We start from the raw sequence: 57671 nt of genomic DNA, 5'->3' as shown, positions 1-57671 counted from the left end.
TGGATAGCCAGGGGGATCGCTGAAGTGTTTCTTGCAGGAGCTTTTCTGCTCTGGCTTGGTTCGCTCATCCTGCTTTTCTTCATGCCAGTGTTGTTCGTTCTGCGAACACATCACGTAACTCCGCAGCGACGAATCCACCATTGGAGGATTGTGCTCCTCTCGCTCATGGGTATTGTCGCATCAAGCGTCTGTCTGTGGACCACCTTCTCGATCTCCTGGACCCCTCTTCTTTCACATCAACAGTGGGTAATTCTGGTTACCCTTCTCATAGTGACGACCCTGAGTATCGGATGGATCGGCGGTGAATATCCGCGCATACGTGTATTATTACATAGTCAGCAGCGGGCAATGCAACAAGAAATTGCCTTACGGCACCGATTACAGGAGTCCTACCAGGCACAACGTCTCTTACTTGCTGCACTCGCACGGGCTGCAGTGACTGATCCAGTCACCGAACTGCCCAATCGTCGAGCGATCATCGATGAGATTGAGCATGCGCTCTCCTGGGCACACAGTATTCAGGCGTCATGTGCCCTCTTATTTGTTGACCTGGATCATTTTAAACAGGTCAACGATCTCTGGGGGCATCGTGTCGGCGATGCGCTTCTTCACGAGGTTGGGCGTCGTTTTCGTACCCTTATGACACCACAATGCATTGTTGGTCGTTATGGCGGTGAGGAATTTGTGTTTGTACTTCTCGATGCTTCTCTTCCTGGTGCGAAAGCCATCGCAGAGCAGGTCAGGACGATTCTTGCTACTCAGCCGTACACGTGGCAGGCCGATAGTGGGATTCATACTATCACGGTAACAGCAAGCATTGGGATTGCGCTTTCACGACAATATGAAGCAACCAGTGACGATCTGATTGAACAAGCAGATCACGCCATGTACGTAGCCAAGCAGATGGGGCGCAACTGTATCAGCATCGCAGGCACCACTGATCTTCCGACTTAACTGCTTGCCTCTAAACAGTAGACTTTGTCGCGCGTCCTCTAGAGCGCAAACGTTATTGCAGTCGTGGTGAGTAACAGTAACACAATAGCAGTAGAACATGTTACTCCTGAAGAGTGCCTCTGGAATGAAGATACATCCTTAGTGAGGTAAGTGCTGCAGTTGTACCATAACTGCCTCTTCCTTCGAATGAGGAAGAAAGTATGGAGGAAGTACATTTCACCCTCGAAAAGGGGGTCTCCGTTTCTGGTCTTCCGACCTTTTGCGCTCGCTCTGGTAAGGAATGAGATGCGCCCTGGCAGCTGCAAGCTGCCAGGGCGCATCTCATTCCTTACCCTTTTTTCTCAATGTCCGAGGGCAAGTTGGATGACTTTGACGACCATCAGGATGACTGCGACGATCAGGTAGATACGCAGCGTGAGCATACCGACCTTGCGCGTCGCTGACCAGATAGGCGTGGTGAGTTCTTGTAGTGGCGGCATCTGCCAGGTTTCCTTCTCCGCGCGCTCCAGCGCCACCAGTTCTGGATCTGGCCCTTTGCGAATGCGTTGTACCAGCGTAACCACGCCCATGGCAATCAATACGATCACCAGGGTAATACCCAGGCCAGTCGCCAGGCGCACAGTATCCGCGTCGCTTAGGGTGAAGAAGGTCGTGGTCGCCAGAATGAGCGAGAGCACAACGAGCGTACCGACGATAACCGCGGCGATGGCGTTGAGCCAGGGCTTATTGACCCAGGGACCCAGGACGGCGCGGTCATTGCAGAGGAGCACCAGGAAGACGGTCGCGCTCGGCAGCAGGATACCCGCCAGTGCCTGGACGGCCAGCGTCAGCAGACCAAGTGGGGCATGGGGAATGAGCACAATGGCTCCGGCAAGCGCGACGAGTCCCGCGTAGCTGCCATAGAAGAGTTTGGCCTCACGCACCTTGCGGTGCAGCGAATGGTTGACCTTAAAGACATCTCCGAAGGCGTACGAGGTCGAGAGGGTGACCGCGCACGCCCCCACGATGCTTGCATTCAGCAGGATGATGGCGACGATGGCTCCCATGTTAGCATAGCCAAGGTGCGCCATGCCCTGGGCGCTGGTCAGCACGTCCACAAAGTTGTTATCAAATGGAGTATTGGTGAAGGCGAAGGCCGCCGCGACAATCAGGCCGCCCGCGGTGATATTGGTGATGAAGGAACCAATAATTGTGTCTGCCCGCTCGTGTTTGATCCAGCGGGAGGTCAGGCGCTTATCAATGATGTTCGATTGCTGGAAGAAGAGCTGCCAGGGAGCCACCGTTGTGCCGACAATGGCGATAATGGTCAGTAGCGCCGTCGAGTTCACACCCCCACGAATGCCCGGGAGAAAGGTGTCACGCACCACGGGTCCTATGGCTGGATGCGGGATGAATGCAAGCGGGATCATCAGGAAACTCACGAGAGCGCACAGCCACATGGCGCTCTCCCAGCGGCGGAAGCTGCCCGTGGCCGTGATCGCGATCAACCCCACGACACCAACGGGCACCGAGATGAATGGGCTTACACCAAAGTATTGTAAGGCCATGCTAAAGCCAATAAATTCGGTCACGATGGTCAGAAAGTTCAGGAGAAAGAGATCGCCCACGGAAAAGGCGCCCCAGAACGTGCCGAAACGCTCAAAGATCAATCGGGCATGTCCCACACCAGTCACCGCGCCCAGGCGCACAACCATCTCCTGGTTGACAATCAGCACCGGGATGAGGATGAGGAGCGTCCAGAGCAGGCTGGTGCCGTAGTTCTGGCCCGCTTGCAGGTAGGTCTGCACTCCACCGGCATCGTTGTCGCCGACCGTGGTGATCAGACCTGGCCCCATAATGACCAGCAGGGTGATCAGGCGCCCCCCCCATGTGCGGCGTGGTGTGCGCTCACCCCTGCGAATGGTTCCCCAGGCGCCTTGAATATCACCGATGTGCGCCTCATCTAAATGGGCAGTATGCATCTCGTTCCGCTCGTCCAGCGGCATCATATCTTTCATCAGAGACATTGGAATATTCTCTCGTTCTTGCAATAGAGACAGAAGAAACTACCATCAGCTCCTGTTGCAATAGCACCAGGCAGAGAGATGGCAGGCAGGGGGAGAAGTGAGAGGAAATGACAGGCACACACACTCTCCAACGAGAGGAGTAACAGCGCCTTGTTCCCTCACGCGACTCGCTTCCTAGGTCGTGGAATTCCGTCGTTGGCAGCGAGGCATGAGTGAGCGTAGGCAGATTGAGGGGCTTACCAGACTGCTTACGGTATCAATCGGCTCGCGTGCGACGGAAGAACCATACCAGGATATGCTGTGGACAATGACTACCAGGGTCAGGGTCCATTCGGTTCCTCCTTTGTGCGTATGTTGCCCGCGGGGCGGGATGTGAGTCCATGCCAGCATGGACTCTACAGATTGCCAGATCATCCGACTTTTTTTGCCAGTGGGTAGGTATATCCCCTTGGGAGGGATATTTCCTTCAAACGGAGTATACTCGGCACAAAAACCAAAAGTCAAGGGTTGATTGTGGCATTTTTGTGAAAAAGAGCATCTCAACAACGGCTCAAAATTTCGTTGAGGATGCCAAATAGATTGTATAGTGGCGATTTTCGCATCTATTTTCCCTTGACTTTTGGGAAAGAGAGGAGCTATACTCCAACAGAACTCAAAAATCCCCTATGGGGGGTACCCGGATAGAGAGAGAAATCAGCGGCACAGGCTTCTCGGTAGAGAATTTCGAGATCCCCTGCCTATCAAGAAGGAGGAATTGTTATGGGCACAGACCCTGGTAGTAGTCCCGGCAATGGTTGGCCGGGCCGACCGCGTACCGCCGCGATAGCGAGCGTGCCCTGGTAGTTCTTCTCCGCTGAAGTTCTCCGCTCACCCCTCGCCGTTTCGACGCATACGCTTTGAAACATGAGTGGTGAGAGTACCGTACTGTGGGTACGAGCCCCCCCAATGTTGGGGGATTATGTATGCTGCTCCTCCCGCGCTCCCGCACATTGTGCTCATGTTCGTCGACCCTCCACCTCTGCCTCACTGTTCGCTTGAACACCCTGTTGTGGATCTCTCGTGGCGCTCTCTCCCCGTAGCTCTCCACGAGGAAGAAAGAGAAGGAGGAAGGAAACATGACGCAGATCACTTCACCCACCCTGATTCTTGGACTCCTCATGACCGGAGTCGTATTGTTGCTGTATGGCGTGCGCCTGGTCACTGACGCCATTCAGCGCGCGACTGATGCACGTGTGCAGCGGGCGCTGATGCGGCTCGCGCGCTCTCCCCTGGCGGCCTTTGGGCTGGGCACTCTGGCCACTGCGCTCATGCAGAGTTCTAGTGCGATGTCTTCTCTCCTGGTCGGCCTGGTCAGCGCGAACCTGCTGCCCCTGACCGCAGCGATTATTATGCTGCTCGGGGCCAATGTTGGCTCGACGCTCGTGGTGCAGCTTCTTGCTTTACATATCACCGATTATGCATTCGAAATTATTGGCCTGGGAGCCTTTGTCGCGTTGCTCACCCGTGAGACGGCCTTTCGTCGCCTGGGGCAGGCCTGTTTTGCCTTTGGCCTGATCGTACTGGGCCTGGCAGCGCTCTCCCTGGGCAGCCAGCCGATCGCCGCCAATCCACTGACCGCGACCATCCTGCGCACGCTAGTCAATGCGCCTATCGTGCTGCTCCTGATCGGGGCGGTACTGGTAGTGACGCTGAGCTCCAGCGCGGCTTCGATTGGTCTGATTCTCTCGCTCGCCGCAACAGGGGCGCTGCCGACCCTTGCCGCGCTCGCTTTGATGCTGGGGGCCAATGTTGGCACCACCCTGACGGCCCTGCTCTCATCCTTGCATGAGGGGGCCCTGGCCGGACGGCGTCTCGCGCTGGTTCATACTGGCACCAAGCTGCTTGCCGCGCTGGTTCTCCTCGCCTTCCTGGGGCCCCTGGCACACTTGCTGGCTGTTGTCTGGTCCAACGCGGGTACACAGGTGGCTATGGTCCACCTTGGCTTTAACCTGGGACTGGCACTCATCTTTGCGCCCCTGGCCCCTCTGCTGGCGCGCTGGGTCGAGACCCTGCTTCCAGAGCGGGGCAACGACCAGGGTAAGCACGCTGGTCCGCGCTACCTCGACTCACGCCTCCTCTCACAGCCCGCGGTGGCACTGGGGCTTGCGGCACGTGAGGTCCTGCGCATGGCCGAGGTCGTCACTGAGATGTTGGAGCGAAGTATGGATGCCTTTGAGGATGGCGCTGGCGACCTGCGTGCCAACATGGAGACACTGGACAACCAGCTCGATGAGCTTAATGCCGCGATCACAGGCTACCTCACCCAGTTGGACGAGGACCAGTTGACCGAGGCCCAGGCGCGTCAGGAGCTCTCCCTGCTCTATATCATTGCGGACCTGCAAGCCATTGGAAGCGCTATTGCCCGGCGCGTTATGACGCTGGCACGGCGTAAGCAGATCAATAACCTGCTCTTCTCCGAGGAGGGGCATGAGGATCTGCTGCTTTTCCACCAGGTGTTGCTGGACGCGTTTCAGGAGGTGCTGGCGGCTCTGGCCACGCATGATCCAGAACTGGCAAACACCTTCTTGCAGGGAAAACATGCACGCTCAGCGATGAAGCGTGACCTGCACCTGCGGCACATCCGCCGCCTGCGTGCTGGGAACTCCTTGAGCCTGGCCTCTAGCCCGATTCACCTGGATCTGCTGGATGCCATGAGCGAGGTGCTCTCGCATATCACCTCTATCGCGCACGCGCTGCGCGAGGGTGTTGGCAGCCATGAGCGCTGGAGCGCGCCCGAGGTGCTCTCGCCAACGGCCCTGGTTTCCTCAGCTCCTGCGGTACGTCGCATGGAGTAAAGGGTGGTAGTGGCGCGTTGGCGTAGCTAGCACGTCACCACACGCCCTTACCAGAGGGGAGGAGCTTTTCTTTGAAAGGACGGTTAAGAATGTGATACACGAGCAACAAGTGGCACCCGACTTTACCTTGCCCGTCGTGGTAGATTCCAGCGCGCTTCTGCTGGAATCGGTGCGCCTGGAAGCGTTACGCGGCTGTGTGGTGGTGCTGACCTTTCTCCCGCGGGAGGACCTCATCGGCACCAACCCGCTCATCCAGGACTTTTGTGCACACTACTCTGAGCTGGAGCAGCGGGGAATCGTGCTGTATGTCGTTTGTAGGGAGGCACGCTCGCAGTTACATGCGTTCGCGCTACGCCATCATGTCCCTTTCCCTTTGCTCGCTGATAAAGAGGGGGACGTGGCGCGTCTGTATGGAGTTTGGCAACGCAAGCGCTTCCTCGGCCATACGTATAGAGGTACTGTGCGCACCAGTATTCTCATCGATAAAGAAGGGATCATCCGTCATGTCTGGTCTCCGGTTAATCTGACGGGTCATACGCAGCAAGTTATCGCGACTATCGAGCGTCTCTCACTCCTGGAGGAGCGCCCATGAGTCCTCTCAGGCGCGTATTATCTTCCTGTAAAGGAAGCATCGTTTTCAGCGCAAAATAGAGTATCGCATTGCTTTAACACGTACTTTGCTGTTTCGTAGGAGGAGATATGATGTCTCAGTTACCTCAGATCCAGTATCAGCGGCCAACAAAGCAGGATATCCTGGTCGTCTCGACAACAGTCCTTGTGTCGATAAGCCTTCTGTCCCTGGCCCTCCACACTATCTGTGTTCACCTGCATACCCAGCCGCTGGTCTGGCTGGTGTTGCTCATAGTACTCTGGTTCCCGACTATCGCCATGCTCAGCATATTCCCCCTGAGTCGCTGGCCAGTAAAGACGCCTCACTCAGAGGAAGAGCCCGCCGATCATATGGTACCCCATCCTCCCAGACAACGTCTGTACGGGTGGAACCTGTGGAATAGGCGCGACATTGGCGGCGCGCCCTGGCGCTCAGAGCCAGTGCTGAAACCGTTTGAGGTACCAGACTTTGAAGAGCTGAGCCACGCAACCGTAGGTGAGCAGGGTTGCCAGGAGCCAGGGGAAATAGCTCAGTGGCATGGGGTGCAGTCCGAGGTACGCACCAAAGGCTGTCAGCGGAATTAGCAGACCGATGCTCATAATGAATCCTGTGAGTAAGAGCACTGGCCAGGAGGCGGTGCGTTGCAGAAAGGGGATGCGCTGCGTGCGCAGCACATGGACCACCAGCAACTGCGAGAGCACCCCTTCAAGGAACCACCCCGATTGGAAGAGGGCCTGCACCTGGGGGGAGTTAGCGCGAAAGACAAACCACAACAGCAGAAAGGTCGTGATATCAAAGCAGGAGCTGAGTGGCCCGAAGAAGAACATGAAGCGAGTCAGGCCACGCGTATCCCAGGTACGCGGTCGCGCGACAAACTCCGCATCGACATGATCCCAGGGAAGAGCCAGCTGTGAGCAGTCGTAGAGCAGGTTTTGCACGAGCAGTTGCAGCGCCAGCATTGGCAGGAAGGGGAGAAAGGCGCTTGCAATTAAGATGCTCAAGGCGTTACTCAGGTTTGAGCTCAGCGTAATGTTGAGATATTTGCGAATGTTGCCAAAGACTCCACGTCCCTCATGCACGCCCTGGGCGAGCACCAGCAGGTTTTTCTGGAGCAAGATCAGGTCTGCCGCGTCCTTTGCTACATCCACCGCGGTATCAACGGAGATACTGACGTCGGCTTCCTGGAGCGCGGAGAGGTCATTGAGGCCATCACCGAGGTAGCCAACGGTATGTCCCTGGCCTTTGAGAACGCGAATGATACGTGCCTTCTGTGGGGGCGTGAGTTTGGCAAACAGCGTTGTGTCTTCCGCCAGCGTGGCCAGGTCCTCATCGCTCATCCCCTCCAGTTCATACCCCAGCGCCAGGCGACTTGCATCGAGTCCTACTGCCTGGCAGATCTGTGCCGAGACCTCTTCGTTATCTCCGGTGAGGATCTTCACCTTGATACCCTGGGCCTGAAGCGCCTGAAGTGCGGCTTGAGCCGATGCTTTGGGTGGATCCAGCAGGCCAATAATCCCTGCCAGGACCAGGTCCTGCTCATCATTGAGCGAGAACTCGCTCCGCAAGGCTGGGAAACGCCGGTAGGCCACCGCGATCACCCGGTACCCCTCCTGACTCAGTTGGGTGGCGAGGCGCTCGACGCGCGCCTGCCAGATCTCATCCAGGCGCTGAACATTCCCCTGAACCTCGATCCAGGAAGAGACGTCGAGCACTTCTTCGAGGGCTCCCTTACAGATCAGAAGCGGTGATGCACTTCCTTGCTGGACAATGATCGACATACGCCGGCGGAAGACATCAAAGGGAAGCTCATCCAGTCTGGTCACGCCTGGTGTCTGGGCATAGGCCTGTGTCTCGCGCCAGTGCTCCACAATGGCGTGATCGATCAGGTTGTGCGCGCCATGCTGGTAGGCGCTATTGAAGTACGCGAGCCTGAGTACTTCAAGGCTCTCCTCCCCACGCGCATCCATATGCTTGACCAGGGTGATATGATCCCGGGTCAGCGTGCCTGTTTTATCGGTACAGAGGAGATCCATCGCGCCCAGGTTTTGCATGGCCGGAAGGCGTTTGACGATGACCTGCTGGCGCGCCATGGCCAGCGCCCCCTTGGCAAGGCTAGAGGTTACGATCAGGGGCAGCATTTCCGGGGTGAGGCCAACCGCGACGGCCAGGGCGAAGATCAGCGCCTCTCCCCAATCCCCTTTGGCCAGCCCATTGATGACAAACACGATAGGGGCCATGACCAGCATAAAGCAGAGCAGCAGCCAACTCACCTGATTTACCCCGCGGTCAAAGCTCGTCGGGGCGCGGCGCTGGCTCAATCTGGTCGCCACCTGACTAAAAAGCGTCTCCTTACCGGTCGCAACAACAATGGCGCTGGCGCTCCCGCTGATCACGGTCGTTCCCATGAAACCGAGGGTGCCTTCGGCAAAGGGAGGATGGCGTTTCTCGTCGCCGGGATACCATGTCTTTTCGGCCCGACCATAGAGCATGCCATATTTTTCGGCGGGTTCGGACTCACCTGTAACGCTGGCCTGGCTCACAAAGAGGCTTTTGCATTGGAGAAAACGCACGTCAGCTGGTATCATATTTCCGGGAGCCAGGTGCACTACATCGCCGGGAACTACGTCCGAAAGCGGGATCAAGTACCTCGTTTCCTCAGATGAGGCTGGAGGGATTTGTCGCTCTGAAGCGAGACGCGAGACCGATACGTTCAGCGGCACGAGGGCCTTCAGGTGCTCCACGGCCCGTTGCGAGCGATATTCTTGCCAGAAGCGGAGCAGGCTACTGATGCCAATCATTAGCGCCAGGAGCATGATTTTCGTCCACTGGCGGTGCGCAGGCATTACTAGCAGAACATCCGTGAAGAGCGAGACCAGTCCCAGGATAAGGAGAATGGCGATAAAAGGCGTCGCAAAGGAGCGCACAAGCTGTAACCACCAGGCGGGGGCACGTTCAAAGAGGATAGTATTCTCGCCAAATTGGGCCACGCGCCTGGCTGCCTCCTGTCGGGTCAGGCCCTGGGGTCTGGAGCGCAAAAGGCGGAAGATCTCGGCCGTATCGCAGTGCGCGGCTGTATGCAGGCGGGGATTGAGTGTAATGCGCTCATCTCGCGTTTGAGGAGCCGGGCGATGCTTCAGAAACAACATACTCTTTTCACCTTACTCTGCTCTTCTTCACCTCCCTATGCTTTCTCTCTTAGACGAAGCGGTCCAGCGCCTCTTTTAGTTCACGGATAGCCTGCTCAGGCTGCTGCTGCTCTACTGCTTCATGAATACTTTGTTGCAGATGTTGTTCCAGGATAACGCGAGCGACCTGGTCGAGCGCCGCGCGTACCGCGGTGATCTGTACGAGCATATCGTTGTAGTCTCGCTCTTCCTCCCACAGGCGCTTGAGGCTATTGGCATGCCCGGCGATGCGCGCCAGGCGATGGGCAATATCTTCGCGCGTCAGCACGCGCTGTTTCGTCATGAGGAGTTGCTCCTGTTCTGCACATAGACATATACATCCCCCTCAGGGGATGCCTCATATATGCAAAGAGTATAGCCATTTCCATCGACAAAAGTCAAGGCACTCCAGGAATGGGGGTGCGGTTCATTTTTTTGCATAGCGTCCATCTTGGATAGCTCGCTGGGAAAAGGTCTGCCGTCCCCAACGCCTCTGTCCCTCGGTCCGTCCTTTGGGAGCCATTGAGGTTGGGGGAGGGGAGGGGAAACACGCCAGGATAAGAGGCAAAGGCAAGCGCCAGAAAGTTTGCTGCAAGCGAAGAGAGGCTTTGGCCAAAGCCGCTTGACTGCGTGCGCGAAAACGTTGGAGGCGGCTGGTGTGCCAACTCGCCCTGACCACATGCCAGTCCTGGGTCCATCGGTTACTGCACAAGGTGGTTCGCAGGGCCAACATCGCATTCACCTGAGGACGTGCCCAATGCATCCCTGCTCCTTTGAGGCGAGCTTGCACCACCAGTTTGTTGCCGCTTTCCGCGATCCCTGATCCAATAGGCCAGCCACCTGCCCGATACTGCTGATACTGCATCTGCCCTTCCCGTTTGTGCAGATAGGCCACCTTCTCGAGCATCTCGTCACCTGGAGTTGATGCGCTCAGCCGCCGCACTTCCTTGAGTACGCTTGTCGGTCCATCCTCCTTGAGCTTATGCCACTGCTCGCTTACCCATGTCGGCGGCAATGGCACTCCGGCGTTTTGGGCCAGGGTTGCGATCTCACTGATGTATTGAGCGGCATGCGCAAAATCCAGAATACGCACTGCATCGGCACGATGGCCTTGCACAAATCCCTGAATCCATTCTGCTCCATCGTTGATGGCGGCTACCTCTCTGGCTTGATCGACTCGTCGCCGCTGGATCTCGAAGGACGCCAGATCTCCAAAGGTTTCGGCATCAGCCAGACGGGCAAAATAACTCAGCTTCTCGCAATGCGGCTCACCTGACTTCGTTTGGCATACCTCGCCAATTGTGACCATTTTGACCTCCGCCCACTCGTTTGGCAAAACGGGGATCAACACCCCATCTGTTGCCATCGCCTGCCGCGGCGCTGCCTGTTTGGGCTGCTCACTCCCTTGCCCTGGGCAAGCGTATTGATCCTGCCACTGTTGCAAGCATGCTCCTGCCTGTTCAGTGAGTCGGCGCACCGTGCTCTTACTGACCTGGACTTTCAAAAGGGTTTCCAGGTGTGTGGCTGCGCAGGCATATGGCACCATGCTTCCCAACAAGACCAATCCCTGGTGGGCATGAGGCGTCAGTCCACTCGAGGGCAGATTCAGTTCTTCATCCAGGGGGAAAAAGCCCGCTTCCACACTGCGGGCACGTTCCATACCGTCGGCTGAGTTTGACCTCTTGGCCCCCTTGCGTTGCCAATCTTCGCTCGTGCTTACCTCGCGCCTGTAAGTCCGCTCCACACTGCGGGCAACGGGGACGCTTCTCTGCTTCTTGTCCACTCCAATCCCGTTTGGGACTCTGTTGAGCTAGGTCAGCTAACATCTGGGCCCGCATGCCTGAGAGCCGAGCATCCAGCTCGTCTTCGATCTCTTGGAATGTCGCTGTTGGGTGCTCTTTGCGCCACGCTTCCATTTCTTCAAAGACGCTCTCGCTGAGCAGTCTCCAGACTTCGGCGAGTGAGGATTTTTCCATCGGCAACCTCCTTGCTGGCTTCTTCCTGTTTTTTTATCTTATCATTTCCCCTTCCTCTTCGTCCCAATCGCTGAGTTTGCAAAAAAATGAACCGCACCCCAGGAATGGGGGTGCGGTTCATTTTTTTGCATAGCGTCCATCTTGGATAGCTCGCTGGGAAAAGGTCTGCCGTCCCCAACGCCTCTGTCCCTCGGTCCGTCCTTTGGGAGCCATTGAGGTTGGGGGAGGGGAGGGGAAACACGCCAGGATAAGAGGCAAAGGCAAGCGCCAGAAAGTTTGCTGCAAGCGAAGAGAGGCTTTGGCCAAAGCCGCTTGACTGCGTGCGCGAAAACGTTGGAGGCGGCTGGTGTGCCAACTCGCCCTGACCACATGCCAGTCCTGGGTCCATCGGTTACTGCACAAGGTGGTTCGCAGGGCCAACATCGCATTCACCTGAGGACGTGCCCAATGCATCCCTGCTCCTTTGAGGCGAGCTTGCACCACCAGTTTGTTGCCGCTTTCCGCGATCCCTGATCCAATAGGCCAGCCACCTGCCCGATACTGCTGATACTGCATCTGCCCTTCCCGTTTGTGCAGATAGGCCACCTTCTCGAGCATCTCGTCACCTGGAGTTGATGCGCTCAGCCGCCGCACTTCCTTGAGTACGCTTGTCGGTCCATCCTCCTTGAGCTTATGCCACTGCTCGCTTACCCATGTCGGCGGCAATGGCACTCCGGCGTTTTGGGCCAGGGTTGCGATCTCACTGATGTATTGAGCGGCATGCGCAAAATCCAGAATACGCACTGCATCGGCACGATGGCCTTGCACAAATCCCTGAATCCATTCTGCTCCATCGTTGATGGCGGCTACCTCTCTGGCTTGATCGACTCGTCGCCGCTGGATCTCGAAGGACGCCAGATCTCCAAAGGTTTCGGCATCAGCCAGACGGGCAAAATAACTCAGCTTCTCGCAATGCGGCTCACCTGACTTCGTTTGGCATACCTCGCCAATTGTGACCATTTTGACCTCCGCCCACTCGTTTGGCAAAACGGGGATCAACACCCCATCTGTTGCCATCGCCTGCCGCGGCGCTGCCTGTTTGGGCTGCTCACTCCCTTGCCCTGGGCAAGCGTATTGATCCTGCCACTGTTGCAAGCATGCTCCTGCCTGTTCAGTGAGTCGGCGCACCGTGCTCTTACTGACCTGGACTTTCAAAAGGGTTTCCAGGTGTGTGGCTGCGCAGGCATATGGCACCATGCTTCCCAACAAGACCAATCCCTGGTGGGCATGAGGCGTCAGTCCACTCGAGGGCAGATTCAGTTCTTCATCCAGGGGGAAAAAGCCCGCTTCCACACTGCGGGCACGTTCCATACCGTCGGCTGAGTTTGACCTCTTGGCCCCCTTGCGTTGCCAATCTTCGCTCGTGCTTACCTCGCGCCTGTAAGTCCGCTCCACACTGCGGGCAACGGGGACGCTTCTCTGCTTCTTGTCCACTCCAATCCCGTTTGGGACTCTGTTGAGCTAGGTCAGCTAACATCTGGGCCCGCATGCCTGAGAGCCGAGCATCCAGCTCGTCTTCGATCTCTTGGAATGTCGCTGTTGGGTGCTCTTTGCGCCACGCTTCCATTTCTTCAAAGACGCTCTCGCTGAGCAGTCTCCAGACTTCGGCGAGTGAGGATTTTTCCATCGGCAACCTCCTTGCTGGCTTCTTCCTGTTTTTTTATCTTATCATTTCCCCTTCCTCTTCGTCCCAATCGCTGAGTTTGCAAAAAAATGAACCGCACCCCAGGAATGGGGTCAGGACTTTTTGAGCTGAGATGCTTGACTTTACAACGACCTTCTTACTATACTAAGAGCGGTAGGTCGGTTACGTGTCTCTAGACGCGATGGAGAACAGGCTTGCCGCCTTTTAGGAAAGATACAAATCTGTCATCTTAAGGAGGAACCGAATGGACGAGGGTAGTAGTCGCCCTCCCAGTTTGTGGAAGTTGCACGACCCTTTTTCAGCCGGAAAAGTGCTGCTGAACTGATCTGAGTGCTGTTTTTCTGATCTCTGCTTCCCCTGGCCTCATTTCACGGCTCGCTTTTCCGTTCACATGACCGGAGGCGAGAAGCGTGATTTATCCTCTTGTGATCCTCACCTTCTCCACAACAAAAGTAGCACATGCTGCTTCTTTCTGCTCCTGATAAGCTTATGCACGCGGCATGCCCATGAAGGATGTTTCATGGCGTTGCGTTTTTGCGTGTCCGAAATGATGCTGGCTGTTTGAGAGAGAATAGTCAGGGGCATGGATGTGCTTTTTTCGGTTCTGTCAGAATTGAGAACGTGGAGACTTACAGAAAGCGGTTAAAGCTCCTCAACCATAATCTGCTGGCTATGAGGCCGTTCTCATGAGCAGCTGCAGGACCGCAAGTCTTTCACAAAATACCTGTCTTTGTTCTATGAGTGACATTGCCTTCTCGGCGGTGTAACGAGGGCGCAGATAGTTGCGTAATTCATCGAAGGCAGAGCAGAAGCGAGCTGCGGAGGCGAAGTTTCCAAAGCCATGCATCGGATAATAGCGTTGGTTGACCCCTCGATGATCTTGCTCCAAGCGATTATTGAGATATTTGTTGGTCCGATGGAGCACCTGGTTACCCAGCGTTTCACGCACTGCTCGTGGGTAGGAGGCGTGGCCGTCCGTCGTCACCTGTTCCGGCGTATGGCCAACAACGGCGAGAGCCTGCTTGAAAAACTGTTGGGCCGCCTCCATATCCCGTTTCTCGCTCAGGCGCGAATCAACCAGATTGCCATCGGTATCAATGGCCCGATAGAGGTAGCACCATTTTCCTTTGACTTTCACGTACGTTTCATCCACGTACCACGACCGCCCTGCTTGCCCACGTCGTTTGGTTCGCAACTGCTCTGCAAGAAGTGGAGCAAACCGCCTTTCCCACTCCCGAACCGCCTCGTGAGTGAACTCCCAGCCGCGCTCCAGAAACATTTCGGCCAGATCTCGCAGGCTCAACTTATACCGAAGCCGCCACAGGACAACCAGGAGAACAACATCGGTGGGATATTCCAGAAAGTTGAACGGCGTTCCTGTGCGTTCGTTGAAGAGGCGCTTGCAAGCAGGGCAACGGAACATTTGATAGCCGAGCGTAGTCTTCTGGGTTTGTTCTTTGGTGCTGGCTGAGGCACAATGTGGGCAGTTCATGGATCACTCCTTCTCAGATGAGTTGTTGTTCTCAGCATACCTTGTAAACGATCGCCAGGACAAGCCTTTCTCTGAATTCTGACAGAACCCTTCCAGTCAACTCGTCGCAGAATGCTCGGCGGAGAATAGCTATTCTCGGTCAAGTCCCTCCCTTTCCTACGCTCAGCTTCGTTGTACACAGCAGGGAAAAGGTCGAAGTTCGCGTTAAAATCTTGTCGGAGAATCTTTTTGAGCGAAAGTTGGGTAAAAAACGATGGTTTCTGGAAGCGATGATCCCCCCATTTTCCAGGAGTTCCGCAATGCTCTGGGGACGCATGACCCCAAAACGGTCACAGCGTATCTGGTCACGATGCGTGACTTTGTGACCTGGCTCGCGGCACAACCAGGTGGAACGCCGTTCCACCCAACGTTGCTGACCGAAACGGCGGTGAGTGGGTATATGGACTCACTTCAGAGATCTGGCCGTGCGCCTCGGACTCGGAGCAAGGCGCTTTCCGGGCTGCGCCGTTTTTGTCAGTGGGCGGTGGATGAGGGCTACCTTCGTCGCAATCCAGCACGCGCGATGGAACGCCCAACAGTGGTGGCGGTGGCTCCGACTGAACTCTCTGATCAGCAACGCTTTGTGCTCAAGCAACTCGTTGAACGATATGGCAGCCGCCGTTTTGCCGCCATCTTCGCGCTCGGCTATTGGGCGGGGACTACGGATCAGTGAAATTGCCACCTTGCGGCTCGATCAGTGCCAGGTCAATCAGCGGGCCGGAAGCATCACACTCATTGACGCCAAAGGCGGCAAAACCAGGACGCTGGATTTGCACAATATGGCTCGTCGAGCATTGTATGATTATCTCTTCCCAGAGCATCCGCGTGATCGGGAACGAGATCAGGAGAGCATCTATGTTTTCTCCAGCCGGCTGTGTTGCAAAAATCAGAGAGAAATGAAAATGAGCACAAGGAGGTCTTCAGGTTTGGCTTAAGCTGCCAGTCCAAATGCCTTGGTGACACAGACAATCTGGCCTAAAATATCTCTTTTTGCCGCACCTTCTATCTGCCCTTTTCTGATCATGTTCATGATCTCATATCCCTGTAATGTCCGCCAGGCCGTCTCAAAAGAGGCAAATCCCAATCCTGGTTTGACGCGCCGCTTGATAAACCGATGATCTTGCTCGATCAGATTATTGAGGTACTTCACCTGCCGTAATTCACAGTGTTCCGGGATCAATCCTTCCGCTTTCAATTCAGCGAACGCTTTGGGTACGCAGCGTTTTTGTCGACATTGATGACCCGTGGCTTTGTCGTATGAGTGGCGGTGAGGGTTTTGAGCAAGAACTGCTTTGCCGCTTTTGCGTCTCTCATCGGGTTGAAGAAGAAATCGAGTGTCTTGCCGTGTGAATCAACGGCTCGATATAGATACACCCACTGTTTTTTTACCTTGTGTCGTTTGAATCAATTCCCTTCGCCTTTCTGAGGAATAAATTTTCCTCGAATCGCTGTAAAATCAGCTTGCAGAGCCATCTTTGGTAGTGCCAGAGAAAAAGGCTCCTGCACTATAAATTTTCCAGGCAGCATTGAACCGCTTTTCACGAACTCTAGCAGGCTGTGTAAAAAGAAAACACATCGTTTTCTGAACCATAACCATTCGCAGCGCCCAACGAACAGGCTTCTGAAGCGGCTTCATTTCTGCCACATAAAAATTCGTCTTGACTACGAAAAAGGCCATTTGGAGTGGTCCGAACATCCAGAAAACAATCAGTTTGTTGTTTGGAAAAGAATTGGGCTCTTGTCCACTTTCGGGGCTTACTGCCTTCTTGCTCTTCGCGAATAATATCAACTGCGAACTTGTATATGTGAAAATTATCAGATAAGATGTTCACCTCAGACTGAAATATATTTTGAAAGGAGTAAGGAAAAGATGATGAGTGAGCCACATGTGCGTCATGCCCAACCTGAAGATTGGCAACACATCTTGCCGCTGTTAAAGAGGAAAATTGATTCCGAACAAGAGGTAAAGAGACGATTTGAAGATTTCATCCGTCGTTCTGATCATTATCTTCCTGTCGCTTTCATCGATGCACGCCTTGTTGGATATGGATGGGTACAAAACTATGGAGCTCATTTGAGGGCTGGCTTTCAAACCGCTCGTCTCCACGACCTTTTTGTCCATCCTGAATATCAAAAGCAAGGGGTAGGCGCAGCGCTTTTCAATTCCTGCAAGGAGTGGGCACAACAGACAGGAGTACGTTATCTCGAATGGCAAGCTAACCAATCATCTCTTGGTTTTTATCAACGGCTTGGCTACATTGGTGATCCCTGCCCTCAGCCCGATTACCCCTTCTTTGAAATTGATTTCCACTCCTGATTTCCTCTTTTCCTACAGAGCATGAAGGACTCGTTGGCGTAATAAGGGAAATCCTGCTCGGCCATACATACTCCGCTTGATGAGCTTGAGTTTCGTCACGTGTCCTTCGACCACTCCATTGTTGATAGACCAGGTGAGACCGGCCTTCACCGCGTTTTTGTCTTTTTCTATCCCACAAGCAAACGATTGAAGTTCTGGCAATTCACTCTTTGCTACCTGAGAGAGCCAGGTTTCGAGACGGCCTCCTTCTCGTCGGTGAACGATAGAAAGAAAATCTTGAATAAGATCATAGGCTTTTTTGAGGTTGGGGCTGACCTGAAGGAAGGCCGCAAGGTCTTCCTGTTCGATTTCATCCAGCGATCTTGGATTGCGCATGAACAGCCAGACCGCCGTGTTGGCAGAGAATTTCTTGAGACGGTGAAGAGGTACCTCTGCCTTGACTTTTGCCAGCTTGAGCGTTTTGAGGTAACGATAGACACTTCGCTCTGATCCAGAATATCCTTGTTCCTTGATTTCACGCCAAAGGACCAGTCCATTTTTCTCTCCTGATTGCCAGCGAGAAAGGACATAGGGGGCAAACGCGTCAAAGAGACTCTGTCTCTTGCGCCGTTTCCTGGCTTCTGGAAAGGTTCCTCGTTTGAGCCAGTCTCGAACGGTTCGGTCAGAAAGACCAACGAGTTTGGCAATCTCCTGCGGCTTCACTCCCTGCTCGTGTAGCTCCGCCACTTGTTGATAGCGTGCAAGACGTCCAGATCTTCGAGCCAGTCGTGCTTTCTCGACATGTGCAGGCTCAGGGGGCCGCCATTCTTCAATGGGGAAGTGTCAGAACTGAGACCACCGCAGGATCAGAGGTATTTCAATGTCCCTCAAATATGATCTGTGAGGCTAGGAAACTGCTCCCATGAGTACTTGCAAGGCCAAGAAGCGGTCGAGAAAGAGCAATCGTTGTTGCGCAAGCGAGATGGTTTCACCCTTTGTACTCCGAGGGCGGAAGTAATGGCGTAATTCATCAAACGCCCTGCAAAAGCGAGCTGCTGCCTGGAAATTGCCAAAGCCGCGCATGGGATAATACCGCTGCTTGATGCCACGGTGATCTTGCTCCAGCCGATTATTGAGATACGTATTAGTCCGATGTTGCACGTCATTGCTCATCGTCTCGCGTATAGCACGTGGATAAGAACGATGCCCATCCGTCGTGACCTGCTCGGGAGCATGGCCAACCACAGCAAGAGCTTGCTTGAAGAACTGCTGTGCGGCATCCATATCTCGCTTCTCGCTCAATCGCGAATCAACCAGATTGCCATCGTGATCAATCGCTCGATAGAGATAACACCACTTTCCACAGACTTTGATGTAGGTTTCATCAACATACCAAGAGATTCCTGCTTGACCACGTCGCTTTCTTCTCAACTGATCTACAAGCAGCGGGGCAAATCGAGCTTCCCAATCTCTGACCGCCTCATGGGTGAAGGTCCACCCACGCGCCAAAAACATTTCGGCCACATCACGAAGGCTCAGTTTATAACGGAGCCGCCAAAGGACCACGAGGAGGACGATATCCGTCGGATATTCAAGGTAATTGAAGGGAGTGCCAGTGCGTTCATTAAAAAGGTGTTTGCAAGCCGAACAGCGGAATATTCGATACCCGAGAATGGTTTTTTGGCGCTGTTCTTTCGTGGAAGGGGAAAGACAATGGGGGCAATTCATGGGTCACTCCTCATCAGATGTTTGCTTCTCACAAGCATACTCCATGAGTGGCCTCCATACCAAATCGTCTTCTGAGTTCTGACAGAACCCTTATACAGGATAGCTCTTCGTTTCTGTCGAAGGCTCTATCCTACCAGGCCTCGATGCTGGTTTCTTCTTGCTAGACAGTTGCATCACGAAGAACACACATAATACATAGAAAGGAATAAACCCTATACTCCAACCGAGCCAGACGGGGATGGGTGGAAGAGCCGTTGCCGTAATGGGTATGTTTGCCACTCCCTGCCCCGCAGACCCATTCACTGTGACTTGTAATGTCCAGGGACCCTTAACCGTAATCTCTGCCGCGCCCTGTATCCCATTTTGCACATTTGGATCGGCATGAAAGGTTGCTCGTATGGGGGTTGCATCTACTCCCTGGCCTGGAAGAGAGTATGTCTGATAGGTCAGTGATCCATCTACCGCTTGCGTTGGCGCAACTGCAAACGCTAAGGCATAGCCTGCGTTTGCGGGGTTGGTATACAAACTGATGGTGAGGTGATAAGGACCAGCCGTTACATGGTCTACACGTGCCGGAGTTGTGCTGGGAAAGGTTGCGGCTATCGAGATCACCAGATCAATGAGGACAACTCCTAATCCGACCACTCCGAGAATGAGGAGCATCCTTTGGAATGCCAGCTTTAACATGTATGCTTCACTATCTTTCTAATGCGCGTGTTGTGCTACCAATATTTCGACCAAGTGTTGTTCCTATGACACATCCCAGGCATCCAATGGCAATTGACAGCAGCGTTCCAAGAACACCGAGCCCATGCACTAGGCTCAAGGCTGCCCGAGGAGATGCAAGGTCGAGTGGAACACCTCCAACAAATGCTGCTAGAGCAATACCAATGAAGAGGCGTCTCTCTGACCAGCCCCGCTGCCTTGCGCGTTGCATACACAGGTCAATTAAGAAGGCACTCACAAGAGAGAGCAAAGGCCACTTAACGGCGACCAGTACAATTGGTAGTGAATGAGAGTGTCCAGCACGGTAAGTCAATTGTTCAATTTGCATAAGCCAGTTGAGTGCGGGTGGAATCGCTACCTGATCAATGAAGACGAAAAAGAGCGAGACCCCAACGATACTGGTCGCAACCCATTTGCCAGGAAGCGCATAGACTGCGCCACCCAGCATGCAGCCTAGCAGCAATGTCGAGAGGACAGGAAAAAGATTGAAGGAGACAAACCCTAATGAAACAGAATTCTCCAGACCAATTCCCTCAGCCACCAGAAGTGTGAACAGGGACAGCGAGGCTGCAAACGCGCCAATCATGCCCGCATAAGCACTTCGCTTTGCCCTTCTTTTGCGCAGATGCATCGCGAGGTGTGCGGCTGAAGCTAGCATATACACGGCTCCAAAGGCCATCAGCGCCATTCCACTGATAATCATAATGTGAAATGGTGCCCAGATCGACACATCGATCCCATACAGCGTATGCCAGTAGGTATCCAGAGGAAAGGCAATAGCTGCGTTGAGGGCGGCATAGCCAACAATATAGGCTCCGAGCGGGCCTGCGAGCAAACCTGCAAAGAGAGGAGCTTGCTGTGCTATGCCCTGATATCGTCGTGACCAGATTGTCTCCGTAACGATGACAGCTAGAGCTACGATGCCGTCTATTGCAATACCAGCTAGCATCATCTCATGTGGGAGAATGAGAGTCCGATCACGCCCAAGGAGCACGTGCCATTGGATATCCCAACTTGTCCCAAAGAAGGAGATGAGCGCTCCGAGCAAAGCAACAAGTCCACATGTCAAACGTAATATGAGGACGCTATGTAACGAAGGCGAAACAAAGGGACGAAACGTGTCCGTCCTTCCAACGGTGTGTTGTGCCATGAGTCTTTCCTTTTTGCCAATTGCGGCAATCTCTTTATACGCGAAGTCGTGAAAGAAGAACAATGCCAAAACGTTGTGATATGGCCCGGCGCTGTAGGGTAGACGGCTGGCGAGGTATCCTTGCGGACCCTGTTCCATCCGTCTCCCTCCGAACCGTGCGTAATAGTTTCCCATTACACGGCTCTCCAGTCATTACTGTCCAGGTGGTCTACGTGTGAGCCTTCCCGCGTGAATAGCCTGATGGCATTCTCGACAGACAATCAACGTCTTCCGTCGGCGGGCAGCCATGACCCGTACCCATAGTGGCTTGTCAACTCGCCCTGGCCTTTGAAGATCAGCTAACTTACGAATATGATGCACTTCCGCCTGGTGTGTGGACTTGCATAGTTCACAGGTATCCGCCAGGAGTAGCTTGAGCAGCTCATTGCGTGCTGGTTTCTTCTTCAGTGTGGTGAGTTGATCATTGAAATGAGTCAGGGGTTGACGGCGTAGAGGAATCCCTCCGAACCGTGCTACAAGCGGTTTCTTCCCTTCTCGTATCACAATCTTCTCCAGACATTTCATCTGTCCATGTGGTGTTTCAATGAAGGTCCGATACTTTTGGACCGTCTTTGTTACACTGCATTTGTGTTTGTGGGCCAGGGTCATGAGAAGCGAATGTCTCATGATCCGGTGAAGTTCCCACAGTGTAAATTTTGGAATTAAGCTGTTGGAATTTATGCAATTATCCTGGTGAGAGTGTTTTTACTTCTTTGGCTTCTCAAGCCAGTTTCTGGGGAACTGTCCAAGGAAGAGCACCCTCTGATCAACAGAATAATTGCCAAGAAATCGACAGCTTATTTCCAAAATTTACACACTAGGTCGCTGGATACGATAACTATGCATTGATTTTTAGTACGAACATTAAGCCAGGGTGACCTGCTACGGCGGTTATAGCCCAACCTTGGCTCTCGGCTACTTCTCTTACAATTGCTAAGCCGAGTCCAAGGCCGCCTGTTGCTCTGCTGCGAGATGTATCTACTCTATAAAAGCGCTCGAACAGGTAGGGCAGGCTTTCTGAGGGGACACCCTTCCCGTTGTCTGAAAACAGAAGTTTGTGTGCAGTGGCTTCAGTGGTGACTTCTGTCGCCTGTGAATAACGCAAGGTATTTTGCATGAGATTCGTAAGAATCTGTTGAAGTGCGCCACGGTTTGCATGGATTATAGAGTCCTCTGCGATATGCAGCTTCGCAGTTATTCCTTTCTGCTTGAGTTCGAGACTAAAGTGATTCATGAGCTCCTCGCAGAACTGCCTCAAGTGTATATCTTCGGGCTCGCCTGTATCGGGCATGCGGGCTTTCGTATAAGCATCCAGCTGTTGTACCAGTTCAGCAAGCCGCTCAGCTTGTTCCTTTAGGATGGCTACTCGTTCCTCTGTCAGAGGATATTTGCCTTCTTGCATAGCAGTGAGTTGCCCGATCATCGTCGTCAGTGGCGTATTCAGCTCGTGCGAGGTATCCGAAACCAAGTCTTTGCGGAGCTTTTCCTCGTGCCGTAATCGATGTATGAGATGGTTGAACTTCGTAAAGACTTCGTCAAACTCGCGGACGCCCATTGACCGTAGCTGGACTTTATAATTGCTTTGTTCCAAGGAGGCTATGGCCTCCTTAAACTGGTGCAACGGCCACCGTACGAAACGCGCCGCAAGCAGACCAAGCACTACGGGGCTGCCGAGTACAATCAGCACATATGTAGCAAGCGTAGCCAAGGGACTTCGTGTCCCAGGGAGGATAAGCTCGTTTGAAACACGGATTAAAATGAGTGCAATTGGTCCTGATGCAAGTATAAGTGCAGCAATACGGGTACTTAACCGGTTAAATAGACTAATTTTAAAGATTCTGAGGATCGCCATTACGATTACAGCTACGATTACAGCGATAGTAAAGATATTTAAGTAGAAACTTAGACTTATCATTTCCCTGGTTCTCCGATGAAGCGATAGCCGCTACCGAATACTGTTTCTATAAATTGTGGATTTTTCGGATCTATCTCAATCGACTGGCGCAGTGCTTTGATGTGGGCATCAATGGTGCGGTCATAGACAAAATGACTTGAAGGGTCGCTATAAATTTGGTTGACAAGTTGCGCCCTTGAAAGTACCGCGCGAGGATGGGAAGCAAGCGCCAGCAAGAGGTTGAAGCGCGTCGTGGTAAGCGTGATAGACGTACCACCCTTCATAACCGACATGGTTTCAGGATCGATAACCAAACCCTTAAAGTGTCGTCGCCTTGTCCTATCGTGTCTGCGCAAGAGCGCTTGCACGCGTGCAACTAAGACGTTTGGGTTGAATGGCTTTTTGATGTAATCGTCGGCGCCCATGGAGAGTCCTTTGACCTCGTCTTCATCACTATCGCGGGCGGTGACTATAAGGATTGGCATGGTGGAGGTCGTTCGGATCGCTTTACAGACATCGAGCCCGCTCATTTTTGGCAGGTTAAGATCAATGATTGCGAGATCGGGTTTATGCTCCTCAAACAATTCGACCGCAGCTTGACCATCTGCCGCCTCGATTGTTCCGTATCCAGCATCACGCAGGTACGTCACTTCAAACTCACGAATCGGTGCCTCGTCTTCAATAACCAAAACGTCCATATGTCTCGTGTCCCTACTTCTTAATCTTTATAATGATAAGCGTAGCTGCAAGTTGTGAAAATGATATGAAACGGCGGTACCGTTTGTCAACAGCGAGGAGATGGCGCAATCGTTAGGCGCCGCCGATAGTGTGGTTTCCCGCGCCGGTGCGACCACAATCCTGTTCTGCGGGGTATTGTCAACTTGCTGAGTGGCTCCAATTTCTGATAGACTCACATTCATGAAAACACAAGCACCTGCATCCCTCTACAAAGGCTTTCGCTTCCCGGCTGAGATTATTGTCCATTGCATCTGGTTGTACTTCCGCTTCTCCTTGAGTTTCCGTGATGTTGAAGAGATTATGGCAGAGCGTGGGGTGGCGTTGACCTACGAAACCATCAGGCAGTGGTGTTTGAAATTTGGCCAGACGTATGCCAATGAACTGAAACGTCGTCGCCCAAAAACGGGTGACAAGTGGCACCTGGATGAAGTGTATCTCAAGATCAATGGCAAGATTCATTATCTGTGGAGAGCTGTTGATCAGTATGGAAATGTCCTGGATATCCTGGTGCAAAGCCGACGGAACAAACAAGCAGCCAAGAAATTTTTCCGGAAACCGCTCAAGGGCTTGCAATACGTGCCACGGGTGATCATCACTGACAAACTGGCCAGCTACGCTGCAGCGAAGAAGGAGATCCTGCAAAGTGTAGAACATCGTCAGCACAAAGGACTCAACAATTGCGCAGAGCGTTCGCACCAACCAACTCGGCAACGCGAGCGAACCATGCGACGCTTCAAATCCCCAGGACAGGCCCAACGGTTTCTCTCAGCATTTGGGCCGATCCTGGATCACTTTCGTCTGAAACGGCATCGCCTCACTGCCAGAGATTACCGTGCCCTCATACGGGATCGCTTCCTGGCATGGAACGAGGTGACCAATGGGAAAACTGTCGCCTAACCCCACACCATCCTCTCCAATATTCCGCTTCTTTCCTCCTCCTTCTCCCTTTTCTTCAAAAAGCTCTTCTATTTCTTCGTTAAGTTGACAATACCTCCTCTACTGTTCACCAACCATGGAGCTGGGCGTCGATATCTCGGAGCTGAACGTGGTCAATATGCGCAATGCTCCGCCAACACCTGCCAATTATGCGCAGCGGAGTGGTCGTGCTGGACGTAGCGGCCAGCCCGCGCTGGTCTTTACCTACTGTTCAACGGGTAGCCCGCACGACCAGTACTTCTTTAAGCGACCGGAAAACATGGTTGCGGGCGCGGTGACGCCTCCCCGCCTCGACCTGGCGAACGAGGATCTGGTGCGCGCGCATATTCACGCCACCCGGCTGACCGAGACCGGGCTGAGCCTGAGGCGCTCGGTCAAAGAGCTGTTGGATGTTTCAGGTGAAAATCCCACGCTTACGCTGCTGGACGAGGTGCGAGACAGTATCGAGGATCTCTCGGCGAAGAAACGTGCGCGCCAGAGAGCGGCGAATGTCCTTGCCACCCTGCGCGAGGATTTGAGCGGCGTGGCATGGTACAAAGAGGATGAGTGGCTGGAGCATGTCCTTGACCAGGTGGTGAAACGCTTCGACGAGACATGCGACCGCTGGCGCACCCTCTACAATGCTGCGCTCAACCAGGCACGCAAGCAGAGTGAGATCATGCTTGATGCCTCGCGGAGCCAGGCCGATAAGGATCAGGCCAAGCGCCTGCGCGCGGAGGCCGAGTCGCAGTTGGCTCTGCTGACGGACGTATCGAGCCTGCAGCAGTCGGATTTTTACAGCTACCGCTACTTCGCGACCGAGGGCTTCTTGCCAGGCTATAACTTCCCGCGTTTGCCGCTCTCGGCATATATTCCGGGACGGCGCGTGCGCCAGCAGGCGCGTGATGAGTACCTCTCACGCCCGCGCTTCCTGGCCATCTCGGATTTTGGTCCGCGTGCCATCGTCTATCACGAGGGATCGCGCTACCTGATCAATCGTGTGATCCTCTCCATGAGCGAGAGCGAGAATCTGACCACGAGTGGCGTCAAGCAATGCGAGCAGTGCGGCTATCTCCATCCGCTCCAGGATGGCCTGGGCATGGATGTTTGTGAGCATTGTGGCGCGCAGCTCCCTATTCCGCTGCGCAATCTCTTCCGCCTGCAAAACGTTGCGACCCAGCGGCGTGAGAAGATCAACTCCGATGAGGAGGAGCGTATGCGCCTGGGGTATGAGATCCGGACCGCGGTGCGCTTCTCCCAGCATGAAGGCACCTCCTCGGCCCGCGTGGGTGAAGTAAAGCCCCTTGGCAAGACCAGTAGTGGTGAAGAGGGAGAGCCCCTGGCGAAGCTAACCTACAGTCATTCCGCGACACTCTGGCGTATCAACCTTGGCTGGATGCGGCGCAAAGAGAAGAGCCAGCATGGCTTTGTGCTGGATCTTGAGCGTGGTTACTGGGCCAAGAGCGAGCAAGCGGTCGACGAGCCAGATGATCCCATGTCGCCGCGTACGGCGCGCGTCATTCCCTATGTGGAGGATAGTCGCAACTGCCTGCTCTTCGAGCCTACTGTGCCGCAGAAGCCCAGGGTCATGGCCTCGCTCCAGGCAGCGCTTAAGAGTGCCATTCAGGTGCGCTACCAGCTTGAGGACAACGAACTGGCGGCTGAACCTCTGCCAGATGAGAAGAACCGCCGTTCACTCCTCTTCTACGAGTCTGCCGAGGGCGGAGCTGGCGTCCTCAATCGCTTGCTTGAGGAGCCGAACGCTATGCGCGAGGTTGCCCGCGAGGCCTTGCGACTCTGCCATTTCGATCCGGACACGGGCGACGACCTGCGGAGAGCGCCACGCGCCCAGGAGGACTGCGAGGCGGCCTGCTATGATTGCCTGCTCTCGTACTATAACCAACATGATCATCTCTTGTTGGATCGCTTCGAGATTTTCCCTTTCCTCTTCCAGCTGGCCCAGTCGCAGGTGGCGCTCTCGCCCACAGCCAGCACGCGCTCGGAGCACACGGAACAGCTCTTGCGCCAGGCGGGTTCTGACCTGGAGCGGGAATGGCTCTCCTTCCTCGAGAGTCGAGGGCTGCGCTTGCCATCGCATGCCCAGAAGCTGCTCGAGTCTTGTGGCACGCGCCCGGATTTTCTCTATGAAGAGTATGGCGCTGCGGTCTATATCGATGGTCCACATCATAGGTATCCCGAGCGCCAGGCACGCGATACCCAGATCACGGAATGCCTGGAGGACCTGGGCTACTTCGTGATTCGTTTCACACACCACAATGATTGGGCGGCCATCGTCGCTCACTATCCACATATCTTTGGGGGACAGGTATGACGATTGACACGGACTTTGCAGTTGGTTCACTGGTGAAAGCGCGCGGGAGAGAGTGGGTTGTGCTCCCGGATTCAAATAAAGAGGTGCTGCTCCTGCGCCCGCTGGGTGGCACAGAGGACGAGGTGACAGGCATCTATCGTGCTCTGGAAACCGTCGCTGAGGCCTCCTTTGCACCCCCTGACCCGAGACAGCTGGGCGATTATCGCTCCTGCCGTCTGCTGCGCGATGCGGTTCGCCTGGGCTTTCGCTCAAGTGCCGGTCCTTTCCGCTCTTTCGCGCGCCTGGCGGTCGAGCCGCGCCCTTATCAGCTGGTGCCACTGCTGATGGCGCTGAAACAGGACCCTGTGCGCCTGCTCATCGCCGATGACGTCGGTATCGGAAAGACCGTAGAGGCGGGCCTGGTTGCTCGCGAACTCCTGGATCGTGGTGAGATTTCGCGCCTGGCCGTGCTTTGCCCTCCGCACCTGGCCGAGCAGTGGCAGGCCGAACTGAACGAGAAATTTCATCTAGATGCGAAGCTGGTGCTCTCCAGTACCGTCTCGCAGTTGGAGCGCGAGTGTCGCCTGGGGCAATCGGTCTTTGAGCGTTTCCCCTTTGTGATCGTCTCCATCGATTTTATTAAATCTGACCGTCGCCGCGACGAGTTCCTGCGCACCTGCCCGGAGTTCGTGATTGTGGACGAGGCGCATACCTGTGCCGAGGCGGGAGATGGGCGTGGAAGCCGCCAGCAGCGTCATCAGCTGGTGAAGAGCATCGCCGCCGATCCGCAGCGGCACCTGGTCCTGGTCACGGCAACACCTCACAGCGGTAACGAGAGCGCCTTCCGCTCGCTGCTGGCCCTGCTCAATCAGAAGTTCGCGCAGTTGCCCGATGATCTGAGTGGACGCCAGTATGAGCAGGCGCGTCGCGAACTGGCCACCTATTTCGTGCAGCGCCGTCGCGCTGATATCCGGGCCTACTTGCAGGCCGATACGCCCTTCCCAGATCGTCTGGAGCAGGAGCAGAGCTATAAGCTCTCGCCCGAGTATCGCCGCCTGGTTGAGAAGGTGCTCCGCTTCGCGCGCGAAACGGTGATTGATCCTCAGGATACAAGCAAGCATCGCCAGCGCGTACGCTGGTGGTCCATCCTCGCGTTGCTGCGCTCCATCGCCTCTAGCCCTGCCGCCGCCGCCGCAACGCTGCGTAGCCGGGCTGCGACCGCCGATAGCGAGAGCGAGGAGGAGGCCAACAAGATCGGGCGTCATACCCTGCTGGACCTGATGGATAACGAGGCCACAGAGGGTATCGACCTCGTGCCGGGCAGCGATTTTGAAGAAGAGCAGACGGCCGAGTCACGAGTGCGCCGCCGCTTGCAGGAGATGGCGCGAGAGGCCGAGGCTCTAGAGGGCGCGAAGGACGAGAAGCTCCAGCAGGCCATCAAGATGGTCTCAGGCATGCTCAAGGATGGCTTCCAGCCCATCGTCTTCTGCCGCTTCATCCCCACGGCGGAGTATGTGGCGCGTGCCCTGCGTGAGCGCCTGCCCAAAAGCGTCCAGGTGGAGGCTGTGACTGGTCTGCTGCCCCCGGTCGAGCGCGAGAACCGCATCGCGGAACTGGGGGCGCATCCCCAGCGCGTCCTGGTCTGCACAGACTGCCTGAGTGAAGGTATTAACCTGCAAGAGCACTTTAACGCCGTCATTCACTACGATCTCTCATGGAATCCGACGCGCCATGAACAGCGCGAGGGCCGCGTGGACCGCTTCGGTCAGCCAGCGAAGGATGTGCGCGTTGTCACTTACTATGATGGCTCAAGCGACTCCATTGATCAAATCGTCCTGGATGTCTTGCTGCGTAAGCATAACTCCATCCGCAAGCGGCTTGGTGTCTCGGTGCCCGTCCCCGCTGGCAGCGATCGCGTGATCGAGTCCATTCTTGAGGATCGCATCCTGCATGGCAAGGGGAGCAGTCCCACTGGCGACCAACTCGCCCTCCCTGGCATGGAGGACCCGCGCCAGCAAGAGCTCTCCCAGCAGTGGACCAATGCCTCCGAGCGTGAGAAGCGCTCGCGTACCGTGTTTGCCCAGGAGACGATCAGGGTGGATGAGGTCGCGCGCGAGCTTGAGGCCATGCGGACCGCCATTGGCTCGACGGTCGAGGTTGCCGACTTTACGCGCCAGGCCTTGCGAGAGTATGGCGCGGCGGTGAGCCAGAAGGGGAAAGGGATCACCCAGATCAGTCTTGAGGGAACGCCGCGGGCCCTGCGCGATACGCTCTCGCTCAACAAGCCGCTTCTCAAGGCGCGCTTCGAGTTACCGGTCAGCGATGATGAGATCTACCTCAACCGCACACATCCCTTCGTGGACGGCCTGGCAACCTATGTCATGGACACCGCCCTTGACCCTGAGGGCGAGAAGAGCATTGCCAGCCGCTGTGGCGTGATCCGCACCAGCCGCGTTGCGAAGCGTACCACCCTGCTCCTGACGCGCATCCGCTTTCATCTTACTGTGCAGCAGAGCGGGGATGAGCGCACCCTTCTGGCTGAGGACTGCCGGATCTTTGCCTTTAGCGGTTCTCCACAGAATGTCACCTGGATCGATGACCAGGCATATATTAATGAACTGATCGAGGCGCAACCGGAGGCGAATGTTATTTCCGAGCAGTCGCAGAGTATGCTCAGTCAGGTCATTGACAACCTGTCTCTTCTTCAGTCTCACCTGGAAGGAGAGGCCAGGAAGTATGGAGATGAGCTACGTGATGCGCACAGGCGCGTGCGTGCCGCCTCACAGGCCCGTGGCATGCGCTACCACGTTAAACTCCAGCCCCCTCTAGACGTGCTGGGCATCTACGTCTATCTGCCAAAGATCTAAACATTTGAGTAGGTGATGTGGTGTGTGCGTCCTGGCAGCCACAGGCTGCCAGGACGCACACACCACCCAACAAAGGCGAGCGCCGCAGGCGCGAGAAGTCAAGTAAGAATACATATTTGGCATGGTTAATTCATACAAACATGGACCCTACAAGAATAGAGAGAGAGAACACCCAGTATGGTCGCCACTCGCAAACGTCAACAAGCCATCTTCTCCACTGTCCACACCGAAGGGGCAAATCTGCCCATGGACCTGCTCCAGCGCATCGCGCAGAACGATTCCCAGATCGCGGGCCTGACACCAGAGGCCTACCACCTGATGGCTGAGAAGCTCAATGAGGCCATTAACCGCTCCTGGCTGCGTGTCCTGAGCGCGTGGAACGCCTTCAAGCTTGCGCAATCCCGCCTGCCTGAAAAAGATGCTGGAACCACTCTGACGCGTGAGCGCTGGCTGCTTCCTCTCTTTAACGAGCTCGGCTATGGTCGTTTACAGCCAAAGCCAGTGATAGTGATTGGTGAGCGTAGCTATGCCATCTCACATGGTTGGGAGCGTACCCCCATTCATCTAGTGAGCTATAAGCTTGACCTCGATCATATGACCAGGGGCGCGGAGGGAGCCATACGCCGCAGCCCTCATAGCCTCCTGCAAGAGCTGCTCAACCGCTCGGACGAGTACTTGTGGGGTATCGTCTCCAATGGTTTGAAGTTGCGCATCCTGCGGGTATTGTCAACTTATTGAAAGAATGGAAGAGCTTGTAAAAAAGAAGGACGAGGGAAAGAAAAGAGGTAGAAGAATAGGGGTGGACGATGCAGTGTTATGCCGCAGTTTTTGTTTCGGTTACCTCATTCCAGATCTGGAATCGGGTCTGTAAAATGGCACGGTATTCCTCAGCACTCAGACAGTGTCTTCGTGGTTGGAAATGGCCAGCGATGAGGCCGAAAGCCGAGAGAAAGCGTTGGGCGTGTTTGGCTGATTTAAACCGCCGCATCTTCTTTTCACGGAGCCGTGTGGGTTGGTGTGAATTTTCCGCTCGATTGTTCAAACCTTTGTGTTGCCGATGCTCCACGCCAGGCAGGATCTCGCGTTTCGCTGCTCCATAGCTCTTCAATTTATCGGTGATGATCACGCGTGGGACAGAGAGTAGCCCCTTGAGCAGTTTCCGGAAAAAGCGTTTGGCCGCCTTTTTGTTGCGTCGGCTCTGCACCAGGATATCCAGTACATTTCCGTTTTGATCCACTGCTCGCCACAAATAGTGGGTTTTGCCATTGATTTTCAGGTACACCTCGTCCATATGCTATGTATCTCCCGTTTTCGGACGGCGACGGCGCAGTTCGTTAGCATACACTTGCCCAAATTGAAGGCACCACTGGCGCACTGTTTCATACGTCACGACGATTCCGCGCTGCGCCAGAAGCTCTTCAACATCGCGAAAACTGAGTGAGAAGCGGAAATACAGCCACACTGCGTGGCTGATGATTTCTGGTGGGAAGCGAAAGCCTTTGTAGCTTGGAGCAGTGGGGGGTGTTTTCATGCAGTTATTCTAGCACATTGTTCAGCTACATTCCCAAGTTGACAATACCCGTAAGACCACGTGTTAGCTCTGTGTATTCTCGATTGTTTCTGGATCTTCCAGGCGGAAGACGCCTCGATCCTCGACATAGGAGAAGAGTTCGGCATAGCGTCCCCAGTTGATAATCGTTTCAAGCTGAGACCAGGCTTCATCATCGCTGAAGTGCTCGCGGAGCTGATCCATGTAGACCTCTTCGGAGACGGTATGGTTGGCATCGTTTTGCAGATCTCGCACGATGTGTCGTAGCATAGCGATGCGTTCGGTTCTGTCAGAACTCAAATCCCAACTTGGCTAAGAGGTCACACTTCTGATATACTGATCCCATTCACCGCATGGAATGAGGAGCATTGCTCAATGAACGAACTGGCACCTCTTTTAACCACCTTGAGTTTCCGACAGATGTTGTCTTGCTCGCAATCTTATGGCGACTGAGCTACAAATTGAGCCTGCGTGATGTGGCTGAGATGTTTTTAGCGCGAGGCTTTCAGTTTACACATGAGGCGATCCGAGACTGGGAAGCGCGGTTTGCTCCGTTGCTTGCAGATCAACTGCGAACCAAACGGTGCGGCCAAGCAGGACGATCCTGGTATGTTGATGAAACCTACCTGAGAGTCCAGGGAAAATGGTGCTACCTCTATCGAGCGATCGATCACGATGGCAATCTGGTTGATTCCATGTTGAGCGAGAAGCGGAATATGGAGGCAGCTCAGCGCTTTTTCAAGCAGGCAGTTGCAACCGTTGGCCATGTTCCCGATCAGGTGACAACCGATGGGCACAGTTCCTATCCGCGAGCCATTCGCGAGACAATGGGCAGCAATGTCACCCATCGAACGAGTAAATATCTCAACAATCGGTTGGAGCAAGACCACCGTGGCATCAAACAACGATACTATCCGATGCGCGGTTTTGGCGCATTTGAGGCAGCGGCACGCTTTTGTTGTGCCTTTGACGAACTACAGGATTATTTTCGTCCGCGCTCTATTGGGGGAGAATCGATCTCACTTTCCGAACAACGACGGGCTTTCCTCGACCGTCTTGTCGTCTTGCAAGCACTGCTACAAGCAGCCTCATAGCAAGAGACGAGCAGTAGTCAGCAGTCCATGGAGCTTTGATACGCTTCTGTGTTCTCAGTTCTGACAGAACCAATTGGATGGCTCTGTGTCGCAGTTTTGTAATAAAGGCCCTTGAGTATGAACGGACCGGAATACCACGCTAAGCGCTTAGCGTGGTATTCCGGTCCGTTCATACTCAAGGGCCTTTACCGAAGAGGCTCGAGTGAGCCAGGGAGGAGGGCTCTGCCATCTACAAAATGGCGGAGCCTTCCTCCCTGGCACTTTATTTTGCGGTAGCGGGCTAGCAGGCGTGGCGGGTGAATCAGGAAGCGGTCGGAGGTCCAAGGGGCGCGTGGCGCATCGGTCAGTTCCGCCAGAGCCAGCAGAACCGTATCGTAGTTGACGCGCCAGCCAGCGAAGTCGCGCCAAGCCTGGTCCCGATCCCGCTTCATAGGGACCCCATCTGCGGCGAGTTCGTCGCAGGCGAGATCGAACTCCACCCGTGAAATGCTGATGGGATCGATTGGCGCGAGATTAGGATCAAAAGGCATTCTGAAGAAGCGCGAGATATAGCGCAGGCAGATATAGCCAGCGCGAATGCAGAGATCCGCCTGTGGATCATGGGGAATATCTACAGCGGCATTGATCAGTGAGGCGGTATCCAGAATGGTGCCCGCGGCTGTAATCCATGAACGCTGTGGCTGGGGCGAGCGGAAGAAAGGAAGCGAGCCGAGCGAGGTATGGCTCTCTTCGATCTCCGCGAACCAGGTTTCCCAGCCACGCCAGACCTCGGTTAAATCCCCTAATCCACCGATGTGATGGTAGCGCTTGATTATCTCAACCGCGGAGGGTGGCGAGCCAGCGCGAGTCTCTAGCAGCGTGACCGCCGCCTCGCGGCGCGAGAATGAGCCATAGATAGCTGGCAGATAGGCAATTAACAATGCAACAATGAGCAGGCCGATAGCGGCCTCCGTAAAGGTCAGGAGGATGGCGGGAAAGGTATCGACGAAGGCCAGACCCAGGGTAAAGAGCGAGGAGCCACTGATCTTAAACGCCTGGTAGAGGGAACCATCGGTCAAACCCCAGAACATGGCGGTATAACCCAGCTGGATGCAGAGCAGCCAGACGACGAGAAGGGCTAACAGGCTCATGGGCGCGTAAAGCTCCATAATTTGATCGCGTCGCTCATACGTGTCAGCGCGCCGTTTGCGTAGTTCAAAAAGCATGCGTACGGCGATAAAGACATTCCTGCTGAAAATATCGGAGGCGCTACGCGGCAGAACAAAGGTGCGTATCGCGGAAAGCAGCGCGGCAAGGACACTCGTCGCCCCTAGCAGAAAGACCAAGATACGCAAGAGAAGCCAGAGCATATGATACATACAAGTGATGACTCCATAGTGTAAACTGATGAGTAGCTACTCAGCTGCGCTCATTGTGAGGTGTTCTCAGCGTCTGCGACGCTTCGCAAAGGTATGGGATGTGGTGGAGAACAGCCTACGGCTGTTCTCCACCACATCCCATACCCCAAACGAGCCATGTCGTGGCGAGAGGTCTTGAGTAGATACATCGATTAGTATACCAGAATAGGCATTGCCTCTATTTTACCAGGGAAGCGGCCTGGGTGTAGGTTGTCTCCCACGAATGTGCTGTGGCAAATTGATGACTACAATGCCCGGGCGGAACAGGAGCTTGGCCTTCACAGGAAATACTCCCACCAGTGCGCGACGACGAACTCCGGCAGAATAACAGAGAGGGTTGTTGATCGTCGAATAAATGTGCGGTTTCCCGATAACCATATATTTTCGCTGCTCATCTCTGAGTGAGCCAGGCCAAGCATCCAGATTCCTCAGAGTCTCTTGCCAATCTCAGCCAAGCGGTTGATCGCCTTGATTTAAGAGCGCTATCAGATGCAGATAGAAGCCCATCGCATCGAGAGGGTTGAGGTAACTGATACACTATCCCTCCCTCGCAAGCGGAAAAGGTAGCCCCACAATCCTCAATTTGCTGCAGGTGGCGAAAAAGCTGGCACACTTCATACTGAGGTTTCACCAGGATGCTTACTGGTGTGAAATCCTGTCTTCGCTTTGCAAAACTATGAACCGCACCCTCTTCAGCGAGCCCGACATGAGCGAGCGGTGGAGCGATAACCACTGCCGAGGGCACGTTCTGACGAACCTGTGTGGAATAGTGACTCTCCCCGTCAAACTGATCACGTATGATACGATAGTCATCCAGAGAAATGTAGGTAAATTGTGGTCCTCCATTGATATCACCGATGGCCCAGATATTTGCTACATTGGTACGCAGGTACTCATCAACTTCGATAAAGCCACGTTCGTTTACCGCAATTCCAGCCTTCTCTAATGCCAGCTGAGACGTATTGGGCACTCGTCCCACTGCGACCAGGATCACATCACATTCCAGCTCTTTGGATACTCCATGTTCATCAAGATAGTGAATAGCGGTACCATGTGTTCGATCATGAATACTTTGAACATGCGCATTCAAAAGAAACTGGATTCCCTGTTTCTCCATCGTCTGTTTGACTTCGGTGGCAATGTCACGGCTCTGTCCGGGAAGAAATTCGCTGCGTTGTTCCAGGACAGTTACCTCGGAGCCAAAGGATCGGTAGATGGAGGCAAACTCTAACCCGACATACCCACCGCCGACGATGAGCAGGTGACGCGGGAGGCGTTCCAGTTCCATCAGGCTCGTACTGGTGTAGACATGCTGTCTCTCCTGGAGCCCAGCGATAGTTGGTAGATAGGGAGCGTCCCTGTGTTGATAAACACGTTTTCGGCCTGGATCTCCATCTCCTCCCGTGCGTCACTCACCGCGACCTGAATTTCGCGTGGGGAAAGGAAGCGAGCCACCCCATCAATGAAGCTGATATTGGGCTGAGTAGCAAGATTTTCGTACACTTTCTGTCGCAAGAAGGTGACGACTCTCCTCTTCTCTTCAATGGCATCGCGATAAGAGCGTTCCTTCTCTGTGAACGCTTCTAGATGATGACTGCGGGCATGTTCAGCGAATAATACCAACGACTTCGTGGGCATACAGACGATATTGATGCAGGATCCTCCATACATCTCTTTCGATTTTTCGACCACTGCCACCTTCATTCCCTTTTGCCCCAGGAAACCTGCCAGCGCGCCGCCACCTCTCCCAAAGCCAATCACCAGAGCATCAAACTGTCTTTTCTCCACCGTAGATCATGTCTTCTTTCAGTGCGCGTACATAAGATGGCTGTATTGCAAGCGCTGGACACGGCTTGGATCAATTGCAATATTCTCATGAGTAGATGTATTGCTATTCACCACTCTATTCCTTCCTTTTCCTTGGGTCGTTATGAGCCTTCCGATACTTCTTATCTTTATTCACCTCACGCATTGGAGCGGCTATACGGGAGAGTATAGAGGATGCCTGGGAAAAGAACATCCTGCAAAACCCACGGGATGTGCAACGAGATGGGTACTCAACTGAAGTGGCTCTAGACAGTTTTTCCTGCTGTTATGCTTTCTGTGAGGGTGGGGCATTCCCATCCTCACAGAAAGCCGAGCAAACGCTGTGGAAGAGCTTCTGAAGCCGTTTCGCACGACACAGTCTGCTTGCTGTAACCTCGTTGCGCATCCCATGGGAGGCATATGCTTTTTGTATTGCTAAGGTAAGGTGTTGAGACGCAGGGTATAGAGATCCTCTTGCTGCACTTGTTCAGCATGCTGAACAAGTGCATTCAAATCATCTTTCGCACTAATGTAGCGTCCAGTTAATACATCACCCTTCCCCGTCGCAAGCCATACCACCACATCTGAAGGCTGTTCAGGTACATCGGTCAACAGGGTTCGAAAGGCTGAGCCTTGTTGAAATTGTTGCTCTCGAAAATCAGCCATCTGTAATGACATTGCGGTAGGGATGGTGCCGGGATGAAGAGCAAAAACACTGATGCCTCTATCTTTCGTTTCTATTGCCACATTTTCTGTGAAACGGATCAAGGCGGATTTGGAGACGGTATAAGCAGATTGTGCTGGCAACGCCACTGTTCCAATCCGACTGACAATATTGATGATGCGACCTCGCTTGCGCGCAAGCATGTTCGGGAGGACTGCACGGGTATACAGATACGGTCCGCGCACATTTACCTCCATGCTATCCCACCACTTCTGTGGATCCGTTTCCCAGATATAGCCGAGTCCTGTGAGTGCTCCTGCATTGTTCACAAGCACATCAATGGCCCCCCACTGTTGTTCCGTACGTCGTACAATCTCCTCTACAGAGGCCTGATTGGTGACATCTCCTTCTAGCGCCAGAACCGTGTGACCAGCCTCCTGAAGGAGCAATGCTGTTTCTTGCAGGTTTTCCTGTGAGCGGGCAGTAATTGTTACATATGCCCCTGCTTCTGCTAAAGCCTTTGCCATTGCTCGACCAAGGCCCTGGCTTCCTCCAGTGACAAGAGCGATCTGCCCGGCGAGCGGTTTTTGTGTCTCAGACATGTTTTCTTTCCTTTTTCTGGGAGTGTTAACACGAGAACGCTTCACGACTCGCGCCATTGAATAGAGCCTGGATGCATGATTGAAAGCATGTGCATTTCCGTATTTACTGACGCACCATGCCAATGCCAGACCTGTGCGGGAAGCGTGATGACCTCGCCCAGCTTTAACTCCTGTTCGGTGTTGTCTAGACCTAGCAAGCCCACCCCTGAAAGCACAAACAGAACTTGTGGATATGGATGACAGTGCCACCGACTGCGTACTCCCTTGGCAAAAAACACCGCCCGCACTTCCAGGTCAGAGCTATGCTCGGGTGATGTTAATAGCAGTTGCAATGCTGGCCCTGTGAAGTACGGCGCCAACGCGGGATCGCTCACTGCTGCCGTGGGATCGATCGTTGCACGATACATAGGTTGCTCTTCTTTCAGCTCACTGACGATTGAGGTGTTGGTCAACGTATGTTTTGGTACGGGCTCCCGAGGTAGAGTGGGCGCCGACCTCGGGAGGGGTTCTTGTTAGGATCGGGTCTGCTGGTAGGGCAGGTCAGCAGCGGTGAGACCTTCGAGGGCCATCCCAAAGGGAATGCCCTCGGCAATGCGACGGCGCAGACGCTGGTTGAGCGTCTGGCGCTGGAGCCTGCGATACAGATCGGGTTTTGCCGCTAACTTGTGGGCGATTTCCAGTCCTCGTGCGAGTACCTGCTCATGTGGCAGAACCGCATTGACGACTCCCCATTGTTCAGCCGTTCGGGCATCGATGGTCTCGCCCGTCCACAACAACCATTTGGCCCGCGCTGGACCAGCGACCTCTTCCCAGACCACCTGCAGACCATCGCCAGCGGTAATGCCAAACGCAGGATGCGGGAAATCACCATACGTGGCTCGCTCGGACGCAATGTGCACGTCCGCCAGGAGCAGATACTCCGAGTGGACAGTAGCCGGACCGTTGGCGACCCCAATGACTGGCATGGGAAGATCGACGAGGCGCTGGAGGATGTTGCTTCCCTCGCGGCGAATTTTCTCCCAATGCGCGGGCTTGAAGATTTCACCAAGACTGGCACCATCGATCGCATCCATAAAGGTATCGCCTGTGCCAGTGAGAAGGAGCGCCCGGTTGTCCTGATCGAGCGCGATTTCCTCAAGCGCTTGCGGCAGATCCTCGTGAGTCTGGCCCGTGAATGTAATGGGACCGCGGTTGGTATGGAAACGCAGCGTCAGGACGCCGTCGTCCGTCCGCTCGAAAGCAAGGTTTTCGTAGCGAGTGAAGTAGCCTGGAGTGGTTGAATGCGCTGTCATTGTTTTTACTTTCTCAAATGTTTCTATCTTACTGCCACCTATCGAGAGAAATGTAGTAATGCACGCTTTCCCCTCCCGATAGACAAAGAGAAGTGGACGGGTTTAGATGGCGATCCGTCCCCCATCAACGGGAAGGGTCGCTCCGTGGACAAAGTCCGCCTCATCACTGGCAAGGTACACGGCTGCCGCTGCGATCTCGGATGCCTGGGCGACCCTCTTGGCAGGCAGGGCAGCAGCTAACTGATTCAGTCCTTCCGCCATACCCTCTGTTGCGGGCGTATACGTCGGGCCTGGAGCGATCGCATTGACATTGACCCCCCTGGGTCCAAGCTCGGTGGCCCAGGCCTTAGTCAACAGCGTCAGTGCCGCTTTCGTCGAGCCATAGAGCGACATCGCTGGCTCCCCAACGTGGGCGACCATGGTCGTGATGTTGATGACCTTGCCTGAACCGCGCTCAGCCATCTGAGGGGCTAAGGCGGCAGTCAGGTAAAATGGCCCTTTCACATTGATCGCGTAGGTGGCGTCAAAGGTGGCTTCATCCACCTGCTCTAAGGGAGCAAAGGAGAAGATCCCTGCATTATTGACCAGGATATCGATCGACCCGAACACGGCTGTCGCCTCTTTGGCTAAGCGGCGTACCCCCTCCACCGATGCCTGATCGGCGGCGAGAAAGGTCGCCTGACCTCCTCTGGCCCGGATGGCATCCACCACCGCCTGTCCACGCTGCGCGTTTCGACCACTGACCACCACACGTGCCCCTTCCCGGGCAAAGGCTTCGGCAATCGCTTGCCCTATCCCCGAGGTACTCCCCGTCACCAAAGCCGTTTTTCCCTGTAAGCGCATAGTTGTTTCCTTTTCTAGCATCTATTTCTTGTAATGCTTTAATAGTCTCTATCTCATCTCATCCTGCTACAAATGCAGTACGAAGTCGTGACAACGAACGATAAAAGTAGGTCTTGGCCCTGTTCTCTGGCATTTTGCTGTCTCCCTGCCTCCAAAACACGTGGTCTGCTTGCTCTCCACTCGTACATTTGCTACGATACATTGGAGTTGAGGCAAAATCCTTATGAAGCCAGGCTAGAAGTGGCTTGAGCTATTCCTATGCCAAATCGCGCAAAACGGCTCTACAAGCTGATTGTTGACCATTTTATCTAAAACTCCAAATGATAGAGGCGGAATGTCAAAGGGAGTGCCTGCAAGCACGTGAGAGTTCCCCAGGCACTTCTCTGTCACTGTGGACTCACATGGAGTGCATTCGACAGGACTCAGTATACTGGGAGAGGTCGAGGAAAGCAGTACCCAACCGTCCCATTTCCTGTCCCATTTCCTGTCCCTTCCTGCAGTCCTTGAAAGGTATCTATTCATGAGTTGGCCCTTGCACGGGGAGCCAGATTATGTCTTCTATGTTGAACGCAGCTTTTCGGGGTTCGTTTGTTAGATTGCTCATGCTTTCCAGCCTCATCATCAAAAGTGCGGATGAGCCCAGTTTTGTGCTTCTGACTCTTTCGTTTGCGTCTTTTTTCTTGGGCTTCCCTATTCCCCTTCTACCAGTTGCAATCCTGAACTGTTGGCACGATCGATCTCTTGTTGCTCATGAATGGCAAGTACTATCATATGTCTCTCCTGTACTGTCATCAGAAACCTCTTTTGACCATTTCTCAGTGTAGAAGAGTGTATGAAAAATGTCATAGCCCAAAGGGCTAATGACAGCGAAAGAAGCGTATACAACAAAAGTCGTAGTAAGGCCTCGAGAATGTTTCTATAGACATATCCGAAATGCTCTTTATGTCGGTGGCTCAAGCACTACGCAGGGTGTAAAGATATATCCGAACTGTATATGTAGGCATGAAGTTTCTGGCGCAGGAGCAACTTCGCACGATAGAAGCGTGCCTTCACGGTTGCTGTTGGTATATTGAGCACTTTCCCAATTTCAGAAAAGGACGGCTGATAGACATAGCGCAGCCAGACAACAGCACGAAACTTAGGAGGGAGAGAGGCAATCGCCTCTTGTAAAACCAACTGCATCTCACACCGTTCTGCCATTGCTTCCGGCAAAGGATCCTGATCGAGAATTTCGAGCAAGAACTCCTGACCGTCATGAGCCTCCTCATAGAATCCCACTTGCGAAAAGGGAAGGGCATAGCAGTGTCGACGTCGTATTTCATCAACACACCTATTGCGCGCCACTCGAAAGAGCCAGGGTTTGAGGGGCCGATTTTTATCCAGGAGAGGCAGTGATGTAAAGAAACACAACAAGACATGCTGCAAAACATCCCACGCCTGGTCATAATCGCCGACCATACTATAAATAAAATTGAAGAGCGGTCTCTTGTAACGCTGGACCATAGTTTCAAAGGCCAGTTGATCGCCGGTCAGAGCCTGCTGCGCCAAAACCGCATCTGGCACATCTAGAGATGAAGTTGTAAAGCAATATCGTTCTTCAAGAAGAGAGCTGTTCATCTTCTATTTCCTTGCTGATTGCAGAAAAGATGCGTAGCAACGTACAAATATGCATTTACCTTTCAGATAAGTGCTTCATGTACATATTACATCTTTATGACATGATGTCCTTTCTAAAGGACATAGGTAATCTCACCTGATTGCTAAGGATGAGTTGGTAAGTTCCTGTCCACCACTTTGGGAGAGAAGGGTAAGAAAAACTTCAGCCACTTGGGGGTCGTAAGCACTACCTGCACAACGCTGAATTTCTACCCGGGCCTCGGCTGAAGAGAGAGCTGGCCGGTAGGGTCTCTGCTCCGCCATTGCAGTGCAGGAATCTACGACAGCCAGAATACGTGCCTGCAAGGGAATAGCCTTTCCCACGAGTCCATAGGGATATCCATGCCCATCCCAGCGTTCATGATGAGCCAGTACAAACGGGGCAATAGATGGCCAGATTCCGCCCGCCTTCTCTAGCATACGAGCGCCAATTATTGGATGGAGGCGCATGATTATCCATTCCTGCTCCGAGAGGGAGCCAGGCTTATTGAGGAGAGCAGAGGGAATGGCAATTTTTTCCAATATCATGCATCAGAGCAGCTAAGCCAAGCAGATATATCTCTTCTTCACTTTGCTGTAATTGGCGTGCCACTGCTTGCGCCAGAAACTTCACCTGCTGAGCGTGTCCAGCCAGAGTATGCTGATACCAATGAAACGCATTAGGAGAAACAGTTTGTCTCTGGAGTCGTATCCCACTAGGAGGTACTGGAGTAGTAAGCATGTGCATGATGTGGCTTTCCTTTCTTCTTCACACGTAAATTTGACTTCCCTCACATGTCGGAGTACAATCTCGTCTGGCGTCGCGATAGGCGCTCTCCTCTGGTGGACGCATTCCTTCGTGTGGTCCAAGAAGTTCTGCCTCAAGAAGCGAGAGAAGAAATGGTAAAGTAAAGGCAAGTGAACCGCACCACAGGAGGGGATATGCTTAGCAGGCACCTTGCCTAAACCTACCTTGAAGCCGTGAGGAGAGCACCTTTCTTGCCAGCCACCGGGGTTCCACGTACTAACCTCAGTCCTTGTTCTGGTCGATGACCGTCTGCAAGAAGCCCCAGTAGTATTGCCATCCAGTTAGTTGTCCATTATGCTCCTCCTGTGGGCCCAAAGCGTTCGGTCCTAATGCGCGCGGCATCGTATCCCAGAGTGACGAGATGGGTCGCGACAGTTTCGACGAACGACGTTGGGCCGCAGATATAGATCAACGGGTTGTGCTCTGGAGGCCAGGCCACCTCGCGCAACATCTGAGCATCGATCCGTCGGCGATAGCCCGTCCATCCTGACGGTTGCTCACGGGTCAGCGTATACGCGACCTCCAGCCCGGTTGTGCCCTTTGCCAGGCGGTTGAGTTCGTCACGGTAGATCACGTCCGCCTCTGACTGTGAAGAATAGAGCAGGCGAGTCGCAACGGTACTTCCCACGGCAGCGCGGTGGCGAATCATCGCCATGAGCGGCACGATGCCTGATCCCCCGGCTATCAGCAAGAGGGGGCCACCCATCTGCTCCTCCCAGACGAAGTATCCCCCAATCGGGCCGCGCAGTTCCAGTTGGTCACCGACACGGAGCTCACCCGTGAGGTAGGGGGACACTTCCCCCTCATCGAGCCGTTCGACGGTGAGCGTCACATGTGGTTCCTGCTCTGGAGCAGACGCGATCGAATAGCTGCGCTCGGCCCGGTAGCCGTCTTCAGCCGTGAGTCGTATATCCACGTGCTGTCCCGGCCGATGCCCGTTCCAGTGCGGGACGGCGAGCGTGATGCTCTTCGCCCGCGCTGTTTCTTCCCGCGTCACAACCACCTTGCCGAGCTGCCAGCTTAGTCGCCCTGGTACCGTTCTTCGTTCCATGGATCACCGTGATTGTGATAGCCAAGCGACTCCCAGAAGCCCGGTTCATCCTGATCGACCAACCGCAGACCCCGGACCCACTTGGCGCTCTTCCAGAAATAGAGGTGGGGAACCAGCAGGCGTGCTGGGCCGCCGTGTTGGGGGTCCAGGGGCTGGCCTTCATAGGTATCGACCACCCACGCCTTTCCACCCAGGACGTCTTCCAGAGGCAGGTTGGTGGTATAGCCACCATCACAGAACGCTATGACAAACCTGGCGCTGGTGGTAACTCGTGAGAGCAGTGTATCGAGGGAGACCCCCTCCCAGTGAGTATCCAGCTTTGACCACTTGGTGACACAGTGGATATCCTGCGTCACCGCTTCACGGGGCAGGGCGCGAAAGTCGTCCCAGGTCCAGCGTAGCGGCTGATCGACTTCCCCCTGAATGGTGAAATCCCAGGTGACCAGGGATGTATGGGGAGTTGGCCCTGCCGACAACACGGGAAAGCCGTGCTCAAGATGTTGCCCTGGTGGAATGCGTGCGCTCAGTTCATTCTCCTGGCGCCGACCATGAAATCCTCGTGAAAAAAAACCTTGGCTCATTGTTTTTCCTTCTCTGTTCAGAACATATTCAAATGTACTCAAGCCCTTCCTGAAAAAGAAGCCCGCATGCCTTTGTGAAGGCCTCTTCTCAGGACACCAGGAGGAAGATGAACCACTCTTCCCCCGTTGTGCTTCAGGCGGTGGGATGTAACTGGTTTTGCCTCTCGCTTCTCGGCGAATCTCCATCCAGGCTCCGCCATACCTCATGCCTCTCTGGAGAGGCGTGGGTCTGCTCCATGAACGTGCTTAACTGAAGCGACCGCTCACATAGCTCTCTGTTTCTGGCTGTGTTGGATGCTGAAAAAGGTCAGCCGTCTGGCCATGCTCAATCAGCCGACCGCTGAGAAAGAAACCCGTAAACTGCGCAATGCGTGCCGCCTGCTGCATATTATGTGTCACAATGACAATCGTGTAGTACTCGACGAGTTCATTGATCAGCTCCTCAATTTTCAGGGTGGCGATCGGATCAAGTGCCGATGCTGGCTCATCCATCAGCAACACCTCGGGTTTGACAGCGAGTGCACGGGCGAGACACAGGCGCTGCTGCTGTCCACCGGAAAGGCTGAGTGCCGAGCTTTTGAGCCGGTCTTTCACCTCATCCCAGAGCGCCGCATCACGTAAACTCCGCTCAACCTGCTCTTCAATAACTTTTTTAGCATGTCCCTGTACACGGAGCCCATACGCAACATTCTCAAAGATCGATTTGGGAAACGGGTTGGGACGCTGGAACATCATGCCTATTTTTTGACGTAACAAGACCACATCCGTTTTTTTGGCGTAGATATTTTCTCCATCCATCATGGCTTCTCCCTCAAGCCGCGACTGGGGGATCAGATCATTCATACGATTGAGGGTACGTAAGAATGTCGATTTTCCACTCCCCGAGGGCCCGATCAACGCAGTGACCTGACGTTCACGTATGGGCAGAGAGATGTCGAAGAGGGCTTGCTGCGATCCATAATAGAAGTTGGCATGCTTGACCTCAATTTTGCATGGCGCATTGAGGCGAAGATGTTGTTGCGGCGTTCCCTTGCGAAGAGCAAGGTGCAAGGACGCACCAATCTGGTCCTCAGGTTTGCCCTCGGCTTTCCTGCTCTCTAACTCGGCTTCAACCCGCATATACTGAAGGCCAGGATGGCCCTTGCTCTCCATGAAGTTACTCCCCTTTTCCTTTGCTCATATTACCGCCATCATGGCTTGTACAACGTGTATCTCATCCTGGTTGATGGTATGGCCCATAACAAAGCGCGCAGGGGACTGCCGTGCTTCAGCCGGCAGGGGAATGCGCGCCTCCTTTCCGCTTGTGTTGTCTCGGATAAGGATAGGCAGTATAACACGTACATACAAGCTTATCCAATAGGCTTGTATGTACCTCTCTTTAAGTACACAGTTGTTGTTTAGGGGAGGTTAGGCAGTAATTTCTTTAACCTGATCAACAGTCATGGGAGCGTTGTAGATTGGCGAGCCAGGTTGCTGACGGCGTCCACCTTCATGCAGGAAGCCGGTATCAACTGCGGCAAAGCCAATGTCTTCGATCAAGTGGGCGACAACCTCTTTCGCTTCTGAGTCGTCTCCCGCGATGAAGAGAACAAGGCGCTTTTCTGGTATGCTGCTGCCGCCAGTTTGCAGTGTTTCGAAATACATGGTGTTGAAGGCTTTGACGAGGCGAGCACCTGGCATCAATTTCAAGATCTCTTCACTGGATGTGGTATCTCCCAGTGGAACGGGCTGGAAATTCCCATCTCCATCTGTGGCATAGGCATTGATTGCATCTATGACAATTTTATTTTCAAATAGTTGGGCATTAGGTAGACTGTTACGCTGCGTCCAGCGTATAGCTAGCAAGATGACCTCACCAAATTTAATAGCATCTTCAACGGTAGCTGCTTTGGCGTTTGGGCCGATTTCCGCAACCAGTTGCTTCAGCGACTCCGGTCCTTTGGTATTGCTGATAGCTACTTGATGTCCCGCCTGAGCAAACAATTTTGCTACAGTGGTGCCAATGTTTCCAGCTCCGATAATACCTATGTTCATTGTTCTTACGCTCCTTTTGACGTCTGGATATTCTAACTCGTTGCACATTCCGTGGGAAGAAGAGTCCTCTTCTTCCCACGGTAAAATATAAAAGTTATTCGTTGCTATTCCATTGTTGAGTGATGAAGGCGAGAGCCATCTCGGTCACTTCCTGCCAGCCATTATCTATTTGGACTTCGCTTCCGATGGTCTTGCGGCCAAAAAACAATCACTCTCATCAGAAATTTCCTTGATTCAATAAGCTGTATCTCCTTCGGTTAGTTTCTCTGCTCCCCAAACACATTAGCCACTCGCCTTCTGCTTGTCTATCTGCTATGATAGGGGCCAAAACATCAAAGGGAGGGCCTGGAAGCACATGAGAGGCCTCCTGGCCCTCCTATGTCAATGGTGACTCGCATGAAGTGTCAACGGTGACTCGCATGGAGCACATCCGACAGAAATCAGTATACTGGCAGAGGTCGAGGAAAGCAGTACCCAACCGTCCCATTTCCTGTCCCATTTCCTGTCCCTTCCTGCAGTTCTTGAAAGGTATCTATTCATGAGTTGGCCCTTGTACGGGGAGCTAGATTATGTCTTCGGCCAGAGGATGCTGGCCCTGCGGACCAGCATTGGGCTGACACAGGAGGGCCTGGCGGCGGCCTTGGGCATCACGCGCAAAACCATTGGCCGCTGGGAGGCAGGTGAGATGTACCCCAAAGCCGCTCACCTGCAAGCCCTGCTGGCGTTCGCCCTGCAGCAAGGCGCATTTGCAGCTGGGCAGGAGGAAGAGGAAATTCGAGCTTTCTGGAGCGCGGCTCGCCAGAAGGTGCTGCTCGATGAGACGTGGCTGCATGAGCTACTCAGAAAGCCTACTCCTCCCCGCCAGCCAGCACCAGGAGAGCAGCACCGTGCTGCAGAGCAGCTTAGTGCTTCCCCCATTAGCACTGAGCCGCGGGTGGATTGGGGAGAGGCGCTCGATGTCCACAGCTTCTATGGACGAACGGCTGAACTGGCCTTGCTCTGCCAGTGGATCGGAGAGGAACGCTGCCGGGTGGTCAGTGTGCTGGGCATGGGCGGCATTGGCAAGTCGGCGCTGGCCATTACGGTGATGCACCAGGTGGCCAGGCACTTCGACGTGGTGATCTGGCGTTCCCTACGTGATAGTCCCACCTGTGCCACGCTGGTGCAAAGCTGCTTACAGATCCTTGATTCACAAGCGCAGCCAGAAGTGCGGGACCCCCTGGAAGAATGTCTTCGTCGGCTGATGGAGCAACTGCGCGCTCGGCGGGTCCTCCTGGTGCTGGACAATGTAGAGGTCCTCTTAGAGGAGGGGACGAGTACCGGTCGCATGCATGCAGACGCACAAGAGTATGCCCGACTCCTTCGCCTTCTGGGGGAAACCAGACACCAGAGTTGCCTGCTGTTGACCAGCCGGGAGAAACCGGCGGACCTCGTGCCATTGGAAGGCAACCGCTCGCCAGTACGTGCTTTGCGTCTGGCTGGACTGGACGATCTGGCGGGTACGCAGATCCTGACAGAGAAAGAGGTAGTGGGTTCCCAGCAAAATCTGGTGCGCCTGGTCGAGGTGTACCAGGGCAACCCCTTGGCCTTAAAGATCGTGGCGCAGACCATCGTGGAGCTCTTCGGGGGCGAGGTTATCCCGTTTTTGAGGCAAGGCGAGGCGGTCTTTGGAGGGGTGCGAGCACTGCTGGACGAGCAATATGCCCGCCTCTCGGCGCTCGAGCAGACCGTGTTGTGCTGGCTGGCCATTCTGCGCGAGCCGGTGAGCCTGGAGGACCTCCTCTGCGTGCTGGTGGCCCCGCTTGCGCCTCGGCAGCTGTTGGAAGCCGTGGATGCGCTGCGCCGACGTAGTCTCATCGAGCGGGGGCAACGGGCTGGCAGCTTTACTTTGCAGTCGGTGGTGCTGGAGTTCGTGACCGACCGGCTGGTCACCACGGCCACACAGGAGATCAAGCACAGGCGGCTCCGGCTTTTGCGTGAGCATGGACTCTCGCAAGCCCAGGCCAAGGAGTATGTGCGGCAGACGCAGGAGCGGTTGCTGCTCACTCCCCTGCTGGATTGCCTCAAGAGCGTGTACCGGGGGCGAGCCGAGGCGGAGGAGCGCTTGTACGAACTGCTTTCGACGGTGCGCGCCTGGGATGAACAGGCCCAGGGATATGGCCCGGCGAACCTGGTGGCGCTGCTGCGGCTGCTGCGCGGGGACCTGCGTGGGCTGGATCTCTCGCAGCTGGCCCTGCGCGGCGTGCATCTGCAAGACGTCGAGATGCAAGATGCGACTCTTGCCGGGTCGCATCTCCAGGAGAGCGTCTTTCGGGAGACCTTCGATGCCATCACCGCAGTCGCCACCAGCAAGAGCGACCAGTACTGGGCCGCCGCTAGTGGGCGCGGGGAAGTGCGGGTGTGGCGCGAGGCAGGCCAGACCCTGCACCTGGTCTGGTCGGCACATGCGGACAGTGTCTGGGCCCTTGCCTTCAGCCCGGACGAACGCCAGCTCGCCAGCGCGAGCTCGGATGGGACCGTCAAGCTGTGGGACGTCGAAAGCCGTGCCTTGCTCTGGTCGGGCCGGCATACCAGTGCCATCGTCGGCCTGGCCTTTTCCCCTGATGGAGACCTGCTCGCCAGTGGGGGACATGATGCCAGCATCCGGGTCTGGGACCCGAAGCTGGGCACTCCCCTCCAGGACGTGCCCCATCCCGGTGCGGTCTTCGCGCTGGCCTGGAGTCCCGATGGGCGCAGGCTCGCCAGTAGCGGCTCGGATGGACACATTCAACTCTGGAAGAGGCAACCGACTGGACTGGCTTACGACAGACAGACCCTCGCTGGGCATACCCACTGGGTGCGGGGACTTGCCTTTTCCCCCGACGGCAGCGTCCTGGCCAGCGCGGGCTGGGATGGGAACGTCAATCTGTGGGAACTTGCCAGCGGACGCTGTGCCCAAACGCTTAAGGGGCATACCCAGCGGGTGCATTGCGTGGCCTGGAGTGCGGATGGAGCCACGCTGGCCAGTGGCTGCTTTGACCACGCGATCCGCCTGTGGGATGTCCAGGAGGGCCGCTCTCGAGTGGTACTCTCGGGCCATGGCGCCGCAGTGCACAGCCTGGCCTTCACGTCCGACAGCCGCCACCTGCTCAGTGGCAGTGACGATGGCACGCTGCGGCTGTGGGAGGTGGAGCGTGGGCAGTGCGTGCGCGTCCTGCAGGGCTACGCAGCCTCCCTCCACGACCTCGCCTGGAGTCCGGATGGCACCCAGCTCGTCAGTGGCGGCACGGATACGCACGTCACGGTCTGGGAGGTAGCCAGTGGGATGCCGCGAGGCGTGTTGCGCGGCCATAGCAGGACCGTGTACGGCGTCGCGTGGAGTCCCGATGGACGATTGCTCGCCAGCTGTGGGTGGGATCATGCCATCCGCAACTGGCACCCAACCACCGGGGCCTGTGTGCAGATCCTGGGGGGCCTTGACCACTCCGACACCGTCTTCTCCGGTGTGGCCTGGAGTCCGGACGGGGAGCGCCTGGCGAGCGGAACGCTTCTGCAAGGCGTGCTGGTGTGGGACGGGAAAGCGCGCTCCCCACGCTGGCTGAGCCGACAGTTCCCTCCCTGGATCCGTCGCGTGGCCTGGAGCCCGGACGGGACGCGGTTGGTCGGCGGGGGCGGTGATGGGCACGTGTATGTGTGGGATGCTTCTGATGGCACGCTGCTCCAGCGACTGTCGGGGCATCAGGGAGCAGTCACGAGCGTAGCCTGGAGCCCCAATGGCTCCCGCTTGGCCTCGGGCTCAGGCAGCAACGATAGGGGCGAGGGGTTTGTATGGGATGCGCAGAGGGGGGAGCGTGTGTTCGCCCTGGCAGGGCATCCAGGGGTGGTCTCTGCGGTAGCCTGGAGCCCGTGCGGGAAGAGGTTGATCAGTGGAGGCAGTGACGGCAAGGTGCGCTGGTGGGAGATCCAGAGTGAACAGTGTGTGCAGGTGCAAGAGGGGCATCAGGGAGCAGTGCACGCGCTCAAGGTGAGTCCCGATGGAGGCAGGCTGGCGAGCTGTGGTGATGATGGCGCGATTGTGCTCTGGGACCTCGAACGAGGCAAGCCTCTGCGCACGCTGCGACGGGATCGCCCCTACGAACGACTCACTATCACGGGCATCCGGGGGCTCTCCGACGCACAAAAGGCGTCGCTGCACGCGTTGGGAGCGGTCGAAGAAATATCTAGTGGCGAGTACATGCGTGCTCTTTTTGGTGAAAGAGAAGTACCTTTATGATCTTTACGAAAATAGGCAAGAGCATTGTGAATCAGACAGCTTGCATCGGATCACCCACTTGAACCCCTTTTTCCAACTGGTCAAGTCCGCGGTTTTGGCATTTTCTCGAACTTGCTCTTCCTGCAGATACAGAACCATTTCCCTTCGATCTACCTGGTAAATAAGGTATGGGATAATGTAAGAAAGGCTCTGGGACATTTTCGGTGTGCCTGCTTGACTTTGTGGAGTTACCGATCAGGCATCGGGGATGTAGGGAATCAACCCTTTACGGAATGCTGCCTCCTGGAACTCCCTGGGTGCTTGGCGCACATCGATGATGAGTCCATTCACCTCAAGCATCCAGATCAAAGGGTTCTTGTCCACCATGGAGGGGATCGACCAATCCGGGTCCATGGGATACATGCCCAACAGGTCACGGATCTGTTTGGATTTCGCCTGCATCGTGCTCGAACTGGGATGTGTCAGAACTGAGAACCCAGGGAACTAATAACAGTGTTGGCCACTTCTGGCCCAACCCTTATCTGTTAGGCCACCTTCACCAGAGTCTGTAGAGCCACTAATCGCTGACGAAATATCTCGCGTTGTTGTTGTAGGGAGACAGGTTGCTTCATGGCCGTACGAATCCGGAAAAATTGACGCACTTCATCAAAGGCCCGACAGAAGCGCGCTGCCGATGTGAAGCTTCCAAACCCACGCATGGGGTAGTAACGCTGTTTGATGCCACGGTGGTCTTGCTCTAATCGATTGTTGAGGTAATGGTTCCATCGATGGAGAACATCCTTGCCAAGGATCTCGCGAATCGCACGTGGATACGAACGGCGCCCATCTGTCGTCACTTGCTCTGGAGCCTGGCCAACTGTCTGGAGGGCCTGCTGGAAAAAGCGCTTTGCGGCGTTCATATCTCGCTTTTGACTGAGCATGGAATCAACCAGATTACCATCCTGATCAATGGCACGATACAAATAGCACCACTTTCCTTGGACTCTCACATAGGTTTCGTCCACATGCCAGGAGATCCCAGCCTGACCACGTCGTTTTGCTCGTAATTGATCTGCGATCAAGGGAGCAAAACGCGCCTCCCAATCTCGAACCGCCTCGTGAGTAAACGCAAAACCACGTTCCAGGAACATCTCAGCAAGATCACGTAAACTCAGCTTATAACGGAGTCGATAGAAAACGACGAGCAAGACGATATCCGTAGGATATTCGAGGTAGTTAAAAGGAGTTCCCGTTCGCTCATTGAACATTCGTTGGCATTGTTGGCACCGATAGGTCCGATAGCCAAGGGAGGTTTTCTTACAGCGTTGCTTGGTTGCCAACGATAAGCAATACGGACAGTTCATGGTTACTTCTCTGAGGTGTTCTCGATGGCTGTCAGTGTATCACAAGAAGAGCCCTCAAACCAGACTGAGCTCTCAGTTCTGACGCTTCCATATCATCCATATGAGCATCCTCCTCGTGCTTGTCATCGTGTAGGTTCGGGTAAGATGATTGGATCATCTATCTGCTTGGTGCTGGCGTTCACTCGTTTGGGGCAAGGAGGAATTGCTGCCTACGCAACCCGTCCCCCTTACGGAGGCCGTTTTGAAATGGGAACGGCGAAACCCCTCTCCTCAGCTTGCACCTTGGAGGTAACGTTGGCTTCCCTTGCATTCCTCTTCATATTGTACCGCAGGCGCTTTATTGTACCTTCAGGCGCTGAGAGAGACCTGGTTGTTCTTGGTTATGGACACCGCAGGCGCGTTCTTGTCCGCAGGTGGTGTTCGCATTTGTTGGTGCTCCAGCTGGAAGGATGGTGTCCCCGGATACAATGAGTTGCGAGGTCGACACCATACCGAGTTGTGTGTAAAGAAGGTTTCCAGTGCTCAAGGGAGAGAGGAGGCGCCAGGTGGTGTGTTTGGTCGAGGTTGGCCGTTGTGGAGGGTATGTCTATGTGAGTAAAGCATGCGATATCGTATAGATTTCTGTGGAATGGGGCAGGCAGCGGGTTGTGCCTGAGCCATGAGAGGACAGAGCCGAGCATGCGGCGTCAGGGGATTCTGTCTGACCCGTCCCCGACCCGTCCTCAACACGCCCCCGACACATCCCTCATGCCCTCTCCCGCCTGCTGACGCCTGGCTGATGCTTTCTTTCGCTGTCTAATGCTCACTCATGCCTGGTCTTCCGCCGCCTCCTGCCGCCTGATGCTGCTTAACGCTGTCTAACGTCTTCTCCCGCCTGCCTGAATGCCTTTGGAGGAAGGATGGGAGATCAACCGGCAAGCGTGGGTGTACCAGAGTGGGTGAGGGTGCGTGCAGAGCGGAGTGAAGTCATGTGGCGGGAGAGAGAGAACCAAAGGGGGTACCATGTGGAGAACTCGAAGGGTGTCTCTCCAGGAAAGTTCGTGCGAGGGGAGAGGTTGGGGGTGGTGTGCCTGTGCTTGCCTTGGGACTGGAGGCAAAGCGTCCCCTGGGGAAAGTGGCAACTGGTTGCCAGTGAGTGGTCCCCCGTGTGGCGGCTCTATTTCCTGTAGTCATAGTAGGGAAAAGTGGCACCTGGTTGCCAGTGGGTGTCGTTCTGGAGGTTGGGTGTGGAAACGAGGTTTCCAGAGAGAGGGAGGAGGGAAGAGGGATGGCACGGCAGCAGTAGACGATTGGGTGGTCCCCCGTGTGGCGTCTCTTGCCTATAGTCATAGCGAGGAAGAAACTGGCAACTGGTTGCCGGTGGGTGGAGCCTGGAGAAGCGGGAGAGGCGAGGCGTCAGGTGGTGATATGGTTGGTCGGAGTTGGTCGTTGTGGGGGGAGAGGGTGTCTGTGAGTGTAAACGCATGCGATATCGTATAGATTTTGAGGTATGGAGGTGGTGGCGAAGGCGGAAGGTTCCCGTTTTACGGAGAGAAAGAAGGGCGACGCGCTTGCTGCCGGCGCCCCCTGGGGAAAAGTGGCAACTGGTTGCCAGTGGGTGTCCTTCTGGAGGTTGGGTGTGGAAACGAGGTTTCCAGTGAGAGGGAGGAGGGAAGAGGGATGGCACGGCGGCAGGAGACGATCGGGCGACCTGGCCTTGCTTTGGAGATAGGGACTGGAGGCAAAGCGTACGCGGGAAAAATGGCAACATGGTGCCAGTGAGTGAAGCCTGGAGAAGCGCTCGAGAGGAGAGGAGTCCACCAGGAGGGGGTGTGGAAACGTGGTTTCCAGCGCTCGAGAATGGTCTGTAGCCAGAGGAGGGAGAGGCTGCTGCTGCTGCTGAGCCTGCATGCGTTCTCTGGATGGATCGTCTGTCTGAGGCAGTGAGGAGCACTGTTCGCCGAGGTGGTAGCCGGCTACCAGGTGCTGGAGGCGGAGGAGCGGGAGGAAGGGCCCAGCTGGCGGGAAGTGGTGGTCTCGGGGGCATGCTCCAAATCTTGGCCGGATGCAGGCATGCGAGCGAGAGCAGGATCCAGGTGCCAGTAGAGCCCTTCCAGGGAGGACTGTTTCGAGGGGAACGTCCATTCCCTCCTAGGGAACGTCAATTCGAGAAACAAGATATCATTGCTAATCAAGATATCATTGCTAATTAAGATATCCTAATCCATTATGCCCCATCCTTCGCATGAAGTCGAACGTACAGGTTGACAAATGCATAGCAGGAGCATAGCAACTTTGTCACATGTGTTTGAGTTTGCGCTGAAAAATGTTGTGTGACAGAAAAGGCATGTGAGGTAAGGACAGAAGGAGTGGCAGCATGGTACAATGCCCAGCATTAACGATAGTATTTCCCTTTCTTGTACTCCATACCTTGGCCGGATGCAGGGATGAGGAAGGGAAAAGGATCCAGGGCATGCACCTGCTGTTTTTCGTGTTCCACCTGGCTGTTGGTCGGTGGTGGAAGGTCGCGTGCTGCCCTGATGGCAGAGAGGAGAACGCGAAGTGCGAAAAAATGTGAAGGTGACGTTGCGAGGTGGGCGAAGGGAACGTGTGGTGATTGTGTGTTGTGGTGTGCTAGTGCTGGTGGGGTTGGTATTGTGGGTGTTGAGCGTGGAGCAGGTGCTGCCTGGGTTCTGGGGGCTGGTGTTACCGGTGGTGTTTACGGGGTTGGGGCTGCTTTTTGGTCTGTTACAGTGGTATATGCAACTGCGTCATTCTTCGAGGGCTGATGAGGAGCAGGGTGAGAGACAGGGTGGGATGGACCTGGGAGTGGATGGATATAAAGGGGCGCTCCTGGTGTGCGCGACGGTGCGCCAGCGTGGAGTCAATCTGTTGCTTGGGCGGGGTTTTCGCCACTGTTCGCCTGAGGTGGCGACGACGATTGGGCGGCAGGCCTGGGAGGAAGAGGAGCTGTGGGCTGGGGTGTTTCCGGCCTTAGCGCCCGGGAACTATACCGTGACCTCGCCGGGGACGACGGAGCGGGTGCAGGTGACGATTTATCCTGGCCAGGTGACCAGGATAGAGTGGCTGTAGGGAGAGGGGGGGGGATGAAGATGAAGAATGTGCTCAAGCGGGCCCGTCAAGAGCGTAGCTATTCGCAGGAGGAGGTTGCGGGCGCATTGGGAGTGGCGGTGACGACGATTAGTCGCTGGGAGAATGGACATGTTGAGCTCAGGGCCTATTATCGGCGCAGGCTGGCGGCGTTGTATGAGAAGAAGCCAGGAGAATTGTTTCCCGCGCTGATGGCGGGAAAGATGATAGATCTTTCCCCGGAGGAGCAGCAACCGGAAGGGCAGGGGGAGCATCGAAATTATCTTCGACGAGAGCGTCGCCTTCGTAATTGGAGCCAGGAGGATCTGGCCCAGAAGGTTGGGGCTGCGCGCGGAAGTATCAGTCGTTGGGAGCAGGGGTATGTCTTGCCGAATAGGCACTACATGTGGGAGTTTTGTCGGGTGTTTGGGATGCGCCGGCGAGACCTGTTTCCCAGCTTAGAGGCTCGCCAGAAGCAGAGCACGACGTTAGCGTCTGCCAGCGTTGATCGGAGCGGAAGAGAGGCGGATGCTGAGTCTCGCAAGAGCGTGGTGAGCATGCCTGTCGAGGGCGTCGCAACACTGGAGGAGGAAGCGTATCGGCTGCAGCTGGAGGAACGTCGCATCGAGGGATTGCGGACCGAACTTGACCTCCAGCGGCAATCACTGGCCAATGCTCAGGGGATTGCGTGTCAGGTACTTCAGTGGATCTATCCTGATCTTGACGAGGAGCTGGTGCTGGCCATGGCACAGCAGATCCCACTCAAGGGGGAGGAGCAGGAGCAAAGCCGTCTGCGGCGAGTGATTGAGGCGAGTGCTCGGTCACGTGATGGCGCAGTGGAGCTTCCTGCCGAGAATATTGCGCCGTTGTTTCGGGAGAGAGGAGCAGGGGGTGCTTGATTGGTCCTGGAGTGCTGTACAAGCGCGTTGGTGTGATATCTACTCCTGCTATTCCCCCCATGAGCAACGATTTTTATCCATGGTAGAGCGTGAAAGAGCGGGTCGCAAGGACTCGCTCTTTTTTTCGGACTCGTGTTCTCAGATATGCGTCAAACGGGACATCTTCTGGTTGAAAAGTATGCTATGAGCATGGGTTTCTTCTTTCTTTATTTCTTTACTTTGAGTATCTATGCTTGAGGAAGTGGACATACAGACAATTGTTGTTAGCCCGAATGAAAGGAGAGAGAAGTGAACCACTCCCTTGAGGAAATTGTGCATGCTGAGAAGCAGTTTCAACAGGCAATGGTGAACAATGATGTACAAGCCCTGGCACGCTTAATACATGATGATCTGGTGTTTATTGATGTCGAGGGAAATGTACAGGGAAAACGCGATGATATCGAAAGTCATGCATCTGGTGCTGTTGTTCAGACTGCCGTGGAGTTTGTCGAAGAACCAGTTATGCAATTATATGGAGAAAGTGCAATTGTTGCAGTAAAAGCTCATGTAAAGGTGCGATTACAGGGAAAACCTCTTGAGGCATTCTGCCGCTATCTGCGTGTATGGCTGTTTCAGGATGAGCGCTGGGCAAATTATCTCGGGAACTGTACGTATCATCTCTTGATTACGACTCATATCATCTGTTTTATTCATAGCGAAGTGCTTCTGCTGGAAAAGTACCTCTTTGCTCAGCCGCATACACAGGCTTTTTCTGGCAGATGAACTACAACACGGCTTTGACCGATAAACCGTCTGACTTATCATTGACCGATATCTTGTCCGGCTGGGACAAACTGGCTGGCAAACCACACGATGGGTGGCGCAGCGGAGCTTCCTGCCGAGAATATTGTGCCGTTGTTTTGGGAGAGAGGAGCAGGAGGAGCGTGATTGGTCCTAGTGAGCTAGACCAGGGCAGAAGCGTTGTTTTATACTCCTGCTATTCCCCCCGCGAGCAAAGAGTTTCATCCATGGTAGAGCGTGAAAGAGCGAGTCCTGGCGACCCGCTCTTTTTTTCGTAGGTCGCGGCGCCGACGAGCATGTTCCAGGCGTGTTTCGTGGGAAAAGGAAAGGAGCAGGTGGGAGAGCAGCAGCAGCGGAGTGTGGTGGGCGGTGTGAGCCAGGCGTAGAGAGAGGACGGCCTGTGATGGTGAGCAGTAGGGCTAAGACTGTTGCCTGGGGTGGGCCGCCTGGCGGAAGGCATCTCGCATCGCCTCATCCTGTTGGGATGGTGGTTCTTGCTGAAGCGGGAGGACCAGATTGCGAAGATCGGCCATCAATGAAGGTTGTCCTAAGAGCTGCTCTTTATCAATACGCCAGTGCTGAAGCATCGTGACGTGTATTTTGCGTCATTTGTTGAACTTAGTGCGAACTGTGACTGTTGGCCATGTCACAGTCGCGCGGATGGTTGCTTGGGTATGGAATCCGTTGGTACCAACGGATTCCATACATAAAGGAAAGTATCATTCATTCCCTTCACAAAGCGGGTCATTCATGTGCCTTCACGAAGAACATGGTGGCAGCGGCAAGGGGCAGCGAAACATGCGAGGACTGCAAACAAAACAACATAACTGTTGTGCGTTTGTTCTAAAATGAGCCCCGCTACCAGGGGACCCAGGACCATGGGTAAAAAGATGCATGTATTCATCCACCCCAGATCCCGTGCAGCATCCTCTTGCGCTGGAAGAATTTGCGTCACGAGTGCCAGATCGCTACTCAAGAATATTGCCATGCTCAAACCAAACAGAATTGCAAGCAGAGGGATACCTGACCAGTTCCTTGTAAGCATAAAGAGAAGCAGAGTGACCATGACGGAGAGCGAACCGGCAATGACAAAAATTTTGCGTTTTTGTAGGTGATCTGAAAGCCATCCAGCCGCAAACGAGCCAATGAGCAAGCTCGCGGTAAACAAGAGAAAGAATATCTGTAAACCTGTGCTCAGTGGTTGGCCACTTGTTTGCGGATACTTGATATCGAGTAAGAAAAATGCTAAGTAATTTAAGGTTGTTGTGAATGACAGGAACAAGAAGAGCCGGGATATCCACGTTAGTACGAAGTCACGGGTGAGGCGCAAGCGTTTGCTCGTACGTTGTTGCTGAACATGATCGGGAGCGAGTTGTGCATGGTCTTGATGGAATGCCTTTTCCTGACAAGAGAACAGAAAGACGATAAGAAACATGATCGAGGCTTCCAGGAGCAATAGATAGGCGGAGGATAGATTTGTGTGCGCCCCCAATGCTTGCCCGAATACATTTCCCACCATAGGGGCCATGCCAGCCAATCCAGACGTGATGGCACGCCTGCGAATAGGGACCCCAGGTAGGAAGGCACTAAGCGCAGCCATGATAACCCCGACACCAAATTGAGATACAACAATTCCGGTGGTAAGTAAGCCAATGGTATGAGCCTGACTTGCGAGCAAGAGGCCAACCGAGAGAAATACGGAGCCAATGAGCATCCAGAGACGATAGTTTCGTGTGCCCCATGAAGAGCGATCAATCAGCATGCCAGTAAGAGGGTTCGCGAGGACATTTGCCAGCGCGCCGCAGGTGACGACGAGAGAAAATAAAAACGTTTGCTGTTGCGGAGCAATTTTTGTGATGTGCAGCGGCAGAAGAAACGTTATAATCGCCATGCTTGCTGTCCCCATGCTGATATTGGCGATGACATAGGTAACAATCCAGAGCCAGACATTCTGCAACGAATGTGATGCCGTTGTGGGCCGTGCTGTTTGCATTTGCGACAAGGGCGAATTCATAGGTAAATTCAATTCCTTTTTTATGGAAGATAAAATGCACTACTATTTTACCCCAAGGTTGCTTACTTTCTCTCAATTGCATGTTTTTCGATCTGAATAGGCCAGTTTTATGTCTGCAAGAGGGTAGTGTCAACTTGTACGTAGGAACAACCCTATTGATGAGGTAGAAAGTGCCTTCCGTGCATGTGACCATTTATTTAGCCGAAATGGAAGTTTCGAGCCTGACCGTTCAATCAAATAAAGACAAGGAAAAGAACGCTTTTCCCTCATGAATAAACAGTCCGAAGAGAACTCCTTTCACACCTCGTCGATACACAACATTCGGGATGGTATCCCACATGAAGCCATCCTGGATCGTGTGTTTCAAGATGGGGTTCGCCACCTGGCGTATGATCCATTTGCTCGTCTCGCATTAACGATTCACTACTACTGTGGAACGCGGGCGACGGAGACTCTGGACCTTCATCTTTTTTGCGTTCTGGAAGATCAAGATGGTCATGCCTACCTGTTGATTCCACGGGGCAAAGCCAAGCAG

General features: G+C 54.6%; 46 protein-coding genes and 6 pseudogenes (1 of these 52 running past the window's edge). 17 read left to right on the top strand and 35 right to left on the bottom strand.

The annotated features are described in order from the left end of the window. On the top strand, nt 1-954 hold the 3' portion of the coding sequence (locus tag KRAC_RS60370) for a GGDEF domain-containing protein (protein WP_169460835.1). 105 nt of this gene lie to the left of the window's left edge; the window shows 954 of its 1059 coding nt (coding positions 106-1059); the start codon falls outside the window, past its left edge; its stop codon occupies nt 952-954. A gap of 341 nt (nt 955-1295) precedes the next feature. On the opposite strand, the gene KRAC_RS00265 is transcribed toward KRAC_RS60370, so the two are convergent. After that, complete coding sequence (locus KRAC_RS00265) at nt 1296-2960, bottom strand: NRAMP family divalent metal transporter (RefSeq protein WP_007903561.1); 1665 nt, start codon at nt 2958-2960, stop codon at nt 1296-1298. Between the two features lie 174 nt (nt 2961-3134). Beyond that, nucleotides 3135-3374 (bottom strand): hypothetical protein, encoded by a 240-nt coding sequence (locus KRAC_RS73510; RefSeq protein ID WP_169460834.1) that lies wholly within the window; start codon nt 3372-3374, stop codon nt 3135-3137. A 701-nt stretch (nt 3375-4075) separates the two neighbouring features. Here KRAC_RS73510 and KRAC_RS00260 point away from each other — a divergent pair. Together KRAC_RS00260 and KRAC_RS00255 are read left to right on the top strand one after the other, a co-directional pair. Continuing rightward, nucleotides 4076-5794, top strand: coding sequence for a Na/Pi cotransporter family protein (locus tag KRAC_RS00260; RefSeq protein WP_007903560.1), 1719 nt, complete (start codon nt 4076-4078; stop codon nt 5792-5794). A gap of 91 nt (nt 5795-5885) precedes the next feature. Continuing rightward, entirely contained in the window at nt 5886-6386 is a 501-nt protein-coding gene (locus tag KRAC_RS00255; RefSeq protein WP_007903558.1) for a peroxiredoxin, read from the top strand. Nucleotides 6387-6835: 449 nt separating this feature from the next. Here the strand turns inward: KRAC_RS00255 and mgtA are convergent, their stop codons facing one another. From mgtA to KRAC_RS00215, 5 genes are all read right to left on the bottom strand, one after another. Beyond that, a complete protein-coding gene (gene mgtA / locus KRAC_RS00245; protein ID WP_007903557.1) occupies nt 6836-9550 on the bottom strand; it encodes a magnesium-translocating P-type ATPase in 2715 nt (904 codons plus the stop codon). Nucleotides 9551-9599: 49 nt separating this feature from the next. Beyond that, on the bottom strand, nt 9600-9872 hold the full coding sequence (locus KRAC_RS00240; RefSeq protein ID WP_007903556.1) for a metal-sensing transcriptional repressor: 273 nt from the start codon (nt 9870-9872) through the stop codon (nt 9600-9602). Between the two features lie 123 nt (nt 9873-9995). Continuing rightward, nucleotides 9996-11544 (bottom strand): ISKra4-like element ISKra4 family transposase gene (locus tag KRAC_RS00235; protein ID WP_007903554.1). Its coding sequence is split into 2 segments (ribosomal slippage): nt 9996-11195 and nt 11197-11544, totalling 1548 coding nucleotides; the frame shifts between segments, so codons are not numbered across the junction. 117 nt (nt 11545-11661) lie between these two features. Further along, nucleotides 11662-13210, bottom strand: a protein-coding gene (locus tag KRAC_RS00225) for an ISKra4-like element ISKra4 family transposase (RefSeq protein ID WP_007903554.1) whose coding sequence is annotated in 2 segments (ribosomal slippage) — nt 11662-12861 and nt 12863-13210 — 1548 coding nt in all. Because the reading frame shifts where the segments join, the coding sequence is not laid out codon by codon here. Nucleotides 13211-13898: 688 nt separating this feature from the next. Further along, on the bottom strand, nt 13899-14720 hold the full coding sequence (locus KRAC_RS00215) for an IS6 family transposase (RefSeq protein WP_007903553.1): 822 nt from the start codon (nt 14718-14720) through the stop codon (nt 13899-13901). 253 nt (nt 14721-14973) lie between these two features. Between KRAC_RS00215 and KRAC_RS00210 the strand changes: the two genes are divergently transcribed. Both KRAC_RS00210 and KRAC_RS79135 read left to right on the top strand, forming a co-directional pair. After that, nucleotides 14974-15432, top strand: a complete 459-nt coding sequence (locus KRAC_RS00210; protein ID WP_007903552.1) for a tyrosine-type recombinase/integrase — start codon at nt 14974-14976, stop codon at nt 15430-15432. Further along, entirely contained in the window at nt 15368-15694 is a 327-nt protein-coding gene (locus tag KRAC_RS79135; RefSeq protein WP_157506237.1) for a tyrosine-type recombinase/integrase, read from the top strand. Before KRAC_RS00210 ends, KRAC_RS79135 begins: the two co-directional genes overlap by 65 nt. On the opposite strand, the pseudogene KRAC_RS75085 reads toward KRAC_RS79135, so the two are convergent. Beyond that, a pseudogene (locus tag KRAC_RS75085) lies at nt 15691-16151 on the bottom strand (IS6 family transposase); the annotation flags it as partial. The gene KRAC_RS79135 and the pseudogene KRAC_RS75085 overlap by 4 nt on opposite strands. A 478-nt stretch (nt 16152-16629) precedes the next feature. On the opposite strand from KRAC_RS75085, the gene KRAC_RS00195 reads away from it, so the two are divergent. After that, nucleotides 16630-17076 carry a GNAT family N-acetyltransferase gene (locus KRAC_RS00195; RefSeq protein WP_007903551.1) on the top strand — a complete coding sequence of 149 codons (447 nt, stop codon included), beginning with the start codon at nt 16630-16632 and terminating at the stop codon, nt 17074-17076. Between the two features lie 12 nt (nt 17077-17088). Here KRAC_RS00195 and KRAC_RS00190 read toward each other — a convergent pair. The 7 genes and pseudogenes from KRAC_RS00190 to KRAC_RS00160 all read right to left on the bottom strand — a co-directional run. Further along, nucleotides 17089-17889: pseudogene (locus KRAC_RS00190) on the bottom strand (transposase); the annotation flags it as partial. Nucleotides 17890-17961: 72 nt separating this feature from the next. Then, nucleotides 17962-18783 carry an IS6 family transposase gene (locus KRAC_RS00185; RefSeq protein ID WP_007903550.1) on the bottom strand — a complete coding sequence of 274 codons (822 nt, stop codon included), beginning with the start codon at nt 18781-18783 and terminating at the stop codon, nt 17962-17964. Nucleotides 18784-18873: 90 nt separating this feature from the next. Continuing rightward, nucleotides 18874-19470, bottom strand: coding sequence for a hypothetical protein (locus KRAC_RS00180; RefSeq protein ID WP_007903548.1), 597 nt, complete (start codon nt 19468-19470; stop codon nt 18874-18876). A gap of 10 nt (nt 19471-19480) precedes the next feature. Then, complete coding sequence (locus tag KRAC_RS00175; RefSeq protein ID WP_169460832.1) at nt 19481-20833, bottom strand: hypothetical protein; 1353 nt, start codon at nt 20831-20833, stop codon at nt 19481-19483. Nucleotides 20834-20851: 18 nt separating this feature from the next. After that, a complete protein-coding gene (locus KRAC_RS00170; RefSeq protein WP_157506236.1) occupies nt 20852-21325 on the bottom strand; it encodes an HNH endonuclease in 474 nt (157 codons plus the stop codon). A gap of 211 nt (nt 21326-21536) precedes the next feature. Further along, entirely contained in the window at nt 21537-22289 is a 753-nt protein-coding gene (locus KRAC_RS00165; protein ID WP_244421905.1) for a sensor histidine kinase, read from the bottom strand. 320 nt (nt 22290-22609) lie between these two features. Beyond that, nucleotides 22610-23290 (bottom strand): response regulator transcription factor, encoded by a 681-nt coding sequence (locus KRAC_RS00160; RefSeq protein ID WP_007903540.1) that lies wholly within the window; start codon nt 23288-23290, stop codon nt 22610-22612. Nucleotides 23291-23510: 220 nt separating this feature from the next. Here KRAC_RS00160 and KRAC_RS00155 point away from each other — a divergent pair, with 220 nt between their 5' ends. The 5 genes and pseudogenes from KRAC_RS00155 (at nt 23511) to KRAC_RS00140 (ending at nt 30161) form a co-directional block, all read left to right on the top strand. After that, complete coding sequence (locus KRAC_RS00155; protein WP_007903538.1) at nt 23511-24227, top strand: IS6 family transposase; 717 nt, start codon at nt 23511-23513, stop codon at nt 24225-24227. Between the two features lie 106 nt (nt 24228-24333). Continuing rightward, a pseudogene (locus KRAC_RS80705) lies at nt 24334-24438 on the top strand (helicase-related protein); the annotation flags it as partial. Between the two features lie 87 nt (nt 24439-24525). Next, entirely contained in the window at nt 24526-26577 is a 2052-nt protein-coding gene (locus KRAC_RS78980; protein ID WP_338010108.1) for a Zn-binding domain-containing protein, read from the top strand. Then, nucleotides 26574-29423 carry a helicase-related protein gene (locus KRAC_RS00145; RefSeq protein ID WP_007903537.1) on the top strand — a complete coding sequence of 950 codons (2850 nt, stop codon included), beginning with the start codon at nt 26574-26576 and terminating at the stop codon, nt 29421-29423. The genes KRAC_RS78980 and KRAC_RS00145 overlap by 4 nt, the downstream gene beginning before the upstream one ends. A gap of 177 nt (nt 29424-29600) precedes the next feature. Then, the gene (locus tag KRAC_RS00140; RefSeq protein WP_007903536.1) at nt 29601-30161 is read left to right on the top strand and encodes a hypothetical protein; all 561 of its coding nucleotides are present in this window, start codon (nt 29601-29603) and stop codon (nt 30159-30161) included. A gap of 76 nt (nt 30162-30237) precedes the next feature. Here the strand turns inward: KRAC_RS00140 and KRAC_RS00135 are convergent. Both KRAC_RS00135 and KRAC_RS00130 read right to left on the bottom strand, forming a co-directional pair. After that, nucleotides 30238-30954, bottom strand: a pseudogene (locus KRAC_RS00135) (IS6 family transposase). 63 nt (nt 30955-31017) lie between these two features. Next, complete coding sequence (locus KRAC_RS00130) at nt 31018-31242, bottom strand: AAA-associated domain-containing protein (RefSeq protein ID WP_244421904.1); 225 nt, start codon at nt 31240-31242, stop codon at nt 31018-31020. A 104-nt stretch (nt 31243-31346) separates the two neighbouring features. On the opposite strand from KRAC_RS00130, the pseudogene KRAC_RS00125 reads away from it, so the two are divergent. Beyond that, nucleotides 31347-32066 (top strand): annotated as a pseudogene (locus KRAC_RS00125) (IS6 family transposase); the annotation flags it as partial. Between the two features lie 185 nt (nt 32067-32251). Here the strand turns inward: KRAC_RS00125 and KRAC_RS00120 are convergent. The 13 genes and pseudogenes from KRAC_RS00120 to KRAC_RS00065 all read right to left on the bottom strand — a co-directional run bounded on the left by KRAC_RS00120 (nt 32252) and on the right by KRAC_RS00065 (nt 44827). Then, nucleotides 32252-33424 carry a hypothetical protein gene (locus KRAC_RS00120; protein WP_007903525.1) on the bottom strand — a complete coding sequence of 391 codons (1173 nt, stop codon included), beginning with the start codon at nt 33422-33424 and terminating at the stop codon, nt 32252-32254. A 222-nt stretch (nt 33425-33646) separates the two neighbouring features. Next, nucleotides 33647-33841 carry a hypothetical protein gene (locus KRAC_RS70490; protein ID WP_157506235.1) on the bottom strand — a complete coding sequence of 65 codons (195 nt, stop codon included), beginning with the start codon at nt 33839-33841 and terminating at the stop codon, nt 33647-33649. A 13-nt stretch (nt 33842-33854) separates the two neighbouring features. After that, nucleotides 33855-35224 (bottom strand): annotated as a pseudogene (locus KRAC_RS60365) (FAD-dependent oxidoreductase). Nucleotides 35225-35704: 480 nt separating this feature from the next. Then, nucleotides 35705-36535 carry an SDR family NAD(P)-dependent oxidoreductase gene (locus tag KRAC_RS00110; protein WP_007903523.1) on the bottom strand — a complete coding sequence of 277 codons (831 nt, stop codon included), beginning with the start codon at nt 36533-36535 and terminating at the stop codon, nt 35705-35707. Between the two features lie 41 nt (nt 36536-36576). Beyond that, nucleotides 36577-36942 carry a cupin domain-containing protein gene (locus KRAC_RS60355; RefSeq protein ID WP_007903522.1) on the bottom strand — a complete coding sequence of 122 codons (366 nt, stop codon included), beginning with the start codon at nt 36940-36942 and terminating at the stop codon, nt 36577-36579. A gap of 105 nt (nt 36943-37047) precedes the next feature. Beyond that, the gene (locus KRAC_RS00100) at nt 37048-37827 is read right to left on the bottom strand and encodes an enoyl-CoA hydratase/isomerase family protein (protein ID WP_007903520.1); all 780 of its coding nucleotides are present in this window, start codon (nt 37825-37827) and stop codon (nt 37048-37050) included. A 102-nt stretch (nt 37828-37929) separates the two neighbouring features. After that, nucleotides 37930-38670: an SDR family NAD(P)-dependent oxidoreductase gene (locus KRAC_RS00095; RefSeq protein ID WP_007903519.1), complete on the bottom strand. Its 741-nt coding sequence runs from the start codon at nt 38668-38670 to the stop codon at nt 37930-37932. A 960-nt stretch (nt 38671-39630) separates the two neighbouring features. Next, complete coding sequence (locus KRAC_RS00090) at nt 39631-40287, bottom strand: RNA polymerase sigma factor (protein WP_007903517.1); 657 nt, start codon at nt 40285-40287, stop codon at nt 39631-39633. 132 nt (nt 40288-40419) lie between these two features. After that, nucleotides 40420-40854: an HD-GYP domain-containing protein gene (locus tag KRAC_RS00085; protein WP_052567807.1), complete on the bottom strand. Its 435-nt coding sequence runs from the start codon at nt 40852-40854 to the stop codon at nt 40420-40422. A 551-nt stretch (nt 40855-41405) separates the two neighbouring features. Further along, a complete protein-coding gene (locus tag KRAC_RS00080; protein WP_007903509.1) occupies nt 41406-42164 on the bottom strand; it encodes a ferredoxin reductase in 759 nt (252 codons plus the stop codon). After that, nucleotides 42134-42745, bottom strand: a complete 612-nt coding sequence (locus KRAC_RS00075; RefSeq protein WP_007903507.1) for a sulfite oxidase-like oxidoreductase — start codon at nt 42743-42745, stop codon at nt 42134-42136. Before KRAC_RS00075 ends, KRAC_RS00080 begins: the two co-directional genes overlap by 31 nt. 246 nt (nt 42746-42991) lie before the next feature. Continuing rightward, nucleotides 42992-43897 (bottom strand): phosphate ABC transporter ATP-binding protein PstB, encoded by a 906-nt coding sequence (pstB, locus tag KRAC_RS00070; RefSeq protein ID WP_007903506.1) that lies wholly within the window; start codon nt 43895-43897, stop codon nt 42992-42994. A gap of 255 nt (nt 43898-44152) precedes the next feature. Next, nucleotides 44153-44827 carry an NADPH-dependent F420 reductase gene (locus KRAC_RS00065; protein ID WP_075164119.1) on the bottom strand — a complete coding sequence of 225 codons (675 nt, stop codon included), beginning with the start codon at nt 44825-44827 and terminating at the stop codon, nt 44153-44155. A gap of 490 nt (nt 44828-45317) precedes the next feature. Here KRAC_RS00065 and KRAC_RS00060 point away from each other — a divergent pair, with 490 nt between their 5' ends. After that, nucleotides 45318-49031, top strand: a complete 3714-nt coding sequence (locus KRAC_RS00060) for a WD40 domain-containing protein (RefSeq protein ID WP_007903504.1) — start codon at nt 45318-45320, stop codon at nt 49029-49031. Nucleotides 49032-49265: 234 nt separating this feature from the next. Here the strand turns inward: KRAC_RS00060 and KRAC_RS00050 are convergent, their stop codons facing one another. From KRAC_RS00050 to KRAC_RS70485, 3 genes are all read right to left on the bottom strand, one after another. After that, nucleotides 49266-49472, bottom strand: a complete 207-nt coding sequence (locus KRAC_RS00050) for a hypothetical protein (protein WP_244421903.1) — start codon at nt 49470-49472, stop codon at nt 49266-49268. Between the two features lie 83 nt (nt 49473-49555). Then, entirely contained in the window at nt 49556-50374 is an 819-nt protein-coding gene (locus tag KRAC_RS00045; protein WP_007903502.1) for an IS6 family transposase, read from the bottom strand. 1156 nt (nt 50375-51530) lie between these two features. Next, complete coding sequence (locus KRAC_RS70485) at nt 51531-51839, bottom strand: hypothetical protein (protein WP_157506234.1); 309 nt, start codon at nt 51837-51839, stop codon at nt 51531-51533. A gap of 1076 nt (nt 51840-52915) precedes the next feature. On the opposite strand from KRAC_RS70485, the gene KRAC_RS00025 reads away from it, so the two are divergent. The 3 genes from KRAC_RS00025 (at nt 52916) to KRAC_RS00015 (ending at nt 55104) form a co-directional block, all read left to right on the top strand. Further along, nucleotides 52916-53446, top strand: coding sequence for a hypothetical protein (locus tag KRAC_RS00025; protein WP_007903494.1), 531 nt, complete (start codon nt 52916-52918; stop codon nt 53444-53446). Between the two features lie 14 nt (nt 53447-53460). Continuing rightward, nucleotides 53461-54342, top strand: coding sequence for a helix-turn-helix transcriptional regulator (locus KRAC_RS00020; RefSeq protein WP_007903493.1), 882 nt, complete (start codon nt 53461-53463; stop codon nt 54340-54342). A 288-nt stretch (nt 54343-54630) separates the two neighbouring features. Continuing rightward, nucleotides 54631-55104 carry a nuclear transport factor 2 family protein gene (locus KRAC_RS00015; RefSeq protein ID WP_007903491.1) on the top strand — a complete coding sequence of 158 codons (474 nt, stop codon included), beginning with the start codon at nt 54631-54633 and terminating at the stop codon, nt 55102-55104. 437 nt (nt 55105-55541) lie between these two features. On the opposite strand, the gene KRAC_RS70480 is transcribed toward KRAC_RS00015, so the two are convergent. Further along, nucleotides 55542-55709, bottom strand: a complete 168-nt coding sequence (locus KRAC_RS70480) for a hypothetical protein (protein ID WP_157506233.1) — start codon at nt 55707-55709, stop codon at nt 55542-55544. A 161-nt stretch (nt 55710-55870) separates the two neighbouring features. Further along, nucleotides 55871-57136: an MFS transporter gene (locus KRAC_RS00010; protein ID WP_007903490.1), complete on the bottom strand. Its 1266-nt coding sequence runs from the start codon at nt 57134-57136 to the stop codon at nt 55871-55873. 268 nt (nt 57137-57404) lie between these two features. Between KRAC_RS00010 and KRAC_RS00005 the strand changes: the two genes are divergently transcribed. Next, nucleotides 57405-57671, top strand: a 267-nt coding sequence (locus tag KRAC_RS00005; RefSeq protein WP_007903489.1) for a hypothetical protein, incomplete at its 3' end; no start/stop codon positions are given.

This window comes from Ktedonobacter racemifer DSM 44963 (genome assembly GCF_000178855.1).
In the GTDB taxonomy this organism is placed as follows: Bacteria; Chloroflexota; Ktedonobacteria; order Ktedonobacterales; family Ktedonobacteraceae; genus Ktedonobacter; species Ktedonobacter racemifer.
Note: the sequence above shows the minus strand (reverse complement) of the source record. Positions and strands in the feature narration are given on the sequence as shown.

Excerpts from the sequence above, each read along its gene's own strand:
- KRAC_RS00095 (WP_007903519.1), bottom strand. The coding sequence starts at position 38,670 with ATGCGCTTACAGGGAAAAACGGCTTTGGTGACGGGGAGTACCTCGGGG.
- KRAC_RS78980 (WP_338010108.1), top strand. The coding sequence starts at position 24,526 with ATGGTTGCGGGCGCGGTGACGCCTCCCCGCCTCGACCTGGCGAACGAG.
- KRAC_RS73510 (WP_169460834.1), bottom strand. The coding sequence starts at position 3,374 with ATGATCTGGCAATCTGTAGAGTCCATGCTGGCATGGACTCACATCCCG.
- KRAC_RS00045 (WP_007903502.1), bottom strand. The coding sequence starts at position 50,374 with ATGAACTGTCCGTATTGCTTATCGTTGGCAACCAAGCAACGCTGTAAG.
- KRAC_RS60355 (WP_007903522.1), bottom strand. The coding sequence starts at position 36,942 with ATGTATCGTGCAACGATCGATCCCACGGCAGCAGTGAGCGATCCCGCG.
- KRAC_RS00155 (WP_007903538.1), top strand. The coding sequence starts at position 23,511 with ATGAAAACACAAGCACCTGCATCCCTCTACAAAGGCTTTCGCTTCCCG.
- KRAC_RS00060 (WP_007903504.1), top strand. The coding sequence starts at position 45,318 with ATGAGTTGGCCCTTGTACGGGGAGCTAGATTATGTCTTCGGCCAGAGG.
- KRAC_RS00140 (WP_007903536.1), top strand. The coding sequence starts at position 29,601 with ATGGTCGCCACTCGCAAACGTCAACAAGCCATCTTCTCCACTGTCCAC.
- KRAC_RS00050 (WP_244421903.1), bottom strand. The coding sequence starts at position 49,472 with ATGCAGGCGAAATCCAAACAGATCCGTGACCTGTTGGGCATGTATCCC.
- KRAC_RS00210 (WP_007903552.1), top strand. The coding sequence starts at position 14,974 with ATGGTTTCTGGAAGCGATGATCCCCCCATTTTCCAGGAGTTCCGCAAT.
- KRAC_RS00185 (WP_007903550.1), bottom strand. The coding sequence starts at position 18,783 with ATGAATTGCCCCCATTGTCTTTCCCCTTCCACGAAAGAACAGCGCCAA.
- KRAC_RS00100 (WP_007903520.1), bottom strand. The coding sequence starts at position 37,827 with ATGACAGCGCATTCAACCACTCCAGGCTACTTCACTCGCTACGAAAAC.
- KRAC_RS00090 (WP_007903517.1), bottom strand. The coding sequence starts at position 40,287 with ATGAACAGCTCTCTTCTTGAAGAACGATATTGCTTTACAACTTCATCT.
- KRAC_RS00120 (WP_007903525.1), bottom strand. The coding sequence starts at position 33,424 with ATGTATCATATGCTCTGGCTTCTCTTGCGTATCTTGGTCTTTCTGCTA.
- KRAC_RS00130 (WP_244421904.1), bottom strand. The coding sequence starts at position 31,242 with ATGCTACGACACATCGTGCGAGATCTGCAAAACGATGCCAACCATACC.
- KRAC_RS00075 (WP_007903507.1), bottom strand. The coding sequence starts at position 42,745 with ATGAGCCAAGGTTTTTTTTCACGAGGATTTCATGGTCGGCGCCAGGAG.
- KRAC_RS70490 (WP_157506235.1), bottom strand. The coding sequence starts at position 33,841 with ATGGTTATCGGGAAACCGCACATTTATTCGACGATCAACAACCCTCTC.
- KRAC_RS00145 (WP_007903537.1), top strand. The coding sequence starts at position 26,574 with ATGACGATTGACACGGACTTTGCAGTTGGTTCACTGGTGAAAGCGCGC.
- KRAC_RS00160 (WP_007903540.1), bottom strand. The coding sequence starts at position 23,290 with ATGGACGTTTTGGTTATTGAAGACGAGGCACCGATTCGTGAGTTTGAA.
- KRAC_RS00265 (WP_007903561.1), bottom strand. The coding sequence starts at position 2,960 with ATGTCTCTGATGAAAGATATGATGCCGCTGGACGAGCGGAACGAGATG.
- KRAC_RS00085 (WP_052567807.1), bottom strand. The coding sequence starts at position 40,854 with ATGATATTGGAAAAAATTGCCATTCCCTCTGCTCTCCTCAATAAGCCT.
- KRAC_RS00215 (WP_007903553.1), bottom strand. The coding sequence starts at position 14,720 with ATGAACTGCCCACATTGTGCCTCAGCCAGCACCAAAGAACAAACCCAG.
- KRAC_RS00065 (WP_075164119.1), bottom strand. The coding sequence starts at position 44,827 with ATGTGCAACGAGTTAGAATATCCAGACGTCAAAAGGAGCGTAAGAACA.
- KRAC_RS70480 (WP_157506233.1), bottom strand. The coding sequence starts at position 55,709 with ATGCTTCAGCACTGGCGTATTGATAAAGAGCAGCTCTTAGGACAACCT.
- pstB (WP_007903506.1), bottom strand. The coding sequence starts at position 43,897 with ATGGAGAGCAAGGGCCATCCTGGCCTTCAGTATATGCGGGTTGAAGCC.
- KRAC_RS70485 (WP_157506234.1), bottom strand. The coding sequence starts at position 51,839 with ATGCGTTTACACTCACAGACACCCTCTCCCCCCACAACGACCAACTCC.
- KRAC_RS00010 (WP_007903490.1), bottom strand. The coding sequence starts at position 57,136 with ATGAATTCGCCCTTGTCGCAAATGCAAACAGCACGGCCCACAACGGCA.
- KRAC_RS00110 (WP_007903523.1), bottom strand. The coding sequence starts at position 36,535 with ATGTCTGAGACACAAAAACCGCTCGCCGGGCAGATCGCTCTTGTCACT.
- mgtA (WP_007903557.1), bottom strand. The coding sequence starts at position 9,550 with ATGTTGTTTCTGAAGCATCGCCCGGCTCCTCAAACGCGAGATGAGCGC.
- KRAC_RS00175 (WP_169460832.1), bottom strand. The coding sequence starts at position 20,833 with ATGGGAAACTATTACGCACGGTTCGGAGGGAGACGGATGGAACAGGGT.
- KRAC_RS00080 (WP_007903509.1), bottom strand. The coding sequence starts at position 42,164 with ATGGAACGAAGAACGGTACCAGGGCGACTAAGCTGGCAGCTCGGCAAG.
- KRAC_RS00240 (WP_007903556.1), bottom strand. The coding sequence starts at position 9,872 with ATGACGAAACAGCGCGTGCTGACGCGCGAAGATATTGCCCATCGCCTG.
- KRAC_RS00195 (WP_007903551.1), top strand. The coding sequence starts at position 16,630 with ATGATGAGTGAGCCACATGTGCGTCATGCCCAACCTGAAGATTGGCAA.
- KRAC_RS00170 (WP_157506236.1), bottom strand. The coding sequence starts at position 21,325 with ATGAGACATTCGCTTCTCATGACCCTGGCCCACAAACACAAATGCAGT.
- KRAC_RS79135 (WP_157506237.1), top strand. The coding sequence starts at position 15,368 with ATGGCAGCCGCCGTTTTGCCGCCATCTTCGCGCTCGGCTATTGGGCGG.
- KRAC_RS00180 (WP_007903548.1), bottom strand. The coding sequence starts at position 19,470 with ATGTTAAAGCTGGCATTCCAAAGGATGCTCCTCATTCTCGGAGTGGTC.
- KRAC_RS00260 (WP_007903560.1), top strand. The coding sequence starts at position 4,076 with ATGACGCAGATCACTTCACCCACCCTGATTCTTGGACTCCTCATGACC.
- KRAC_RS00020 (WP_007903493.1), top strand. The coding sequence starts at position 53,461 with ATGAAGATGAAGAATGTGCTCAAGCGGGCCCGTCAAGAGCGTAGCTAT.